This window comes from [Lactobacillus] rogosae (genome assembly GCA_900112995.1).
Lineage (GTDB): Bacteria > Bacillota > Clostridia > Lachnospirales > Lachnospiraceae > Lachnospira > Lachnospira rogosae.
The window spans coordinates 57,672-115,342 of sequence record FONU01000011.1; the positions used below are offsets into that span (position 1 = coordinate 57,672).

At 36.1% G+C, this 57,671-nt stretch carries 56 protein-coding genes and 2 pseudogenes (2 of these 58 cut by a window edge); 49 read left to right on the forward strand and 9 right to left on the reverse strand.

Going from position 1 to position 57,671, the window contains the following annotated elements; all coding sequences use genetic code 11:
- Window positions 1-223, forward strand: the 3' portion of a protein-coding gene (locus tag BM157_RS05690; RefSeq protein ID WP_022501482.1) for a putative manganese-dependent inorganic diphosphatase. 1,421 nt of this gene lie to the left of the window's left edge; the window shows 223 of its 1,644 coding nt (coding positions 1,422-1,644); its start codon lies off the left edge, out of view; it ends in the stop codon at window positions 221-223.
- A 245-nt stretch (window positions 224-468) separates the two neighbouring features.
- Window positions 469-1,341, forward strand: a complete 873-nt coding sequence (locus BM157_RS05695; RefSeq protein WP_022501481.1) for a methionyl aminopeptidase — start codon at window positions 469-471, stop codon at window positions 1,339-1,341.
- Window positions 1,342-1,631: 290 nt separating this feature from the next.
- Here BM157_RS05695 and BM157_RS05700 read toward each other — a convergent pair whose 3' ends face one another.
- From BM157_RS05700 to BM157_RS05710, 3 genes are read right to left on the reverse strand one after another with little or no spacing between them, the layout of a single operon-like run.
- Window positions 1,632-2,252 carry a manganese catalase family protein gene (locus BM157_RS05700; protein ID WP_022501480.1) on the reverse strand — a complete coding sequence of 207 codons (621 nt, stop codon included), beginning with the start codon at window positions 2,250-2,252 and terminating at the stop codon, window positions 1,632-1,634.
- A gap of 1 nt (window position 2,253) precedes the next feature.
- Window positions 2,254-2,691 carry a spore coat protein CotJB gene (locus tag BM157_RS05705; protein ID WP_055306763.1) on the reverse strand — a complete coding sequence of 146 codons (438 nt, stop codon included), beginning with the start codon at window positions 2,689-2,691 and terminating at the stop codon, window positions 2,254-2,256.
- On the reverse strand, window positions 2,688-2,831 hold the full coding sequence (locus tag BM157_RS05710) for a spore coat associated protein CotJA (protein ID WP_242858646.1): 144 nt from the start codon (window positions 2,829-2,831) through the stop codon (window positions 2,688-2,690). The genes BM157_RS05705 and BM157_RS05710 overlap by 4 nt, the downstream gene beginning before the upstream one ends.
- Window positions 2,832-3,255: 424 nt before the next feature.
- Here BM157_RS05710 and BM157_RS05715 point away from each other — a divergent pair, with 424 nt between their 5' ends.
- The gene (locus BM157_RS05715) at window positions 3,256-3,969 is read left to right on the forward strand and encodes a DUF6062 family protein (protein WP_090140272.1); all 714 of its coding nucleotides are present in this window, start codon (window positions 3,256-3,258) and stop codon (window positions 3,967-3,969) included.
- Window positions 3,970-4,222: 253 nt separating this feature from the next.
- On the opposite strand, the gene BM157_RS05720 is transcribed toward BM157_RS05715, so the two are convergent.
- On the reverse strand, window positions 4,223-5,320 hold the full coding sequence (locus BM157_RS05720) for a transglutaminase domain-containing protein (protein WP_090140275.1): 1,098 nt from the start codon (window positions 5,318-5,320) through the stop codon (window positions 4,223-4,225).
- Window positions 5,321-5,516: 196 nt separating this feature from the next.
- On the opposite strand from BM157_RS05720, the gene BM157_RS05725 reads away from it, so the two are divergent.
- From BM157_RS05725 to kduD, 13 genes are all read left to right on the forward strand, one after another.
- Window positions 5,517-6,395, forward strand: coding sequence for a DNA-3-methyladenine glycosylase family protein (locus tag BM157_RS05725; RefSeq protein ID WP_055176353.1), 879 nt, complete (start codon window positions 5,517-5,519; stop codon window positions 6,393-6,395).
- Between the two features lie 175 nt (window positions 6,396-6,570).
- Window positions 6,571-6,858 carry a co-chaperone GroES gene (locus BM157_RS05730; protein WP_022207095.1) on the forward strand — a complete coding sequence of 96 codons (288 nt, stop codon included), beginning with the start codon at window positions 6,571-6,573 and terminating at the stop codon, window positions 6,856-6,858.
- Window positions 6,859-6,953: 95 nt separating this feature from the next.
- Window positions 6,954-8,579 (forward strand): chaperonin GroEL, encoded by a 1,626-nt coding sequence (gene groL / locus BM157_RS05735; RefSeq protein WP_022501568.1) that lies wholly within the window; start codon window positions 6,954-6,956, stop codon window positions 8,577-8,579.
- 208 nt (window positions 8,580-8,787) lie between these two features.
- A complete protein-coding gene (locus BM157_RS05740) occupies window positions 8,788-10,140 on the forward strand; it encodes an MATE family efflux transporter (RefSeq protein ID WP_090140277.1) in 1,353 nt (450 codons plus the stop codon).
- Between the two features lie 107 nt (window positions 10,141-10,247).
- A complete protein-coding gene (locus tag BM157_RS05745) occupies window positions 10,248-12,074 on the forward strand; it encodes a toll/interleukin-1 receptor domain-containing protein (RefSeq protein WP_318255829.1) in 1,827 nt (608 codons plus the stop codon).
- A 30-nt stretch (window positions 12,075-12,104) separates the two neighbouring features.
- Window positions 12,105-12,617, forward strand: a complete 513-nt coding sequence (locus tag BM157_RS05750) for a hypothetical protein (RefSeq protein WP_055176345.1) — start codon at window positions 12,105-12,107, stop codon at window positions 12,615-12,617.
- 178 nt (window positions 12,618-12,795) lie between these two features.
- Complete coding sequence (gene guaB / locus BM157_RS05755; RefSeq protein ID WP_022501564.1) at window positions 12,796-14,256, forward strand: IMP dehydrogenase; 1,461 nt, start codon at window positions 12,796-12,798, stop codon at window positions 14,254-14,256.
- A gap of 344 nt (window positions 14,257-14,600) precedes the next feature.
- Entirely contained in the window at window positions 14,601-15,185 is a 585-nt protein-coding gene (locus BM157_RS05760; RefSeq protein WP_022501563.1) for a chemotaxis protein CheX, read from the forward strand.
- Between the two features lie 178 nt (window positions 15,186-15,363).
- Window positions 15,364-15,726 carry a response regulator gene (locus BM157_RS05765; RefSeq protein ID WP_022501562.1) on the forward strand — a complete coding sequence of 121 codons (363 nt, stop codon included), beginning with the start codon at window positions 15,364-15,366 and terminating at the stop codon, window positions 15,724-15,726.
- Window positions 15,727-16,464 carry a tRNA pseudouridine(38-40) synthase TruA gene (gene truA / locus BM157_RS05770; protein ID WP_055176342.1) on the forward strand — a complete coding sequence of 246 codons (738 nt, stop codon included), beginning with the start codon at window positions 15,727-15,729 and terminating at the stop codon, window positions 16,462-16,464. It begins immediately after the preceding gene.
- 102 nt (window positions 16,465-16,566) lie between these two features.
- Window positions 16,567-18,333, forward strand: coding sequence for an arginine--tRNA ligase (gene argS / locus BM157_RS05775; protein WP_022501560.1), 1,767 nt, complete (start codon window positions 16,567-16,569; stop codon window positions 18,331-18,333).
- A gap of 16 nt (window positions 18,334-18,349) precedes the next feature.
- Window positions 18,350-19,369, forward strand: coding sequence for a glycosyltransferase family 2 protein (locus BM157_RS05780; RefSeq protein WP_022501559.1), 1,020 nt, complete (start codon window positions 18,350-18,352; stop codon window positions 19,367-19,369).
- 29 nt (window positions 19,370-19,398) lie between these two features.
- Complete coding sequence (gene kduD, locus BM157_RS05785) at window positions 19,399-20,160, forward strand: 2-dehydro-3-deoxy-D-gluconate 5-dehydrogenase KduD (RefSeq protein ID WP_090140282.1); 762 nt, start codon at window positions 19,399-19,401, stop codon at window positions 20,158-20,160.
- A gap of 470 nt (window positions 20,161-20,630) precedes the next feature.
- Here kduD and BM157_RS05790 read toward each other — a convergent pair whose 3' ends face one another.
- Window positions 20,631-21,155 (reverse strand): hypothetical protein, encoded by a 525-nt coding sequence (locus BM157_RS05790; RefSeq protein ID WP_055176336.1) that lies wholly within the window; start codon window positions 21,153-21,155, stop codon window positions 20,631-20,633.
- 261 nt (window positions 21,156-21,416) lie between these two features.
- Between BM157_RS05790 and BM157_RS05795 the strand changes: the two genes are divergently transcribed.
- From BM157_RS05795 to BM157_RS05875, 17 genes are all read left to right on the forward strand, one after another.
- Complete coding sequence (locus BM157_RS05795; protein WP_318255830.1) at window positions 21,417-23,543, forward strand: putative bifunctional diguanylate cyclase/phosphodiesterase; 2,127 nt, start codon at window positions 21,417-21,419, stop codon at window positions 23,541-23,543.
- The gene (locus tag BM157_RS05800; protein WP_022501555.1) at window positions 23,540-24,859 is read left to right on the forward strand and encodes a dihydroorotase; all 1,320 of its coding nucleotides are present in this window, start codon (window positions 23,540-23,542) and stop codon (window positions 24,857-24,859) included. The genes BM157_RS05795 and BM157_RS05800 overlap by 4 nt, the downstream gene beginning before the upstream one ends.
- A 37-nt stretch (window positions 24,860-24,896) precedes the next feature.
- Window positions 24,897-25,820: an orotidine-5'-phosphate decarboxylase gene (gene pyrF, locus BM157_RS05805; protein ID WP_055176331.1), complete on the forward strand. Its 924-nt coding sequence runs from the start codon at window positions 24,897-24,899 to the stop codon at window positions 25,818-25,820.
- A gap of 76 nt (window positions 25,821-25,896) precedes the next feature.
- Window positions 25,897-27,192 (forward strand): dihydroorotase, encoded by a 1,296-nt coding sequence (locus BM157_RS05810; protein WP_278320138.1) that lies wholly within the window; start codon window positions 25,897-25,899, stop codon window positions 27,190-27,192.
- Between the two features lie 23 nt (window positions 27,193-27,215).
- The gene (locus tag BM157_RS05815; protein ID WP_090140285.1) at window positions 27,216-28,025 is read left to right on the forward strand and encodes a dihydroorotate dehydrogenase electron transfer subunit; all 810 of its coding nucleotides are present in this window, start codon (window positions 27,216-27,218) and stop codon (window positions 28,023-28,025) included.
- Window positions 28,025-28,963 carry a dihydroorotate dehydrogenase gene (locus tag BM157_RS05820; RefSeq protein ID WP_022501551.1) on the forward strand — a complete coding sequence of 313 codons (939 nt, stop codon included), beginning with the start codon at window positions 28,025-28,027 and terminating at the stop codon, window positions 28,961-28,963. Before BM157_RS05815 ends, BM157_RS05820 begins: the two co-directional genes overlap by 1 nt.
- A 127-nt stretch (window positions 28,964-29,090) precedes the next feature.
- Entirely contained in the window at window positions 29,091-29,990 is a 900-nt protein-coding gene (locus BM157_RS05825; protein ID WP_318255831.1) for a phosphate ABC transporter substrate-binding protein, read from the forward strand.
- 504 nt (window positions 29,991-30,494) lie between these two features.
- The gene (gene pstC, locus BM157_RS05830) at window positions 30,495-31,427 is read left to right on the forward strand and encodes a phosphate ABC transporter permease subunit PstC (protein WP_090140288.1); all 933 of its coding nucleotides are present in this window, start codon (window positions 30,495-30,497) and stop codon (window positions 31,425-31,427) included.
- 74 nt (window positions 31,428-31,501) lie between these two features.
- Entirely contained in the window at window positions 31,502-32,377 is an 876-nt protein-coding gene (gene pstA / locus BM157_RS05835; protein ID WP_090140290.1) for a phosphate ABC transporter permease PstA, read from the forward strand.
- 29 nt (window positions 32,378-32,406) lie between these two features.
- Window positions 32,407-33,198 carry a phosphate ABC transporter ATP-binding protein PstB gene (gene pstB, locus BM157_RS05840; protein ID WP_090140321.1) on the forward strand — a complete coding sequence of 264 codons (792 nt, stop codon included), beginning with the start codon at window positions 32,407-32,409 and terminating at the stop codon, window positions 33,196-33,198.
- Window positions 33,199-33,309: 111 nt separating this feature from the next.
- Window positions 33,310-34,140, forward strand: coding sequence for a PHP domain-containing protein (locus tag BM157_RS05845; RefSeq protein WP_022501546.1), 831 nt, complete (start codon window positions 33,310-33,312; stop codon window positions 34,138-34,140).
- Window positions 34,141-34,251: 111 nt separating this feature from the next.
- The gene (phoU, locus tag BM157_RS05850; RefSeq protein ID WP_055176319.1) at window positions 34,252-34,902 is read left to right on the forward strand and encodes a phosphate signaling complex protein PhoU; all 651 of its coding nucleotides are present in this window, start codon (window positions 34,252-34,254) and stop codon (window positions 34,900-34,902) included.
- Window positions 34,903-35,039: 137 nt separating this feature from the next.
- On the forward strand, window positions 35,040-36,833 hold the full coding sequence (locus tag BM157_RS05855) for a Na/Pi cotransporter family protein (RefSeq protein ID WP_090140295.1): 1,794 nt from the start codon (window positions 35,040-35,042) through the stop codon (window positions 36,831-36,833).
- Between the two features lie 90 nt (window positions 36,834-36,923).
- Window positions 36,924-37,607, forward strand: coding sequence for a response regulator transcription factor (locus BM157_RS05860; RefSeq protein ID WP_318255832.1), 684 nt, complete (start codon window positions 36,924-36,926; stop codon window positions 37,605-37,607).
- Window positions 37,607-38,974, forward strand: a complete 1,368-nt coding sequence (locus BM157_RS05865; RefSeq protein WP_022501542.1) for a sensor histidine kinase — start codon at window positions 37,607-37,609, stop codon at window positions 38,972-38,974. The genes BM157_RS05860 and BM157_RS05865 overlap by 1 nt, the downstream gene beginning before the upstream one ends.
- Before the next feature lie 198 nt (window positions 38,975-39,172).
- A complete protein-coding gene (locus BM157_RS05870) occupies window positions 39,173-40,552 on the forward strand; it encodes an MATE family efflux transporter (RefSeq protein WP_022501541.1) in 1,380 nt (459 codons plus the stop codon).
- Window positions 40,553-40,765: 213 nt separating this feature from the next.
- A complete protein-coding gene (locus tag BM157_RS05875; RefSeq protein WP_022501540.1) occupies window positions 40,766-41,533 on the forward strand; it encodes a Uma2 family endonuclease in 768 nt (255 codons plus the stop codon).
- A gap of 108 nt (window positions 41,534-41,641) precedes the next feature.
- Here the strand turns inward: BM157_RS05875 and BM157_RS05880 are convergent.
- A pseudogene (locus BM157_RS05880) lies at window positions 41,642-41,731 on the reverse strand (hypothetical protein); the annotation flags it as partial.
- A 3-nt stretch (window positions 41,732-41,734) separates the two neighbouring features.
- Window positions 41,735-42,178: pseudogene (gene eno, locus BM157_RS12965) on the reverse strand (phosphopyruvate hydratase); the annotation flags it as partial.
- Between the two features lie 128 nt (window positions 42,179-42,306).
- On the opposite strand from eno, the gene BM157_RS05890 reads away from it, so the two are divergent.
- A complete protein-coding gene (locus tag BM157_RS05890; RefSeq protein ID WP_022501538.1) occupies window positions 42,307-43,065 on the forward strand; it encodes a LytR/AlgR family response regulator transcription factor in 759 nt (252 codons plus the stop codon).
- A gap of 41 nt (window positions 43,066-43,106) precedes the next feature.
- Here BM157_RS05890 and BM157_RS12970 read toward each other — a convergent pair whose 3' ends face one another.
- A complete protein-coding gene (locus tag BM157_RS12970; protein ID WP_055176284.1) occupies window positions 43,107-43,754 on the reverse strand; it encodes a GHKL domain-containing protein in 648 nt (215 codons plus the stop codon).
- A 792-nt stretch (window positions 43,755-44,546) separates the two neighbouring features.
- Between BM157_RS12970 and BM157_RS12975 the strand changes: the two genes are divergently transcribed.
- The 14 genes from BM157_RS12975 (at window position 44,547) to hisS (ending at window position 55,844) form a co-directional block, all read left to right on the forward strand.
- Window positions 44,547-44,681: a hypothetical protein gene (locus BM157_RS12975; protein WP_022501536.1), complete on the forward strand. Its 135-nt coding sequence runs from the start codon at window positions 44,547-44,549 to the stop codon at window positions 44,679-44,681.
- Window positions 44,682-44,926: 245 nt separating this feature from the next.
- Window positions 44,927-45,193, forward strand: coding sequence for a hypothetical protein (locus BM157_RS05900; protein WP_022501535.1), 267 nt, complete (start codon window positions 44,927-44,929; stop codon window positions 45,191-45,193).
- Between the two features lie 148 nt (window positions 45,194-45,341).
- Window positions 45,342-45,536: a hypothetical protein gene (locus tag BM157_RS05905; protein WP_022501534.1), complete on the forward strand. Its 195-nt coding sequence runs from the start codon at window positions 45,342-45,344 to the stop codon at window positions 45,534-45,536.
- A 265-nt stretch (window positions 45,537-45,801) separates the two neighbouring features.
- Window positions 45,802-46,611, forward strand: a complete 810-nt coding sequence (locus BM157_RS05910; protein WP_318255833.1) for a cysteine peptidase family C39 domain-containing protein — start codon at window positions 45,802-45,804, stop codon at window positions 46,609-46,611.
- Between the two features lie 175 nt (window positions 46,612-46,786).
- A complete protein-coding gene (gene pyrE, locus BM157_RS05915) occupies window positions 46,787-47,470 on the forward strand; it encodes an orotate phosphoribosyltransferase (RefSeq protein WP_022502335.1) in 684 nt (227 codons plus the stop codon).
- A gap of 44 nt (window positions 47,471-47,514) precedes the next feature.
- Window positions 47,515-47,667 carry a hypothetical protein gene (locus BM157_RS12980; protein ID WP_022502334.1) on the forward strand — a complete coding sequence of 51 codons (153 nt, stop codon included), beginning with the start codon at window positions 47,515-47,517 and terminating at the stop codon, window positions 47,665-47,667.
- Window positions 47,668-47,756: 89 nt separating this feature from the next.
- Window positions 47,757-48,212, forward strand: a complete 456-nt coding sequence (locus BM157_RS05920) for a VanZ family protein (RefSeq protein WP_070101494.1) — start codon at window positions 47,757-47,759, stop codon at window positions 48,210-48,212.
- A gap of 2 nt (window positions 48,213-48,214) precedes the next feature.
- Window positions 48,215-48,532, forward strand: coding sequence for a DUF6142 family protein (locus BM157_RS05925; RefSeq protein WP_022502332.1), 318 nt, complete (start codon window positions 48,215-48,217; stop codon window positions 48,530-48,532).
- A gap of 160 nt (window positions 48,533-48,692) precedes the next feature.
- Entirely contained in the window at window positions 48,693-50,768 is a 2,076-nt protein-coding gene (locus BM157_RS05930) for an aminopeptidase (RefSeq protein ID WP_090140301.1), read from the forward strand.
- A 202-nt stretch (window positions 50,769-50,970) separates the two neighbouring features.
- Window positions 50,971-51,477 (forward strand): 5-(carboxyamino)imidazole ribonucleotide mutase, encoded by a 507-nt coding sequence (gene purE / locus BM157_RS05935; RefSeq protein WP_022502330.1) that lies wholly within the window; start codon window positions 50,971-50,973, stop codon window positions 51,475-51,477.
- Window positions 51,478-51,570: 93 nt separating this feature from the next.
- Entirely contained in the window at window positions 51,571-52,596 is a 1,026-nt protein-coding gene (gene purM / locus BM157_RS05940) for a phosphoribosylformylglycinamidine cyclo-ligase (RefSeq protein WP_022502329.1), read from the forward strand.
- Complete coding sequence (gene purN, locus BM157_RS05945; RefSeq protein WP_022502328.1) at window positions 52,590-53,186, forward strand: phosphoribosylglycinamide formyltransferase; 597 nt, start codon at window positions 52,590-52,592, stop codon at window positions 53,184-53,186. The genes purM and purN overlap by 7 nt, the downstream gene beginning before the upstream one ends.
- 30 nt (window positions 53,187-53,216) lie before the next feature.
- Window positions 53,217-54,491 carry a phosphoribosylamine--glycine ligase gene (gene purD / locus BM157_RS05950; RefSeq protein ID WP_055176277.1) on the forward strand — a complete coding sequence of 425 codons (1,275 nt, stop codon included), beginning with the start codon at window positions 53,217-53,219 and terminating at the stop codon, window positions 54,489-54,491.
- A gap of 87 nt (window positions 54,492-54,578) precedes the next feature.
- Complete coding sequence (hisS, locus tag BM157_RS05955) at window positions 54,579-55,844, forward strand: histidine--tRNA ligase (RefSeq protein WP_055176272.1); 1,266 nt, start codon at window positions 54,579-54,581, stop codon at window positions 55,842-55,844.
- A gap of 146 nt (window positions 55,845-55,990) precedes the next feature.
- Here the strand turns inward: hisS and BM157_RS05960 are convergent, their stop codons facing one another.
- Entirely contained in the window at window positions 55,991-56,464 is a 474-nt protein-coding gene (locus BM157_RS05960; protein ID WP_055176269.1) for a hypothetical protein, read from the reverse strand.
- Between the two features lie 129 nt (window positions 56,465-56,593).
- Between BM157_RS05960 and BM157_RS05965 the strand changes: the two genes are divergently transcribed.
- Window positions 56,594-57,671, forward strand: the 5' portion of a protein-coding gene (locus BM157_RS05965; RefSeq protein ID WP_318255834.1) for a PD-(D/E)XK nuclease family protein. It continues 2,258 nt past the right edge of the window; 1,078 of the gene's 3,336 nt are visible here — the first part of the coding sequence; it begins with the start codon at window positions 56,594-56,596; its stop codon lies off the right edge, out of view.

The following is a 57,671-nucleotide window of genomic DNA, read 5'->3' on the forward strand; positions in this document are numbered from 1 at the left end:
AAGTGTTACGGATAAGTCAGATGAGATAAATATTGCATATCTTCTTCTGACAGATGTAATGAAAGAGACATCTTATGTTATGTTATCAGGTAAGAATGCTGAACAGGTGCTTATGCAGGCATTTAACCTTGATGAGATAACCAACAATTATGTAATACTTCCTGGTGTTGTTTCGCGTAAAAAGCAGTTCCTGCCAGCTATAGTTGAGGTATTACAGCAATAATGTGAAGGTGAGGATATATAGCAGTAATTAGTAATTTGCAGGTATAGTTGATGTAGATATATAGTGGTAATGCACAGGTATAGCTGATGTAAATATATAGCAGTAATTAGTAATTTGCAGGTATAGCTGATGCAGATATAATGTGGTATTGCATATGTATAACAGTATTATAAATTGGTATTGTATATATAGTAATATTACAGATTATAAAGTGTATATATGCACAGAAATGAGGAGTAACAACAATGAAGAAGTTAATGAGAAATGACCCTTGCTGGTGTGGCAGTAAAAAGCCTTATTGTGAATGCCATATGGATTTTGATAAGAAAATTGAAATGTACAGAAAGAAATTCCACAAAGTTCCGCCAAGAAGCATTATAAAGAATGAAGAACAGCTTCAGGGTATGAGAGAGAGCAGTAAGATTAATATTGCTGTACTTGATTATGTAGCTGAGAACATTAAAGTGGGTATGACAACACAGGAAATTGATGAGATGGTGTATGAAAAGACAACAGCTATGGGTGGAATTCCGGCACCTCTTAATTATGAAGGATTTCCAAAGAGTGTGTGTACATCTATTAACAATGAAGTATGTCACGGTATTCCATCATCTAATATAGTATTAGCAGATGGTGATATCGTAAATGTTGACTGCTCAACAATTCTTAATGGCTATTTTTCAGATTCTTCAAGAATGTTCTGTTTAGGAAATGTTGCACCAGAGCATAAGAAGCTTGTAGATGTTGCAAAGGAATGTGTGGAGCTTGGACTTGCACAGGTTAAGCCCTGGGGACATCTGGGGGATGTTGCAGATGCAATAAGCAAGCACGCCAAGGAAAATGGATATTCAGTGGTTCGTGAAGTGGGAGGACACGGAATTGGTCTTGAATTCCACGAAACACCATTTGTCAGTTATGTTATTAAGAAGGGAACAGGTATGGTTATGGCACCCGGTATGGTATTCACTATTGAGCCAATGATTAATGCCGGTTACCCGGATGTATATGTTGATGATGACAATGGCTGGACAATATACACAGAAGATGATTCATATTCAGCACAGTGGGAAATAATGGTTCACGTTACTGATGATGGATATGAGGTTATGACATACTAATTAAGAATATATAATTATTATTTGATACAAATTATTATTGGATATAGAAGCTATCTGATGTGGAAGAATTCGTATGGTTCACACGCAGCTTGTATAGACAGGAAATATAAGGAAGATACAGGAGAGCGTACACCTGCCAGACAGCTTTATATATTAATAAAGGGGCTGCCGCACTAAGAAATGTATATATTATATAGATTGATAGTTAAGTCGGTATATCTATATAGTTATATTTTCTTATTGCGACAGTCCAATTTTATGCTATAGACTATGATTTCATATTGGCATAATTATTTCTTGATACAGTTGCAGTTTTTATCAAATTCAGGATTGTATAGATAGTAATTATTACAGTCAAGCTTGCTCTGTATTATAGATAAGGCTTCACCAAAACGTTGGAAGTGGACGATTTCACGCTCTCTTAAGAATTTAAGCGGGTCGAGAACATCGGGGTCATCTTTGGCAAGCCTTATAAGGTTATCGTAAGTTGTGCGTGCCTTTTGTTCTGCCGCCATATCTTCAACGATATCTGTTATAGAATCACCCTTTGACTGGAATTCGCACGCATTAAATGGAATACCACCTGCCGCCTGAGGCCACACTGCTGATGTATGGTCTACATAGTAGGCTTCAAAAGGAGTTCCTTTAATCTGTTCCATTGTAAGGTTTCTTGTGAGCTGGTGAACCATTGTGCTAATCATTTCAAAATGCCCCAGCTCCTCAGTGCCGATATCTGTAAGCAGCCCGGCAACTTCCCTGTATGGCATAGAATATCTTTGCGAGATGTAACGCATAGAAGCACCAAGCTCGCCGTCCGGTCCACCATATTGACTGATTATCATAGCCGCCAGAGTAGGGTTCGTCTGTTTTATTTTAATAGGGTATTCAAGTCGCTTTTCATAATTCCACATATCAGCAGCCCTCCATTTCCCAAGGCATTGGAGTTGCTACCCACATCCAGTAATTGTCGTTGGAAATGTGTAATTTATCGAGAGGTCCATAATAATCTGCGTACTGTGTCATATAATCGCAGTATTTATCTTTAATCTGTGCATAATATTCAATTGCTTCAAGGTCATCGGGGTGAGTATCAAGGTAGAGATTGACTTCTGTTAGTACAAATCCCAGTTCATAAATATTCTGCATAAGCCCACGTTTGTCGGCTGTTAAAGTACAACTGGACTGTCGGGTTGGAGTGAGGGTACTGTTGGAATTGCCGCTGTTGCACAGATTGTTATTGTAATTGCGGTTGTTATTGCAGCTATTATTAGAATAGCCATTATTGCAATTCTGCTGGCAATTGCAGGAAGACCTCTGGTTCATAGATGGCTGGTTAGTCATATTATTCATACTCTGCCTCCTGCAAAAGGTTTGGATAATACAGGAAATAAAGTTCCACATTTAAGGGCTTTGCAAGGGTCATACAAATCTCCCCATTTCTGCCACGGTACATAACACATAGCAATCGCCCACGTATTCTGCATTTTCATAATCGAAAAAAACTCCATATATTAAACTTATTAGTATTATATGTGGAAAATGACTTGATGCTACTATATGTAATTATATTGAATTTGACATATAATATGAGATTAAATATAATATTTGCATAACCTAACGGTAACAAAAGTGATAATAGAGCTGGATATAATAGAATTCGGCTAATTGTAGATTGATAGAGATACATTAATTGTATGCGGCTATGCTATAGGAGTAATTTCTACTGATTGTAGATATCAGATAAAAAGTAGATTTGGTAATTAGGTTTAAGTAACCTAAATAATTCCGCATACCCTTAAACACATAAAGACTTTAAATAATCACACCAAAGTATTATCTCCCCAACAATATTGAATATTCTCCCCATTCTTGCTAAAATACCACTACAAGATTAATAGAAAAGGATATCCAATTATGAAAGAAAAGATATATACAGTTCCAGTTAATGATGCGTTTGCGTTGGATAGTGAATGTCCGATTTGTTCAATGTTTGAAAAGCTGGAGAATGATGCGGTTGAGTATGCCATGGGTCCAAGCTATATGGAAGATGACATAAGAGAAAAGACAGATAAAATGGGATTTTGCAGCCGTCATATTAAGAAGATATACGAGCAGAATAACAGACTTGGTTATGCACTTGTTATGAAGACACATATGGATTATGTCATTAAGCAGATAGAAAGTTATAGATATGATAAGGGCACTGGAAAGACACTCCTAAAAAAAGGCAAAGAGGCACAGGTATGCAGTTATATAGATGAGCTTGAAGGAAAATGCTTTGTGTGCGATAAGGTAGAAGATACCATTGAAAGATACATAGATACAGTGTTTTATATGTATAAACACGACAAAGATTTTGTAGAGAAACTTAAAAACTGCAAAGGCTTTTGTACCAGCCACTATGGACTTTTGATGAAAAGGGCGAGCGACAAGCTTTCGGGAGCACAGTATACAGAATTCACAGAGCTTATCACTAAGCTTTATATAGATAATATGAAGAGAGTAAGAGATGATGTAGCCTGGTTTATTAATAAATTTGATCACAAATATGCCAATGAGCCCTGGAAAAATGCTAAAGACTCACTCGTAAGAGCAACATTAAAAGATACTGGAGTTAATATCCAATAACATAATAATGTGTTATTTTTCGGAAGAAGATAAGTTCATTATGGTATAATGAGCACAAAAGTGCTCATCTTAAAAGTTCCTTATGGAACTTTATATGTGCAGAAAAGCTGCACAAGATTTATGGTATGATATATACATTATATTAAGAAATTAATTGATATTAATAAAAGCTGATTACCCTCATTAATAAAAATGGAGATAATCAGCTTTTTGTTGATATATAAATGTAATAATTATTACATTTATATATCAATTAATATGTAAATGTAACAGAATATAACGTGTAATTAACACGATCAATATTCTTATAAGAATAGGATAACTGCTGTCCGGTTCTTGATATTGCCTCTTTAAGATCTGCATTATAAGTTGTAGTGAATTCAATATGTGCAGTTTTATTTTTAACTGTTGAATATATGAGTTTATTTAGTTGGTTGACATTGCTTATTAAAGGTAGTTTTTTGTATCTGCAGTAGGAATATTTTGCACCACATTTTTCATAAGCGGAGTAACGGCTTCTGTCCCAAGTATGGTCGAGTGCCATATCGTCAGCACTGATATTAAAATATGAGTGGTCGATATAATCAGATGATGAGCCAACAGGGTCATCCCACGTTACATCAACGTGATACCAGTGATTATCAAGGTTGACAACATTCCATATGTGCTGCTGTCCGCCAGCCTCTCCTGAAATCGTTGCATTTTCTATTCCAAGCATATCTAACAATGTCTTAAAACATTCAGTATAGCCGCTACATACAGCAATTCCGTTGATTAATGCACTGTAGGCGTTGTAGGAAGAGTCGCCGGTATCAACATAATTGATGTTATCAACGAGATAATCGTGTATGGCAATCTCCTTTTCTATATCAGATTGATTTGGCGAAATAATTTCTTCAAGTATTTTGGTATATTTGTCATAAAGCACAAGCTGGCGTTCATTAAGATTATATGTTGACTCACTTCTGTAAGCTTTAATAATAGCAGAATTGTCCCAACATTCATAAGTTATCCGCACATTGAAACCATTTTTAATGCGCCTGTATTCACATCTTAACTGTTCTATGCCGTTAATTAATGAAAGCCATTTGTTGGCATCAATTAACTCCTCATCAGTAATGAATAATTCGCAGACATTATTATCACTATCCATACTTGCAATTATAGCCTGGACAATCTCCTCAGTTGTATCTGCGGACTGGGAAAATGCAGTCTTAGGTATTGTCATAGCTGAATTGGAAGGCATATTAAACGATATTGGAATTGTACAGCCTGTCAATGCGACAGATAAAAGCACAAGTGTGAGTATAACGCAGACACGCTTATGGATAGGCTTATATAAATTTTTCATATATGTTAATAAATCTTTCTATAATAATTTAGGTTTATTACTTTGTTAAATTAAATGTAATTTGGTATTATTACATTATATATTATAATTATATTACATTATAAAATAATACACAACTGCTAGATATATGGATATTTATGGCAGTCTGATGATAAATATACCGTGCATTTTATTTTGTACAGGGAGGAGAATTAATATGAGCGATTATATTATTAACAAACCTGATGATTTTGAATTGAATGAAACACTTGAATGTGGACAGTGCTTCCATTTTAATAAGCTTGATGAAAATGATTATGTCCTTACAGCATTTGGACATATGTTACATATAATACAGACTGAAAAAGAAATTGTATTTTATGATACTGATGAGAAGCTGTATATGGATTTGTGGAGAAATTATTTTGATATAGACAGGAATTATGGTCTTATAAAGGAAAGGCTTCTAAAGAAAGATGATAAGCTTAAGGAAGCAATTGAGGCAATGTCAGGTGTCAGAATTCTTAATCAGGAATTTTTTGAGACACTTATTTCATTTATTATATCGCAGAACAAACAGATACCACATATAAAGAAGATTGTTGCAGATATTTCTGCAAAGTATGGCGATTATGCGGGTGAGGTGAAAGGTGTACCTATGTATACATTTCCTGATGTAAGGAAGTTAGCCAAAGCAGAAGTAGAGGATTTGAAGGAATTAAAGACAGGCTTTAGAGCACCTTACATATATGATGCCGTAAAATGTGTCGGCGAGGGAAAGATTAGTTATGATGAGCTTATTGCACTGGATAGTGAGCAGGGCATTGAGAAAATGTGTCAGATAAAAGGGGTTGGCAACAAGGTCGCAAGCTGTGTAAGCCTTTTTGCATTGGGTAAAAGGGACAGCTTTCCTATTGATGTGTGGATAAAAAGAATAATGGAATATCTGTATTTTGACGGAAATGATACTTCCAAAGATGTTATAGCTGCATTTGCTAAGGAAAGATTTGGCGAGCTTGGCGGATATGCACAGCAGTATCTTTTCTATTATGGAAAGACTGTCAAGATGGGTGTCGCTAATAAGAATAAAAAATAAAAAAAGTATAATCAAAATGTTAAATCATTAATATATTTAGAAATAGCTGTTGACAAATTATTAGCCGGGTGCTATCTTAATTTTATTGAAATTAGCACTCGGTTGAAATGAGTGCTAACAAGCAAAAAACAAATTGCTGCCATATACATTTCAGACAGCGGAATGGAGGATATATATGAAATTAGTACCATTAGGAGACAGAGTTGTAATTAAAGCATTAGTTGCAGAAGAAACTACAAAGTCAGGTATCGTATTACCAGGACAGGCAAAGGAGAAACCATCTCAGGCAGAGGTAGTTGCAGTTGGACCTGGCGGGGTTGTTGATGGCAAGGAAGTTACAATGCAGGTTAAGCCTGGTGATAAGGTAATATATTCTAAGTATGCTGGAACAGAAGTTAAGCTTGATGATGAAGAATACATCGTTGTAAAGCAGAATGATATTCTTGCGGTAATCGAGGATTAATCAGATACAGCCAGTTTATTGGCGGATATATGAAAAGTGATAGTTAGTTGATATCAGATATATTTTTATTACAGATAATAATGGAGGTAATAGCAATGGCAAAGGAAATTAAATACGGAATTGAAGCAAGAAAAGCTCTTGAAGAGGGTGTTAATAAATTAGCTAATACTGTAAGGGTTACAATCGGACCTAAGGGACGTAACGTAGTTCTCGATAAATCATATGGTGCACCACTTATCACTAACGATGGTGTTACAATCGCTAAGGATATCGAACTTGAAGATGCATTTGAGAATATGGGTGCCCAGCTTGTAAAGGAAGTTGCTACTAAGACTAATGATGTAGCAGGTGATGGTACAACAACAGCTACAGTTCTTGCACAGGCTATGGTTAATGCAGGTATGAAGAACTTAGCAGCAGGTGCTAACCCAATCATCTTAAGAAAAGGTATGAAGAAGGCTACTGATTGTGCAGTTGAAGCTATTGCACATATGAGCGAGAAGGTTACAGGAAAAGACCAGATTGCGAAGGTTGCATCTATCTCAGCTGGTGATGAAGAAGTAGGCCAGATGGTAGCTGATGCTATGGAAAAGGTCTCTAATGATGGTGTTATCACAATCGAAGAATCTAAGACAATGAAGACAGAACTTGATCTTGTAGAAGGTATGCAGTTCGATAGAGGATATATTTCAGCATATATGGCAACTGATATGGATAAGATGGAAGCTAACCTTGATAACCCATATATCCTTATCACAGATAAGAAGATTTCTAATATTCAGGAAATCTTACCAGTTCTTGAACAGATAGTCCAGAGCGGTGCTAAGCTTCTTATCATTGCAGAAGATGTTGAAGGTGAAGCTCTTACGACACTTATCGTTAATAAGTTAAGAGGTACATTCAATGTTGTAGCTGTCAAAGCACCTGGATATGGTGACAGACGTAAGGAAATGCTTAAGGATATCGCTATTCTTACAGGTGGTCAGGTTATCTCAGAAGAACTTGGTCTTGAACTTAAGGATACAACAATGGATATGCTTGGTAGAGCTAAGTCAGTTAAGGTTCAGAAAGAAAATACAGTTATCGTTGACGGCGAAGGTGCTAAGGAAGATATCGAAGCAAGAGTTGCACAGATTCGTGCACAGCTTGAAGAAACAACATCTGACTTTGATAAGGAAAAGTTACAGGAAAGACTTGCTAAGCTTGCAGGCGGCGTAGCTGTTATCAGAGTTGGTGCTGCAACAGAAACAGAGATGAAGGAAGCTAAGCTTCGTATGGAAGATGCCCTTAATGCAACAAGAGCTGCTGTAGAAGAAGGCGTTATCTCAGGTGGTGGTTCTGCTTATATCCACGCTTCTAAGAAGGTTGCTGAACTTGCTGCTACACTCAGTGGTGATGAGAAGACAGGTGCAGAGATTATTCTTAAGGCACTTGAAGCTCCTTTATACCACATTGCTCACAATGCAGGTCTTGAAGGTGCAGTTATCATCAACAAAGTAAGAGAGTCAGAAGTAGGAACAGGTTACGATGCTCTTAATGATGAATACGTTAATATGATTGATGCTGGTATTCTTGACCCAGCTAAGGTTACAAGAAGTGCATTACAGAATGCTACAAGTGTAGCTTCAACACTCCTTACAACAGAGTCAGTTGTAGCTGATATCAAAGAAGATACACCAGCAATGCCAGCAGGAGCTGCCGGTATGGGCGGAATGATGTAATAAGTAATAATTTGCTATACATCAGCAAGTTGATAAAATAAATTTAACACTTACATTATATTAAAAAAGTCCCTTTGTTTATGTTTTATATTCATAAACAAGGGGGCTTTTTGTTGTGCAATATAAAAGGAATGTGTTATGCTATCAAGGTTATTAAGTGAATTGCAGCAGATTGAGCTGATTCATATATGTCAGGAGAGCTTGGTTTATGTTTTTTAGTAGAAGAAAGAATGATGATTTGTCAGAAAAGCTGGTTAAACTGGTTGTTCCGATAGCAATACAGCAGTTTATGTTGGCACTTGTAAGTGCCACAGATGCGGTTATGTTGGGATTTGTGGACCAGACCTCGTTGTCTGCAGCTTCACTTGCCGGACAGATACAGTTTGTGCTTAATCTGTTTATAGCAGGGATAACAGCAGGCTCAGGAATAATGATTTCACAGTACTGGGGAAAGAAGGACATAAAAGCTATTGAAAAGGTCATGCCGGTGGCTTTATATGCTAATCTGCTGTCAGGCGGCATATTCACTATTCTTGCGCTTCTCATACCTGAGGGACTTATAAGGATATTCACTAACGAACCGGAGCTTATTGCAAGCGGTACACTATATATCAGGGCGGTAGCCTTATCTTATGTGCTGTGTGCAGTATCGCAGGTATATCTGATTCTTCTTAAGAATACAGGAAGGGCGGCTCAAAGCTCTGTTATCAGCTCATCAGCAGTTGCTGTTAATATAGTCTGCAATGCTGTCCTTATATTTGGCTTGTTTGGTATGCCACGTCTTGGCATACGTGGAGCGGCTTATGCAACTGTAATATCGAGAGTGATAGAGCTTGTATGGGCATATATTGTAGTTAACAAAGACAGGATTGCCGCTTTGGAATGGAAAGGAATTATTCATACAGATAAAGCACTGACAAGAGATTTCTGGTATTACACAACACCTGTGCTATGTGCCTCCTTAGTGTGGGGCATTGCATTTGTATTATACTCAGTTATACTTGGACATATGGGAAGTGATGCTGTTGCAGCGAATTCCATAGCCAGTATAGTAAAGAGCATGGTGCAGTGCGTTATAAGGGGTGTTAGTGCCGGGGCAGGAATTATTATAGGTAATCTTCTAGGAGCAGGTAAGCTTGATAAAGCCAGGAAATATGGTGGAAGAATTACAAGACTGTCAATAGCCATTGGGATAATAACAGGTCTGCTTCTTATCGTTGTAGCTCCGGTTGTATCGCGTGCAGCCCCTATGTCAGATACAGCGAAGGGGTATCTTGGCTTTATGCTGATAGTCCTCGGCATTAATCTGATGGGGCAGTCGGTGAATACAACTGTTCTGGATGGGATATTCTGTGCCGGAGGTGATGCAAAGTTTGATATGAAGGGGAATATTGGTGCAATGTGGTGCTTTGCGGTTCCGCTTGGCTTTATAGCAGCATTTGTATTCAATGCACCAGTCTGGCTTGTATATATCATAATAAGCCTGGATGAGCTGGTAAAGCTCCCGGCAGTATATATACATTATAAGAAGTATATCTGGGTAAGAAATATTACAAGATAAAACATTAGTGAAAAATACCAGGGATAGTTGTTTCTATTTAAAAAAGTCAGTGGGTATGTTATAATACTTCCATATTGGATTTTAATTGTCACGCAGGAGGAATGGTGATGGCTGATATTGATGAGCTTAAAAAGAAACTTGAAGATGGATGGATAAAGGGTGAACCTTATGTATTTGTAAGTTATGCAAGTAAGGATAAAGAGAAGGTTTATGAATTTGTATATGAACTTAGAAAACGTGGAATTAATGTATATATAGATATAGAACTTCAGGAGAATATTTCTAAGAACTGGTTACAGAATATTAAGGAGCGTTTATATGATGTTGATTGTGTTGCTATGATTTCATTTCTTAGTCTTAACTATTTCCGTAGTTATGCCTGCCTTATAGAACAGCTTGTAACACGTTCAGAGGATTTAAAGATGGAAAAAGGCAAGTATCTTGAGAATTTTTATATTGCATTGGATGATAATATGTCTACAATACAAAAAATGGAAGATGCAGTGTATAATAATACAGTTGCAAAAGAAAGTCAGAGTATGGCAATAAAGATGGTTCCAGAGGAAGTAAATGTCCTTAAAGATGTCATGGAAGATAATATTGCAGTAAAGAGCAAGTTAAAGAAAGATGTCAGGTCAACTATAGATGGTTTGAATACAGCACATAGAGTTGCGATAAGTATGCTTAGTTATATTTTTAAAGAGTCAAGCTATAGTATTCAGAAATATGGAACAGCTGGTGATTGTGCACAGTTAATGTATAACAATTTTACTAATGATAAGAATGACAAAATTAATATTGATGTATTGGAGGAACTTAAAGAAAAGTACATCAATGCTTCATCATCTGCCACAACTACATCATCTACAGCAAGTCAGAGCAGTGCTTCTGCACCAGCCGTTAAGAATAATACTACAGAAGCTGACATTGAGAATAATAGAACTTCTGATAATATTCAGAGTACAGAGAATAACAATGTGGCAAATAATAATGATACAAATAGCGATGAAATAAACAGCAATGATATTATTGGCGATGAAAACAACACAGCAATAGACAGCGTTGCTACAGATGACCTTGCCACATCAACAGACAACATCAACACAACTGATAACAGCAGGACAAGACAGGCTACAAGTACAGGTGATATCAGATTTACGCTTTATGGCAAGGAGTATGAGCTTAATCAGTCAGATATGATGCTTACATTTTTTGCACACGTTCTTAATAAACATCAGGATATTGTGGACGAACTTCCTTCGTATAATGGGATGAACTGCGTATCTGATGTTGATTATAGTCTTTCTGAGAATCGTAAGGCAGATATGCCTACATATTTCAGAAGTTGTGAATTCTTTGAATTCGCTAATGGAAGCCATATATGCGTTGGAACATCATATTCAGTAGTAGACAAGTTAAAGAAAATGGCACTTCTGCTTAATATATGTGGTGAAAGCCCAGAGATATTCAGCTCAGAACAGGTTGAACTTCCAGCGGTAAAGGTCAGAGGTGGTTCTTCTGCTGGCGGCAAGGGAAGTGGAGCACTTGTGAAATTCAGCGTATATGGTAATGAATACGCGCAGAACCAGACAGATATGCTTGGAACAATATGCAGTTCTGTTATAGCTAAGCACCCAGACAAGTTAGAGGAAGCAGCAGATGCTTTATTATGTATTGATGTTAAAGATTATACAGATGTTGCTAAAGAAGACAGACCAGTATATTTCTCATTAATGAACAGATATGAAGTAAATGGTACAGCTTATAGTGTTGGTGGAAGCTTCGGAATGAAAGAAAAGCTTAAAATGATTGCTAAATTACTTATAATGTGCGACGAAAGCAAGGATATAATTGATATAGAAGACTATGAGATACCAGATGTAAAGGTTAAGGCGGCTGCAGGCACTAAGAAGAAAATTAATTACTTTGATTAATTGGAAGTATTACAAGATAGGAGTAGTTTTATGTTTGATGTAGCAGTAGAACAGATAGTAAAGGTAAAACCGCCTAAGACAGCAGTTGTTTATAAGGCATTGCTTATAATAGGTTGTATTGTGGCGGCTACAACCATACCACAGACAAGAACATTTGGAATAATTGTGCTTGCATTATTTGCGGTGATGACATTTTTGGTATTCCAGTATTATAATGCAGAGCTTGAGTATTCGATAGTGGATGATACGCTTACGATTGATAGGATTATGGCAAAATCAGCAAGAAAAAGATGTGGTGTGTATACACTTTCAAGAGCAAAGCTTGTGGCAAGAGCTGATTCGCAGGATGCACTCCGTATGAACCATATGGACGTTAAGACTTATGATTATTCAGTTGGTGCAAGCAACCACGATTCGGTTGTCATATATGCTTATAATGAACATAACGAACTGGTCAGGGTATTTGTATATCCTGATGAACGTATTCTTCACAGCATACAAAATGTTGTTGAAAAAGATGTGTTTAAAGTTATTGACTTTTAAAAAATGCTCTGATACAATTCTAATATTATAAACAAAAGGAATATGATAGAACGTTTATCAGATTTCTCCACACAGAAATGTCCGAATTAAGTATTCGGATTTTTTTGTACCAAGAATTGCGTTATTATGCGCATATAACTTAATTATTTTATTCACAGGAAAGCGAGGACAAAGGAAAATGGGTACAATTATTGGTGAGGGCATTACATTTGACGATGTGTTATTAGTTCCACAGTATTCAGAAGTAACACCTAATATGATCGATTTAACAACTAATCTTACAAAGAATATTAAGCTTAATATTCCTTTGATGAGTGCAGGTATGGACACAGTTACTGAACATAGAATGGCAATCGCTATGGCAAGACAGGGTGGTATAGGTATTATCCACAAGAATATGTCAGTTGAGCAGCAGGCAGAGGAAGTTGATAAGGTAAAAAGATCAGAGAATGGAGTAATTACAGATCCATTTTTCTTACATCCAGATAATACATTACAGGAAGCTAACGAACTTATGGGTAAGTTCAGAATTTCTGGTGTTCCTATCACAGATGATGATAGAAAGCTTGTTGGTATTATTACTAACAGAGATCTTAAATTTGAAGAAGATTTCTCAAGACCAATTAAGGAATGTATGACAAGCGAGAATCTTGTAACAGCTCCAGTTGGAATTACTCTTGAAGAAGCTAAGAAGATCCTTGGCAAGGCAAGAAAAGAAAAGCTTCCAATCGTTGATGATGAATTCAAGTTAAGAGGGCTTATTACAATAAAGGATATTGAGAAGTCTATTAAGTATCCTGCGTCTGCACATGATTCACAGGGAAGACTTCTTGCAGGTGCTGCAGTTGGTATTACAGCCAATGTTATGGATAGAGTTCAGGCTCTTGTTGATGCAAGTGTTGACTGTATTGTAATTGATTCAGCACATGGTCACTCTAAGAATATTATTACAACATTAAAGAATATCAAGTCAGCATTCCCTGATTTACAGGTAATCGCTGGTAACATTGCTACAGGTGCAGCTGCTAAGGCACTTTGCGAAGCTGGTGTAGATGCAGTTAAGGTTGGTATAGGACCTGGTTCTATCTGTACAACAAGAGTTGTTGCTGGTATTGGTGTACCTCAGGTAACAGCAGTTATGGATGCTTATGCAGAAGCTAAGAAGTTCGGTATTCCAGTTATCGCTGATGGTGGTATCAAGTTCTCAGGTGATATTGTTAAGGCTATTGCTGCCGGTGGTAGTGTATGTATGCTCGGAAGTCTTCTTGCAGGCTGTGATGAAGCTCCTGGTTCATTTGAGTTATTCCAGGGAAGAAAGTATAAAGTATATAGAGGTATGGGTTCTATCGCTGCTATGGAGAACGGAAGCAAGGACAGATACTTCCAGACAGGTGCTAAGAAGCTTGTTCCAGAAGGTGTTGAAGGACGTGTTGCATATAAGGGACTTGTTGAAGATACAATATTCCAGCTTATGGGAGGTCTTCGTTCAGGTATGGGTTATTGTGGAGCACCTACAATTCCATTGCTTCAGGAGACAGGTAAGTTTATTAAGATGTCATCTGCTGCATTAAGAGAGAGTCATCCACACGATATTCATATCACTAAGGAAGCCCCTAACTACTCAGTAGAGAACGCTTAATATAAAGCTGTTATTATAAACAGATTAGAATAATAGATATTTAATCAACCCCGGCATTAATTAATTTTAATGCTGGGGTTGTTTGTGCGTCAATTTTAGTGTATTATCTTTGGGATATTAAATGTGAAATATGCACAAGTTGTATATGATAAATGTGGCAAATTGAATAAACTGTCTAAACAATTAAACTGATAAGCGTTTATAAGTGAAAATAAAATCCGATAATAAGTGTTTATAAGTGAAAATTGATGTTGCTAATATATGTTTTCTTGATGTATAATAATCTTACAGTAAAATTGTATGAATAATGTATTTATAGAAGGTTATGCACAAGGAGAAGAGGTATGCAGGATAAGATGATTAACAAGTATATTGCTAAGAATCATTCTGGATCTGTATTTACTGACAATGAATTGCAGGTTATCAAGGATGGTAATATAGATGATATGGTTACAACATTTCTTGATATGAATACAGAATATTATAATAAGCAGATGCAGAGTGTTTTAAAGGTATTTACACAGTTTATGAGCACTGAGATTGAACTTGAGAGAATAATATATCAGAAGGAATTTGATGGTAAATTTGTCGGCTGTCAGATTATGGATGGAGATATAGATGTATTCTTAGGGATAGCGGGTGAAGATGCTGACCTTCTTTGTGTTGCATCTACATTTTCCCAGGAAGATATGAATAAGTTTGATGCAGATGCTTATGATGCAATATGCGAACTTATTAATATTATTAATGGTGCATATGCGACTAAGCTCAGTTATGAAGAGATAGAGGTGTCTTTACACCCACCGGTATTTTATCAGGATACACAGATTAAAGCTGATAATGGAATGTATGTAGTTACATTTAATATGAAAGGACATAGATTTAATCTGCTTATGGTTGCGGATGATAAAGTTAAGCTTAATGTATAAAAATATATGTACATAATTAAGGCGTATTACAGAAGCTGAAGTTGTTAATAATTATCAGTCAATTATTGTTGGTTGTTGAATGATTATAGATATATTGTATTTGTAGTTGATTACAGATACTAAATGCTTCTGCACAAGCCGGGTGGTTAATTATAGACATATGGAACGGAGGAATATTATGGCGAAGATTTTGATAGTAGATGATTCTAAGACTTCAAGAAAGTTCTTAAGAAATATGCTTGAACAGGCTGGACACGAGATTGTTGCAGAGGCTGTTAACGGAGCAGAAGGCGTTGAAAAGTTCAGAATATACAGACCGGATATAACAACTATGGACATTACAATGCCGGTTCTTGGCGGAATAGATGCAGTTAAGGATATTATAGAGATAGACCCTGATGCCAAGATTATTATGGTAACAGCGGCAGGACAGAAGGCTAATATGATAGAGGCTCTTAAGAAAGGAGCGGCTGATTTTATACAGAAGCCTTTTGATATGGACGTGATTGTTAATACAATTGAAAAGGTTATGGAAGAATAGATGTACAATTATAGATTACAACTTCAATATGATGGTGGGAGATATGACGGCTGGGTCAGAATGGGCAAGGACTCCAATTCTAACACTATAGAATGTAAGATTAAAGAGATAATTCAGAAGATGACAGGTGAAGATATTGATATATATGTTGGATGCAGGACAGAAAAAGGTGTTCATGCACTTAATCAGACAGCTAATTTCAAGCTTAATGATAAGTACCAGCCTGTAGAGGTTAAGAATTACCTTAACAGATATCTTCCAAGGGATATAGCTGTTAATCGCGTGGAATTAGTAGATGAAAGATTTCATAGCCAGCTTAATGCGAGGGAGAAGACATATGTATACAAGATAGATATGGCTAATGTAGCGAATGTATTTACAAGAAAGTATGCTTATCATACATTTGATATTCCGGATATTAAGGCTATGAAGCAGGCAGCTTTTTATATGATTGGAAAGCATGATTTTAAAGCATTTACTACTGCGAAGAAGAGCAAGTCTACAGTAAGGGATATCAAAGATGTAGAGATAACTACAGATGGAGACAGTTGTGAGATAAGAATAACAGCAGATGATTTCCTTCATAATATGGCAAGATATATGATTGGTATGCTTCTTGATGTAGGAAGCGGACTTAAGAAGGTGGAAGATGTAGAGAATATTATGGCTGGCAAGGATGTTGTTATGTCACTTCCAGCTGAGAGCTATGGACTTTTCCTTGAAAGTGTTTTATACTAAATAGATGATTTTATTAAAGAATCTCGGATTTCGGGATTCTTTTCTTGTTACTTTATAATAATACATTTTATGAAGCAGAATTTAACAGGAATGGAGAATATAATGAAGACCATAATTGAACTTATGACAGATGAATTTAAGAAAGCATTTGCAGAATGTGGATATTCAGAAGAATACGCAAGAATTACTATATCTAACAGACCTGACTTATGCGAATTCCAGTGCAATGGCGCGATGGCAGCAGCTAAGACTTATAAAAAAGCTCCATTTGTTATTGCAGATGAGATAGTTGCAAAGCTTACATCTAATGGTATGTTTGACACAATTGAAAGTGTTAAGCCAGGATTTATCAATATAAAGGTAAGTGCTGGATATCTTTCAGATTATCTTAATAAGATGTCAGAAGATGATAAGTACGGATATGAGAACAGCGAGGAAGCTAAGACTGTAATAGTGGATTATGGTGGAGCTAATGCAGCTAAGCCATTACATGTAGGACATTTAAGATCTGCTGTAATTGGTGAGAGTGTTAAGAGAATTAACAGATACGCAGGCAACAATACAATAGGTGATGTACACCTTGGAGACTGGGGACTTCAGATGGGTCTTATTATAGAGGAGTTAAGGGACAGAAAGCCTGAACTTCCATATTTTGATGAGGCGTATACAGGAGAGTATCCAAGTGAACCCCCATTTACGATATCAGAGCTTGAACAGATATATCCGGCGGCAAGTGCTAAGTCTAAGGAAGATGAAGAATTCGCTAAGAGAGCACACGAATCCACACTTAAGCTTCAGAGCGGGGACAGAGCATGCACAGCAATATGGAAGCATATTATGAATGTTTCCAAGAAGGATTTAAAGAAGAATTATGATAATCTTAATGTATCATTTGACTTATGGAAGGGTGAAAGTGATGCACAGCCATATATTAAAGATATGGTTGATAAGATGGTTGAAGATGGAATTGCCTATGAAAGCCAGGGAGCTACAGTAGTAGATATTGCAGAGCCAACAGATACTAAGGAACTTCCTCCTTGCATAGTAAGAAAGTCAGACGGTGCGGCACTTTATGCTACATCAGATCTTGCAACTATTGTTGAGAGAGAGAAGTTATATAAGCCGGATACATACATTTATCTCGCTGATAAAAGACAGGAGCTTCATTTTACTCAGGTATTCAGAACAGCTAAGAAGGCTGGAATTGTAAGACCAGATGCAGATATGAGATTTGTTGGTTTTGGTACTATGAATGGAAAGGATGGCAAGCCATTTAAGACACGTTCAGGTGGTGTTATGCGTCTTGAACATCTTATATCTGATATTAATGAAGTTATTCTTAATAAGATTAAAGAGAACCGTTCAATGACGGATGAAGAAGCTGATAATATATCTAAGATTGTGGGTCTTGCTGCACTTAAGTATGGTGATTTATCTAATCAGGCATCTAAAGATTATGTATTTGATGTAGATAGATTTGCTTCATTTGAAGGTAATACAGGTCCTTATATTTTGTATACAATAGTAAGAATAAAGTCTATTCTTGCAAAGTATAAGGAAACAGGCGTAAGTGTTGGTGATCTTACAATACTGCCTTCAAAAGAACAGTCAGAGAAGGCTTTATCACTTGCACTTATTAAGTTCTCAGATGTTATAGATGGAGCATACAAGGATAATGCACCTCACAAGATATGCCAGTATATATATGAGGTTTCTAACTCATTTAACGGATTTTATCATAACACAAAGATTCTTGCAGAAGAGGATAAGAAACAGCAGGAAAGCTATATTGCATTAATCACACTTACTAAAGAGATACTTGAAACTTGTATTGATTTATTAGGTATACAGTGTCCTGACAGAATGTAGAGATTGGAGATATTATATGAAGTTATTATCATTTGCAATTCCATGTTATAATTCAGCAGCATATATGGAAAAATGTATCAAATCATGCCTTGCAGGTGGTGACGATGTAGAGATAATAATTGTTGATGATGGTTCAACAAAAGATGATACATTAAAGATTGCCAAGGAATATGAAGCAAAATATCCTAACATAGTCAAGGCTGTACATCAGGAGAATGGTGGACATGGGCAGGCTGTTAATACAGGTCTTGCCAATGCCACAGGGATGTTCTTTAAGGTTGTAGACAGCGATGACTGGGTTGATGTTAAAAGCTATAAGAAGATATTAACTAAGCTTAAGAGCTTTGTTGAGGAAGATGACCTACCAGATATGCTTATTGCGAATTATGTATATGAAAAGGTTGGTGCTAAGAGAAAGAAAGTCATTCACTATGAGAATGCACTTCCAGTTGACAGAATGTTTGGATGGGATGAGATGGGACACTTCAAGGTAGACCAGTATATTCTTATGCACTCAGTAATATACAGAACACAGCTTATAAAGGAATTCGGTCTGAAGCTTCCTGAGCATACATTTTATGTAGATAATATATTTGTATTTGAGCCATTGCCGGTTGTTCAGAAAATGTACTATATGAATGTTAATTTCTACAGATATTTTATTGGAAGGGAAGACCAGTCAGTTAATGAAACAGTTATGATTTCAAGAATTGACCAGCAGTTAAGAGTTACAAGACGTCTTATAGATTCATATCTTGGCAATAAGCCTGTCAATGAAAGATGCAGAAAGTATATGGTGACATATCTTAGAATTATGATGGAAGTATCATCAATATTCCTGATTATATCAGGCACAGATGAGAACCTTGTTAAGAAAAAGGAACTTTGGAAGTATGTTAAGGATTCAGATTCCAAGCTCTATAAAGAGTTAAGATACAGCATACTTGGCAATACAGTTAATCTTCCGGGCAAAGTCGGCAGAGGAATATCTAAGACTGGTTATAAAGTAATGAATAAGCTTATTGGATTTAATTAAAATGGCGTGTGCAGAAATGAGGGAATACTATGATATTAGATTTGTTTAAACTTGACGGAAAAGTAGCAGTTGTCACAGGTGCTAACACAGGTCTAGGACAGGGAATGGCAGTAGCTTTAGCTCAGGCAGGAGCTAAGGTTCTTGGCGTTGCAAGACGTTCCTGCGAAGATACTAAGAATAAGATAGAAGCAGATGGCGGCGTGTTCGCAGAGGTTATAGCTGACCTTTCAGATATGGCTTCAATAGATGTAGTTATGAAAGCAGCGATTGATACATATGGCAGAGTGGATATTCTTGTTAATAATGCGGGAATTATTAAAAGACAGGATGCAATTGAATTCACAGAGGAGAATTGGGATTCGGTAATTCAGGTTAATCAGAAAATGGTATTCTTCTTAAGTCAGGCATTTGCCAAGCAGCTTATGAAGCAGGGAGAAGGCGGAAAGATAATTAATGTATGCTCTATGCTTTCATATCAGGGTGGAATAAGAGTTCCGTCATACACAGCAAGCAAGAGTGCAATTATAGGCTTAACAAGAGCGTTAGCCAATGAATGGGCAAAGTATAACATTAATGTAAATGGAATTGCACCAGGATATATGGCAACTAATAACACAGCACAGTTAAGAGATGATGCCGACAGAAGCGAAGCTATTCTTGACAGAATTCCAGCAGGCAGATGGGGCACACCACAAGATATGGAAGGTGCAGTAATATACCTTGCATCTAAAGCCTCAGACTACGTCAACGGCTTTACCCTGGCAGTAGACGGCGGCTGGTTGGCAAGATAAAACAAAAAATTATGAAATAGCTATTAAAAGAGCTTTCCAATTAAAGGAAAGCTCTTTTTTGCTTATAGACTTAGACTTATATACCAAAATGGGACTTATAGGACAAAATGTGTTGATAAAAACCGCAACTAAAAAACAGGCAGACTTTAACGAAGTTTAGATGTTAAAGTCTGCCTGTTTCCTCATAATTAAACATATTTAATCCGTGTCGATATCTCCCTTTATTTGGTAAGCACATTTTTAAAATATTTTAACATAAACATTTTACGATAATTATTTAGTATTCGCATAATTTCGCTAATTACATTTTACATTCTGCCATACTCAGTTGTGTAGCTTTACTATATTGCAAGCTGGGTGCTTTTGCAGCCGTCGACACTTAGCGGCTGTATTTTAGCCGCTTACGTGTTACAAGCAGCGAGAGCGTGCCCAGCGGTAATATAGTAAAACTACACAACGTCCGTATGAGCCTAGTACACTATCCTGCACTTATTTCTATCTACATGCTCCATAATAAATCCGCCCACATTCTTCTTGATATTCTCAGGCATATCATTACTATTAAGCATTACAACCATTTGCTTCCCGTTAAACAACATATAATATCCATATTTGAAATATACAGTTGTGAATTGTTCCCATTCGTAAGTATATATTAAATTATGGTCTGGGATATCAGCAAGTATCGCGTTATCCATTAATGTTATTGTGCAGGGAGCATCTTCTGATGAATCTCTGTGCTTCAAGTGGTAATTAACGCTTGATTTGAACTGGAATGCAAATATGTATATAGGATAGAACCAGCATATTGCATATATAATTAATAAAAATGTGTTGTATCTGCCAGAGGCAAGCATAATTATTGAGATAACGGCAGGAACCCACGAAAGTATAAGTTCGACAGGGTTTCTTAAAAATCTGTTCCAGAATACAATCTTTTTGTAATCATTGCCTGAAGCTTTCAGGGTAGTATTATATTTGTAAATATTATCCATAAATTCTCCTGTTCTTACATAGTAATGTGCTGCAATATTTTAATTAAGTGTTCTGCATATACCAGTTGGAAAACACTTGCAGAATGAGTTTATAAAATCTGCATAAAAACATAATATTCATAATATCACGCATAGTTTAATAAAACAATTAAAAATTGCATTTCATTTCGTATGTAATTTAAAAAATATATAAAAACAGTTCCCAAACTGGTATAAATATTATATAATTAGTCTATGTAAAACATTCTGGAGGCAGGAGTTTTGGGAGAGACTAATAAGAAGTTTGAAGTGTTGTCAGAATTGATAGAAAGCCTTGAGTCAAGAGATACATTTCAGCATACAGTAGAACTAATATTACATAAGACTATAGCATACATTAATGCTGATTGTATTGCATTGCTTCAGAAGGGTTCAGATGATGAATGGACAGTAATTGCATCTGAGGGTGAATGTATAGAGGAAGCTAAGAAATGCGATGTTATGGCACTGAATGGTGAGAACAGCATAAGCGTTCCTATTAGGATTAATGACATAGATGCTATGCATTTTGTCATATATGATAAGAACAATATAAAGCTATGGTCCGATAATGAGGACAATATGCATTTTATATATGATGTTACAGGTATTATTCAGAGTATTGCCCAGATGAGAGTAACTAATAATTCACTGCTTTCATCATATGAAGTCTTAAAGGATATTCTTAATAACATAGGTTCAGGTATTATTGTATGTGATACTGCTACAGGCAATATTCTGTTTGAGAATAAGGTGGCGGCTGAGTCGAAGGAGATTAAAGATACAATAAAAGAATGTATGCAGGATATTCTTGTACCGACAGAAGAAGATGTAGAGAAGACACTTGAAGAATATATTAATAATGCTGAGGGCAATAATATTGATGGATATTATGATTTTTCTGATTATACAAGAGAATACATAAGACCTGTGGAGAAGTATAATGCTGAGTCAGGTCTGTGGTTTGAAGTAAGATTTACCAAGCTTATATGGATAGATGCAAGTGAGGTGATTGTATGTACAGCTTCTGATATAACACAGAAGAAAAAGAATCAGCAGAAGATTGAATTTCAGGCACATAACGATTTCCTTACCGGTCTTTATAATCGTATGAAGTGTGAGTCAGACTTAAAGACTATAATTAACGAAGCTGTAAGAGATGGTGTTAAGGGGGCGGTTTTGTTTATCGACCTTGATGATTTCAAGCACATTAATGATGGTCTTGGACACCAGTATGGAGATATTCTTTTACAGCAGATTGCGGCAGGACTTCAGAGTATAGTAGGTCTTAGAGGCAGATGTTACAGAATGGGTGGTGACGAATTTGTTGCCATAGTAATGCCTGATATGTTCCTTGAATTAGAGAGAATTGCCAATAAGGTTAAAGAGATATTTAACAAACCGTGGTATCTTATGGAGACAGAATATTTCTGTACTATGAGTATGGGTATTGCGGTATTTCCAGATGACAGCAAAGATGTACACGAGATTATCAGAATGGCTGATATAGCAATGTATGAGTCTAAGAAGAATGGTAAGAATGGATATTCTTTTTATGATGTGTGCAACAAACAGAATTCTGTAAGACGCCTTGATATTGAAAATAATATGCGGCAGGCTGTTGCGACAGGAATTGATGAATTTGTTGTATTCTACCAGCCTGTAGTTGATATTAACACAGAGGAATGTGCATCGTGTGAAGCACTGGTAAGATGGGACAGTAAGTCGCTTGGATTTATGGGTCCGGGTGATTTTATTCCGCTTGCTGAATATCTTGGACTTATAACTTCAATTGGTGATTATGTTCTTGAGGAAGCCTGCAGACAGTGCAGATACTGGAATGAACATGGTATGCCGGATTTCCATATCAATGTTAATCTGTCGGTTGTCCAGCTTCTTCAGAAAGATATAGTAGATACAGTAGCTAAAGTGCTTAAGAAGACAGGAGTTAATCCTAGGAATATCGTGCTGGAGATTACAGAGAGCTTTGCTATTAATGATATGGACAGGGTTCTTAATATAATTAATGGCATAAGGGAATTAGGACCAAAGATAGCTCTTGATGATTTCGGTACAGGATATTCATCACTTAACTACATTAAACAGCTTCCTTTTGATATTATTAAAGTTGACAAGACATTTATTGATGATATAACGGAAGATGAGTATGCACAGGCATTCATTAAGCTTATAGTTGAATTGTCTGCTACTATAGGAACTAAGATAGTTGTAGAAGGTGTTGAGGATAAGAGCCAGTTGGATATATTAAGAGAGCTGGGTGTTGACTTCATACAGGGATACTATTATGGTAAACCTGAACCTGCTTACGAGTTTGAAAGATTAAATTTTAAGGGGAGGATTAATATATGAGAATGTTGATTAAGAACGGAAGAGTTATTGACCCTGCAAGTAACACTGATGACATTAGGGATATTCTTGTTGAAGATGGGGTTATAGCAGAAGTGGCAAAGGATATTGACAAGGCAGCAGATACAGTTATTGATGCTAAGGGCTGTATGGTTATGCCAGGACTTGTGGATTTACATGTACATTTCAGAGAACCAGGCTTTGAACATAAGGAAACAATAAGAACTGGTGCAAGAGCTGCGGCAAGAGGTGGATTTACAACAGTGTGTCCAATGCCTAATACTAAGCCTGCAATTGACAGCGTTGAGATGGTTGAATACATAAAGAATAAGTCAGAAGAAGTAACAGATATTAATATTCTTCCTATAGCAGCTATGACAGCAGGTCAGGACGGAGAGTATATAACTGATTATGAGAGGCTTTATGAGGAAGGAGCTGTAGCAGTAAGCGAGGATGGGAAGTCTGTTATGAATGCTAGAGTAGCAAGACAGGCTATGAGGCTTGCGGCAGAAGTAGGAATACCGGTATTTGCACATTGTGAAGATAAGGATCTTGCAGCAAGGGGAGTTATGAATGCCGGCAATAAAGCAAGAGAACTTGGATTTTACGGAATTATGAATTCTGTAGAAGATATTATGGTGGCAAGAGATTTACTCCTTGCTAAGAATACGGGTGCCAAGCTTCATATATGCCATGTTTCAACAGAGGACAGCGTAAGAATGATAGCGGCAGCCAAGAAAGAAGGTCTTGATGTTACAGCAGAGGTAACGCCACACCATTTAACACTTACAGAAGATGATATTAATGAAGATGATGCTAACTACAAGGTTAATCCGCCATTAAGAACTAATAAGGATAAAGATATGCTTATTAAGGGCCTTAAGGACGGAACAATAGACATAATTGCAACAGACCACGCACCACATCATCTTACAGAGAAAGACAGAGGTTTTGTAGAAGCACCATTTGGAATATCAGGTCTTGAAACAGCTGTTGCTATTATAATGACAGATCTTGTTAAGAAAAATGTTATTACACCTCTTGAGATGGCAGATAAGATGAGTTATACACCTGCTAAGATTATCGGTATAGACAAGGGAACACTTCTTGTTGGCAAGACTGCTGATATTACTATAATTGATCCGGATGCAGAGTATGTTATAGACAGTAAGACATTTGCTTCAAGAGGCAAGAACACTCCATTTAACGGCAAGAAGGTAAGTGGTGAGATTAAGTATACAATAGCTGGTGGTAAGATTGTATATTCTAATATCAACGGAACAGAAGTTATTATTGATAAAGATGTTCCAAAGTTGTAATATAAGATAGATTAATTGATATGTAAGGAGAATATAGATGATTAACAAATTAGTTGACAAAATCGTTAAGACAAATGCACCTGTAGTTGTAGGCTTAGATCCTATGATGAAGTATATTCCAGAGCATGTTCAAAAGGAAGCTTTTGAGCAGTATGGAGAAACTCTTGAAGGTGCGGCAGAAGCTATCTGGCAGTATAATAAGGCAATCATTGATAATATATATGATATTGTACCAGCAGTTAAGCCACAGATTGCTATGTATGAGCAGTTCGGTATTGAAGGACTTAAGGTGTTTAAGAAGACTGTTGATTATTGTCACGAGAAGGATATGGTTGTAATCGGTGATGTTAAGAGAGGCGATATAGGTTCAACATCTGAGGCTTATGCAGTAGCACATCTTGGAAAGGTTAAAGTTGGTTCTAAGCTTTTAACACCATTTGATGAAGATTTTGCAACAGTTAATCCATATCTTGGTTCTGACGGAATTAATCCATTTATTAAGGTATGCAATGAAGAAGACAAAGGTATATTTATCCTTGTAAAGACTTCTAATCCTTCAAGTGGAGAATTTCAGGATCAGCTTATAGACGGCAAGCCATTATATGAGCATGTAGGTGCTAAGGTTAATGAATGGGGAAGCCAGTGTATGGGCGATACTTATAGTAATGTAGGTGCGGTAGTTGGTGCTACATATCCAGAGATGGGTAAGGTATTAAGAAAGGTTATGCCAAAGGCTTATATCCTTGTTCCTGGTTATGGGGCACAGGGTGGCAAGGCTGAAGACCTTACAGCATTCTTTAACCCAGACGGACTTGGCGCGATAGTTAATAGTTCAAGAGGAATTATAGCTGCATATGCTAAAGATGAGTATGCTAAGTTTGGAGCTAAGAATTTCGGTGAAGCTTCAAGACAGGCAGCTCTTGATATGATTGCAGATATTAATGGAGCACTTGGAAAGTAAATAATTATTATAATAAGCGGCAGTACCACTCAGCAACAGACTGGTAATGCCGCTTTTATAAAGAATGGAGATAATATTGAGAACTTTAATTAAGAATGGACATATAATAGATCCGGCAAGACATATGTCATATAAGGCAGATATTCTTGTGGAAAATGGAATAATAAGCGGTATAATACAGGTAAAAGCATTTGATGTGCCTGTATCCGACATAGCTGTAGATGAAGTAATTGATGCAGAAGGTCTTGTGGTAGCACCTGGTCTTATAGATACACACGTTCATTTCAGGGATCCAGGTTTTACTTATAAAGAAGATATTAATACAGGAGCTGCGGCAGCTGCGGCAGGAGGTTTTACAACAGTTCTTTGTATGGCTAATACTAATCCTATAGTAGATAATAAAGAAACGCTGCAGTATGTAATAGATAAGGGAAGAACTACGCCGATAAATGTATATTCAGCTGCGGCAGTATCTAAAGGCTTTAAGGGAGAAGAACTTACTGACTTTACGGAACTTAAGAATGGCGGGGCACTTGTATTTACAGATGATGGTATTCCACTTAAGAGTGAAATGCTTGTAAAGGAAGCTATGCAGAAAGCTAAAGAGCTGGATATGCCGTTAAGTTTTCACGAGGAAAATCCTGCATATATAGAACAACAGGGAATTAATAAAGGCGTTGTATCAGACAAGCTTAATATAGGTGGAGCACCAGCCTGCTCAGAGTATATGATGGTAGCACGGGATTGTATGCTTGCACTTGAAACCAAGGCAACAATATGTATACAGCACATAAGCTCAGCGGTATCAGTAGAGCTTGTAAGGACAGCTAAGAAGCTGGGAGCAGATGTACATGCAGAGTCTACTCCACAGCATTTTTCGCTTACAGAAGACATTGTGCTTGAGAAAGGCACACTTGCAAGAGTTAATCCACCAATAAGAACAGAAGCTGACAGGCTTGCTGTAATTGAAGGCCTTAAGGACGGAACAATAGACATAATTGCAACAGATCACGCACCACATAGCAAGGATGAGAAAGCTAAGGAGTTCAAGGCAGCACCGAGCGGAATGATAGGGCTTGAAACATCACTTGCACTTGGAATTACTAATCTTGTAAAGAAAGGCTATTTAACACTTGAGGAACTGCTCACTAAGATGACAGTTAATCCAGCAAAGCTTTACAAAATGGACAAAGGCTGTATTGAGGCTGGAAAGATAGCTGATTTGGTTATATTTAATCCAGATGAGGAGTGGGAGGTTACAGAGAATTTCGTATCGAAAGCTAGTAATTCACCATTTATCGGACAGAAGCTTTATGGTAAAATAAAATATACTATATGCAATGGAAATGTTGTATACAAGGATTTGAAATAATTAATTAAGAATGGAGAATACATATGTCATACAGAGAAAATGCATTAATAATTAAGACTTCGTGTTTAGCCGAAGGCATATATGAAATGTGGTTAAAGACAGATAATATGGCAGGAGAGGCTGTACCGGGACAGTTCATATCGGTATATTCTAACGATGGAGCAAGACTTCTTCCAAGACCAATAAGCATATGCAGAATAGATAAAGATAATTTAAGGATTGTATACAGGGTTGCTGGAAAGGGGACAGAGGAGTTCTCTAAGATGAAGGAGGGGGAATATGTTAATATTCAAGGACCTCTTGGCAATGGATATGATATTAAGTCTATTATGGAATATGTAAAGAATGTCACAGGAAATGATTGTGCTGACACAGAGTTAAAGGCAATTCTTTTTGGTGGTGGAATTGGTGTTCCTCCAATGCTTGAGCTTGCTAAGCAGCTCGAATGTAAGAAGCAGGCTGTACTTGGTTACAGAAACTCACAGATGTTTTTAAAAGATGAATTTGAGCAGTTTGCTGATGTATATGTTGCAACAGAGGACGGAAGTGCTGGAACTAAAGGTAATGTATTAGATGCAGTAAGAGAGAATAACTTAACAGCAGATGTAATATTTGCCTGCGGCCCTACACCAATGTTAAGAGCAATAAAGGAATATGCGGTAAGCAATAATATCGCCTGTTTCGTATCCTTAGAGGAAAAAATGGCTTGCGGAATAGGAGCGTGCCTTGCCTGCGTATGTCAGTCAACAGATATTGATGACCATTCAAAGGTTAAGAATAAGAGAGTATGTAAAGAAGGCCCTGTATTCAATGTTAAGGAGGTAGAGTTATAATGGCTAATAGAGTAAATCCAATTAATCCGGCAGACGTTAATATGAAAGTAAATATTGCGGGAGTTGAATTTAATAATCCTGTTACTGTTGCCTCAGGAACATTTGGTTCAGGTATGGAATATTGTGAATATGTAGACCTTAATAAATTAGGTGCGGTCACAACTAAGGGTGTGGCAAATGTACCTTGGCCGGGCAATCCAACACCTAGAATAGCAGAGACTTACGGTGGAATGATTAATGCAATCGGACTTCAAAATCCGGGGCTTGATACATTTGTAAAGAGAGATATTCCATTTCTTAAGCAGTATGATACTAAGATAATAGTAAATGTGTGTGGAAAGACAGAAGAAGATTATGTTGATGCTGTGGAAAAGCTAGGCGAACAGCCAGTTGATATGCTTGAGATTAACATATCCTGCCCTAATGTAAAAGAGGGTGGTATTGCTTTCGGACAGGTTCCAGCTTCAGCAGAGCGTATTACAAAGGCGGTAAAAAAGGTTGCCAGGCAGCCTGTAATTATGAAGTTAAGCCCTAATGTGACAGATATTACAGAGATGGCTAAAGCTGTTGAGGCAGGTGGTGCTGATGCGGTATCCCTTATTAATACATTAACAGGAATGAAGATTGATATTAATAGAAGAACATTTGCTGTTGCCAATAAGACAGGCGGTCTTTCAGGTCCAGCTATAAAGCCTGTTGCAGTAAGAATGGTATATCAGGTTGCCAATGCTGTAGCACTTCCTATTATTGGAATGGGCGGAATTGCCAATGCAGATGATGCACTTGAGTTTATTATGGCAGGTGCAACGATGGTATCAGTTGGTACAGCTAATTTTAATGACCCTCTTACAACAATTAAGGTTGTGGACGGAATAAGAGATTATTGTGCTAAAAATGGAGTAGCAGACATTAACGAGCTTATTGGCTGCGTTAAGTAAAATTATAATTTAACAAAGACTTTACATAGATTTCTCGTAGCAGTGGTATTGCATTTTACATACCACTGCTATTCTTTTATCTGTCGATAAGACATAGACCTTTAAAAGAAAAGTGAGGAAAAAATTTATGAGAAAGATGAATTTTAAGAAAAGCGCAGCTGTAATTCTTAGTACAGTATGTATGGTAACAGCACTTGTTGGCTGTGGAAGCAGCAGTGCAGATAATGGAGCAGATGCAGACTCTAACCTTAGCGGAAGCATAACAGCAGCAGGTTCATCAGCATTAAAGCCACTTGTTGATGATGCGGCAGACCTTTTTAATGAAAAATATCCAGATGTTAACATAACAATCGATGCAGGTGGTTCTGGTGAAGGACTTAAGCAGGTATCAGAGGGAACAGTTAACATTGGTAACTCTGATGTGGAGGCAGCAGAAAAGCTTGATGCAGCTAAGGCAGCAGAACTTGTAGACCATAAGGTATGTGTAGTAACAATGGCACCTATCGTAAACAAGGACGTAACAGCAGGTGGTGTTAAGAACCTTACAAAGGCACAGCTTACAGATATTTTTACAGGAAAGATTACTAACTGGAAAGAAGTTGGTGGTGCTGATGAAGCAATCGTGCTTATCACTCGTCCAGAATCTTCTGGTACAAGAGCAACATTTAAGAAATACGCATTAGATGGTGCAAGCGAAGCTTCTAACAAGTCAATGGAAACAGATGACTCAGGCGTACTTTTACAGAATGTTAAGACAACAAAGGGTGCTATCGGATATGTAGCGTTATCTTACCTTGTAAGCAACCCAGGCGTTGATACAGTATCAATTGATGGTGTTGAACCAACACTTGAGAATACATATGCTGGCAAATACCCAGTATGGACATACGAGCATATGTACACAAAGGGCAACGCAGATGAAGTATCCCAGAAGTTCCTCGACTACATCACATCAGATGAATACGGCAAGAAAATGGAATCATTAGGCTACGGCGTATCATCAAAGATGACAGTAAAAGAACACTAAAAAATAGTTGTTAAAAAAGTAACCCCCCCCTTAATTAAAAAGTAAGACTCAATCTTACACAATCACCAGCAGACAAAATTAAAAGATTGAAAGAAAATCAATCAAAAACACAAAGAAATAGGTTATCAAATAAGTAACCAGTTTAGGCGAGCAGATTTCCTGCCCGCCTAAACGCATAGAAATTAATAACATATAAAATGAAAATGTAAAAAAGAAATAACAAAGAGCAAATAACAAAGAGTAAAGAAGATACATAAAGCTGATAAACAATTCAACGCAGATTAATCGCAACCCAGTTGTGCGGAGTGTTATATTGCAAGCTGGGTACTGTTGAAACCGTCGGCACTTAGCGGCTGTCCTTTAGCCGCTTAGTACCGCTACGGTTTCAAGTAGCGTAAGCGTGCCCAGCGGTAATATAACACTCCGCACAACGTCCGTAGTTATTAATCCTCCTTCCGTTGAATATATAACAGCGAAATTTTATATGTTAAGAATGGAGAAAGTATGAATATTAAAAGAGGTATGTTTACCAAAGAGTACCTGTGGCGTACAATCGTCACCCTGTGTGGTCTTTTCGTTATAGTGCTTACTCTTGGAATAGGTGGATTTCTTGTATACAAGGGTTCAGGAACATTCTTAAAATTCAATCATTCAATCGGTGAGTTCCTGTTTTCACCTGACTGGGCACCTATAGACAATATGGAAGGCGGCGGTTCAGTAGGTACACTTATATTTATAGTAGGTTCATTAAGCACCTGTGGTCTTGCACTGTTTATTGCGACACCATTTGCACTTGGTTCAGCTATATTTATGACAGAGATTTCACCTAAATTTGGTGAAAAATTTTACCGCCCTGTAATCCAGATATTTGCAGGAATTCCTTCAGTAGTATATGGCTGGGTCGGACTTACCGTGCTTGTGCCATTTATAAGAGATATGTTTCACAGACAGGTAGGACATTCAATATTAGCGGCAGGTATTGTGCTTGCAATAATGATATTCCCTACAATAACAAGTGTGTCAGCAGATGCAATCAGATCAGTTCCTAAAGATTACAGAATGGGTGCTTATGGAATGGGCTCAACACGCTGGCAGACAATATATAAAATAGTGCTTCCAGCTTCAGCTTCTGGAATATTCTCAGGCATAATACTTGGTCTTGCAAGAGCGTTTGGTGAGGCATTAGCAGTTGCGATGGTAATAGGACAGACAACCGCACTTCCAGACAGCATATTCTCAACAACCAAATCACTTACAACAGAGATAACAGCCCAGATGGGAAATGCGATGGAAGGTGGAGAAACTAAGACAGCGTTGTGGACACTTGCATTGCTTTTGTTCCTTATATCACTTTTGTTCATATTTTTAATACATTTTCTGTCTGCTAAGCAGTCAGAGGAATCTGGAAATAAAAAGAAGAGTGCAAAGACTAATTAAAATCGCCCGTTAAAGTTAATAAAGGGTGAAAATGGATATTAGTGCGCAGAAGCGTGCACAGAAATGGAGATTATATGAATAGGATAAAACGTGCCAAGGCACAGGATAAAGTAATGACAGTTATATTTTACTGCATAGCCGTATTCTTCTTTGTGCTTCTTGCGGCATTTGCCGGATATGTAATTATTAAGGGCTTTGCTGGTGCAAAACCTTCAATGTTCGGCTTTACAAGGCGTGGTGCTATAGGCAACCAGCTTTTTAATACGATATATCTTGTATTCTTGTCATTGCTTATAACAGTACCGATTGGAACATTTGCAGGAATATATCTTGCAAAATATGCCAAGGGAGGACTTATTACAAAGTTCATAAGAATATGTATAGAAACACTTTCGTCACTTCCATCTATTGTTGTTGGTTTATTTGGCTACCTCATCTTTCTTGTTATTATAGGACTGGATAAAAGCCTTATGGCTGGAGCATTGTCCGTATCAATCATAACACTGCCACTTATAACAACAACAACAGAGGATGCCATAAAAGGACTTCCTAGGGGATATTTTGAAGCGGGTATGGGACTTGGTTCAACACGCTGGCAGGCAATATTCCACATATTACTGCCAGCCTGCCTTCCAAGAATTATGACAGGTGTAATACTTGCAGCAGGACGAGGCTTTGGTGAAGCGGCAGTTCTTTTGTATACAACAGGTTCAGGAACTAACATAAGATGGGGCAACTGGAATCTTGCATCATCAACCTGTCCACTTAACCCATTTCGTTCAGCAGAGACATTATCATTGCAGATATGGGATTTACAGGTTAATGGACAAAATCAGGACCTGGCTAACCTTGCATCAGCGGTACTTCTTATACTTGTGCTTGCATTCAGCATAGGAGCTAATGTGTTAAGTAATAAGATAAATAAGAAGAACTCTGGTGAGAAAGCGTAGAAATGAGGATAAGTATGAGTAATATAGATATGAATAAGAATTCTGAAAATGGAAGCAGTAATTATACAGGTGATGATAAATTTGTAATCAAAAATCTTAATCTTCATTATGGAGATTTTCACGCATTAAAAAATATTAATATGAATATTCCTAAAAATCAGATTACAGCATTTATCGGACCATCTGGATGTGGTAAATCTACATTTTTAAAGACACTTAACAGAATGAATGACTTAATTGAGGGTGTTAAGATTGATGGTGAAGTATACCTTGACGGAGCCAATATATTTACAGAGATGGACGACATAACATTAAGACACAGGGTTGGAATGGTATTCCAGCAGCCTAATCCATTTCCTAAAAGCATATATGACAATATAGCTTACGGACCAAGGTTATTTGGAGTGTACAAGAAAGCAGAACTTGATATTATAGTAGAAAAAGCTTTAAAACAGGCTGCTATATGGGACGAGGTGAAGGACAGACTTAAAAAGTCAGCTCTTGGACTTTCAGGTGGACAGCAGCAGAGATTATGTATTGCAAGAACTCTTGCAGTTGAACCAGAGGTTATTCTTATGGATGAGCCGACATCAGCCCTTGACCCAATATCAACTTCAAGAATTGAAGACCTTGCGATTGAGTTAAAGAATGATTATACAATAATAATGGTAACACACAATATGCAGCAGGCGACAAGAATATCAGATAATACAGCCTTCTTCCTGTTAGGAGAGATGATTGAATACGATAAGACAGAACAGTTATTCTCTATGCCTAAGAACAAGAAGACAGAAGATTATATCACAGGACGTTTTGGCTGATAATTACATATTTTAGTACCTTGTTATTAAAATCTTTAAGAAGTATAATGAAGTTAATTAGTTGTAATGTGATTAATTAATATAGATATATAAATGCGAGGTATTTATTATATGGGATATGTAAAATTCGATATGCACTGTCATACAGCCGAGGGTTCAGTAGATGCCAAGGTTGGGATAGATGACTATATCAAGATACTTAAGAGCAAAGGTTTTAACGGAATGGTTGTAACAGACCATGACTCATATGATGGATATGATGCGTATCTTTCATATGGTAAGAAATATGATGATTTCGTGGTATTAAGAGGCATAGAATATGATAGTCTGGAGTTCGGACATTTTATAGTTATTCTTCCACAGGATACACCTAAAGAGGTGTATGAGCTTATGAGATATAAGGGCCTTACTTTAGATAAGCTTATATATATTGTCCATTGTTGTGATGGAATATTAGGACCTGCACATCCTTATGGAGAACCATTTATGAGCTTTGCATCTACTATGTACTGGAATCAGTCAAAGCAGATTGCACATATGGTTCATTTTGATTTCGTAGAAGGTTATAATGCCTGCGAGAGTGAGAAAAGCAATAAGTATGCAAGAAAGTTCGCCAAGGGGTGCAGGGTAGCACTTACAGGCGGAAGTGATGCCCATAACAGTAATTGTGTTGGTATGGGATATGCACTTATTCCAGATACAATAAAGACAGAGGACGACCTTATAAAATATTATAAAGATGGCAATCATCCTAAGGTTGGTGGAACAAGATATATATATACAACCAAGGACAAGATAGGAAAGCTTAACAAAGTGCTCGTATATTCTTTTTATATGTATAACAAGATTGGAGCGATGTTTAAGTATCCTAAGAGAGCGAAAGCGTTCAGAAGTGCGTTAAGGGCATTAAACAGACGTTTTATAATATATAGAAAAAGATAATCTGTAATGACCAGAGAATTCATCATATTAACTTAATAGAACCTGTCAGCAATATTGAAATAATTGAGTGTTAGACCGTGTGCCAATAGAAGCACAGGAAAAGAGGTTAATATGAGAAATAGATTTGACAGACAGTTAGTACAACTTAATAATGAATTAATTGAAATGGGTGGCATGATTGAGAAGGCTATATCTGATACAGTAAAGGCACTTGTTAATCAGGATATTGAGCTTGCTTCAAATGTAATAGAATATGACGAGGAGATTGATCATCAGGAACGTGAGATTGAACAGTTATGTCTTAAGTTATTATTACAGCAGCAGCCGGTTGCAAAGGATTTACGACTTATATCAGCAGCATTAAAGATGATTACAGATATGGAAAGAATAGGGGATCATGCAACTGATATTTCAGAGATTACAATAGAACTTTCTAAAGAATCATATATTAAGAAGCTTGATCATATACAGCAGATGGCTAAAGAAACTATGGTAATGCTAGTCCAGAGTGTTGAAGCATTTGTTAACAAGGATATGGATAAGGCAAGGACGGTTATCGTACACGATGATGTTGTTGATGATTTATTCAACAAGGTAAAGGCTGAGCTTATAGCTATGATTCACGAAGATGTTAATGCAGGTGAGCAGGCATCAGATCTGCTTATGGCTGCTAAATATTTTGAGAGAATAGGGGATCATGCGACTAACATATCAGAATGGGTTATATTCTCTATAACAGGTCAGCACCCAGATGATAAATAATAATCAATAATTGTTATTTAACATTAATTTTACATTTTACATTGAATTTACATAAGGTTCATATAAGCTTCATATAACTGTTTTACACTCCAAAATGTAAACAAAAAGTAAAGTCTATAAGAAATTTTGGAGGAAAAATGGATATATTTGGTGTATTAGCATTACTTGGAGGATTGGCGATATTCCTCTATGGAATGGATTTATTAGGTGAAGGCTTAACGGGAGCATCAGGAGGAAAGTTAGAGAATATACTTGAAAAGCTTACTTCTAACCCGATAAAGGCTGTTCTTTTAGGAGCTGGTGTTACAGCAGTTATACAGTCATCATCAGCGACGACCGTTATGGTTGTAGGTTTTGTTAATTCAGGTATTATGAAGTTAAGACAGGCAATTGGCATTATAATGGGTGCTAACATAGGTACTACCATAACTTCATGGATATTAAGCCTTACTGGTATTGAGAGTGATAATTTTTTTATAAGAATGTTGAAACCAACATCATTTTCACCAATCCTTGCAGTTATTGGTGTTGTGATGCTTGTATTCCTAAAGAAAGACAAATTTAAAAATCCGGCTAAGATATTTATTGGATTTGCACTTCTTATGTATGGTATGGAAGCTATGAGTTCATCTGTAGAGCCGCTTGCCGAAGTTCCACAGTTTCAGGCTTTATTAACAACATTTAAAAACCCAATACTTGGTATGATTGCAGGACTTGTATTTACAGCAATAATACAGAGTTCATCAGCTTCAGTTGGTATATTACAGGCATTATGTTCTACAGGAATATTAAGCTATGCAACTGTTCTTCCTATAATAATGGGACAGAATATCGGTACTTGTGCAACAGCTATGTTATCAAGTATTGGTGCAAGCAAGAATGGTAAAAGAGCAGCTATAGTTCATCTGTACTTTAATGTTATAGGTACAGTTGTATTTATGACGGTTTTCTATACAGTTAATATGTTTGTACATTTTTCATTTCTGAATGATACAGCTAATGAGATGGGAATTGCGGTAATACATACAACCTTTAATATTATTACAACTGCACTTCTTATTCCGTTAAGAAATGTGCTTGAGAAGCTCGCATATATGACTATAAGGGTTGATGATGAGGAAAAGGCACTTATGGAAAGACAGAGTGTTAATGAATTTGCGCTTTTAGATGACAGATTTCTTGAGTCACCAAGCCTTGCAGTTGAACATTGTAAGACAGTTATAGGCAATATGGCTGATATATCAAGGGAGTCATTATTTACAGCACTTGGACTTATCGGTAATTATGATGAGAATAAGGCATTGTATGTTGGTGAGCTTGAGAGCAGGGTTGATAAATATGAAGATGAGCTTGGTACATATATTATGAAGATAAGTACCAAGATACTTAATAAAGATGACTCAGAGACACTTAATATGATGCTTCACAGCATAGGCGATTTTGAAAGAATATCAGACCACGCCTGTAATCTGTGCGACTCTGCAAGAGAATTGCATAATAAGCAGATGGAATTCTCACCTAAAGCTAAGACGGAGTTAGATATATTATGTTCGGCAGTAAGAGAGGTTGTAGATATATCCTTTGATTCCTTTAAGACTAATAATATTAAAGAAGCAGATAAAGTTGAACCATTAGAAGAACTTATTGATACATTAACAGTTGAGCTTAAAGCTAGACATATAAGAAGATTAAGAGAAGGAAAATGTACTATTGAACTGGGATTTGCACATTCAGATATTCTTAATAATCTTGAGAGAGTGTCAGACCATTGTTCTAATATAGCAGTAGATGTTATCCAGTCAGATAAGGAAAATTTTGATACACACGAATATCTTGATGCAATGAAGAACAGGGATAACCAGCAGTTTGCAAGAGAATATAAAGAATACAAGGAAAAATACAGACTTCCAGAAACTAGAAAATTTGTGTAAAGCGTAGATATCAGCGGATACATTTTGTATAATTTTTTAAAGATAAAATGTATTAATATGCTGAAATCTGTCGCAGAAATCGAGGATATTATGGCATATGTATATGTTGTTGAAGATGATAAAAATATAAGCGAGATTGAAAGCTTTGCTTTAAAGAATGCAGGGCATACAGTTGTTGAGTGTGCAAGCGGCAAAGAATTCCATAAGCTTATGAGAGACAGAATACCAGATATGATACTTCTTGATGTTATGCTTCCAGATGAAGATGGATTAGAGATATTAAGAAAGATAAGACAGACTCCAGAGACAAGAAGAGTTCCTGTTATAATGGTTACAGCTAAGACAACAGAGCTTGATAAAGTTAAAGGACTTGACCTTGGAGCAGATGATTATATAACCAAACCATTTGGAATTATGGAATTAATATCAAGAGTTAAAGCACTTCTTAGAAGGACAGGAAGTTCTGATGAAGAGAAGCTTATAGGAATTGGAAGTCTTTTTATTGATGATGAAAAACGAGTTGCATATGTCGATGATAAACCTGTTGAGCTTACTTATAAAGAGTATGAATTATTAAAATATCTTGCACTTAACCGTGGAATTGTCTTGACAAGGGATAATATAATGGACAGAATATGGAGTACAGATTACGAGGGCGAGTCAAGAACTCTTGATGTTCATATCAAGACATTAAGACATAAGCTTGGTGCGGCTGGTAATTATATAAAGACTGTCCGTAATGTAGGATATTTTATGGATGATGAGGCCAGATAATGAAAAAAAGAATTAATCTTTTGTATATGATAATGGCACTTGTTACTATTGTGGCATCTGTATCTATAGCGTGTACTGTGTTCTACAATGTACTAAAGCATGAAGTGCTTGAAGATATGCACAATTACATAGATGTGTTTATTGGTGCAGATGCCTGGGGAATGGTAACAGACCCTGACAATATAGTTGAACAGAAGGTAATTGATAATTACGATGGAAATCTTAGAATAACATTTATTAATTCACAGGGTTATGCGGTAGTCGATACACTTGTTGATATTGATAAAATGGAAAATCATAACGAACGTCCTGAGGTTGTTGCGGCTAGACGGAATGGTTATGGATGTGACATAAGAAGGTCCGTAACACTTAATAAGAATTCTTATTATTATGCAGTTGCACTTGATAATGGATATGTGCTAAGAGTTTCAAGGGAAGTAAGCAGTATGACGAGTATTATGACAAGTATGCTCCCTGTTATAATTGTGTTATGTGTAATTCTCTTTATAATCTGTATGATAAGTTCACATTTTCTGACAAAAAGCATTGTTGAGCCGATTGAGTATCTTGCCAATAATATGGATGCTTCGGAGTCGGTTAAAGTATATAAGGAGCTTGTTCCATTTGTTACAACTATTAAAAGGCAACACGAGGATATTATGCGCAATGCCAATATGAGGCAGGAATTCACGGCAAATGTTTCGCACGAATTAAAGACACCGCTGACATCAATATCAGGCTATTCTGAGCTTATTGAAAGTGGTATGGCGGCAGGTGATGATGCCAAGAGATTTGCAGGTGAAATACATAAAAGCTCACAAAGACTTCTCTCGCTTATCAATGATATTATAAGGATATCAGAGCTTGATGCCATATCGACAGAAGAAATATTCGAGACAGTTAATCTGTATGAAACAGCCAGGTCAACGGTGCAGATGCTTGAGATAAGTGCACAGAAGCACAGCATTATTATTGATGTTACAGGAAGTGATGTTAATATTACTGCTGATAAGCAGATGCTTGAGGAGCTTATATATAACCTGTGTGATAATGCGATACGTTACAATAATCCGGGTGGAAAGGTTAAGGTATCTGTGTATACAAGACAGAATAATGGTGTGACTGAAAATGTTCTTGAAGTAGCGGATAACGGTATAGGAATACCTAAGGAACATCAGGACAGGATATTTGAAAGATTTTACAGAGTTGATAAGAGCAGGTCAAAATCTACTGGTGGTACAGGACTTGGGCTTGCGATTGTAAAGCATATAGTAGCCAAACACCATAATGCACATATAGAGCTTGAAAGTGAATTAGGAAAGGGAACTACTATAAGAGTTGTATTTGCTGATAATATGACAGTATAGGCAGTATACTGATTTGATATTAGTAGGTATCAAAGTCGGGGCTTTTGACCCCGGCATCATTATATAATTAAATATACAAATATTGTAGTTAAAGTATGTAAATATTGCAGTTAAATATGTAAATAAAGGTTGACGTTCGCTTATTAATTGATTATCTTATACGAGGTAAGTTAGTTAAGAAATGGAGCGTCAATTTTTATGAGTAAATTATTAGCAGATAAAAAGAAATTATTTGATATTGATAAGGATAATCTGATGTTTCACAATAAAGCACTGTTTGCACTTCTTATACCAATAGTTGTCGAACAGCTGCTTAACTCATTTATGGGTATGGTGGATACTATGATGGTAAGTAACCTTGGAAGCCAGGCAATATCGGGTGTATCGCTTGTTGACTCGGTTAATAACCTTATCGTACAGTTATTTTCTGCTATGGCTACAGGTGCGGCAATTATATGTTCACATTATATAGGAATGAAAGACCGTGAGGGTGCTAATAAGGCGGCAAGACAGGTTGTGCTTACAGTTGCCACAATAGCAGTTGTCATAACAATAGCAGGACTTATATTAAGAAGACCTCTTTTAAGTTTTATATTTGGTAAGGTAGAACCTGAGGTTATGAGCAATGCAGTAACATACTTTCTGTATACAGCGTTAAGTTATCCATTTCTTGCGTTGTTTAGTGCAGGCTCAGCGATATTCAGATCGTGTGGTAATTCAAGATATCCTATGATGGTATCAGTAATCTCTAACGTAATAAATGTATGTGGAAATGCACTTCTTATGTTCGTATTTAATATGGGAGTTGCAGGTGCAGCTATATCAACACTTGTATCAAGAGTGTTCTGTATGGTTGTTATATTTATTGCATTATCCAAGCCAAAGATAGATATAGTAGTATCAGAATATCATAAGATAAGACCTGATTATAAGCTTATAGGCTCGATACTTGCGATAGGTGTTCCGTCAGGAATTGAGAACAGTATGTTCCAGTTCGGTAAGCTTGCAATCCAGTCAACAGTATCAACTATGGGAACAGCGGCTATTGCGGCACAGGCTATGACTAATATATTAGAAAATGTTAATGGTGTCTTTGGAATAGGTGTTGGTATATGCCTTATGACTGTTGTAGGACAGTGTCTTGGAGCAGGAAGAAAAGAAGAAGCCAAGTATTACATAGTCAAATTGTGCGGAATAGCAGAGATAGGAATTATTGTATCTTGTATTATCGTGTATGCACTTGTACGTCCTATAACGGTTCTTGGTGGAATGGAGACAGACAGTGCAAGAATGTGTATAGAGATGGTTGGTGCGATAACAATATATAAGCCAATTGCGTGGGTATTCTCATTCGTTCCAGCATACGGAATGAGAGCGGCAGGAGATGTAAAGTTCTCAATGATAACATCAATGACAACTATGTGGTGTTGCAGGGTTGCATTGTGTATTGGTCTTGTTAAGGTATTCAATATGGGACCAATGGCAGTGTGGTATGGTATGTTCGCAGACTGGACAGTAAGAGGAATAGTCTTTGTAAGCAGATACTTTAGCGGTAAGTGGATTAAGAAGGTTATATAGTATATAGCATATGGAATGGGCATTTAATACAATGATAAAATTGTTAAAAGATTAAATGGTAAATTAATAAAGATAAACGGTTAAAAAATGGAAATTTTATTATATTAACGGTTAAAATTATATATAATACCGGTTGACAAATGGAAATTCACCTCCTATACTTTAATTAAAGTAACTTATAGACATTAGACCTATTATACGGAGGTGCTGTATATGACTATTCAGGAGATGAGGGATAAGAAGAAAGAAAAAGGCTACACATATGCACAGATGGCTGAGTTATCGGGAGTGCCATTAGGGACAATACAGAAGATATTTTCTGGAGAAACAGAAAGTCCACGCTATGATACGCTTCTGGCACTTGAACAGATTTTTACAGAGCAATCTGTAGTGTGCGAGGCTGCTGCTTCTTATAAGACTGACAGGAATGGAAGTTATACGCTTGATGATTATTATGCCTTACCAGAGGATCAGAGAGTTGAGTTAATTGATGGATATTTCTATACAATGCTGTCGCCTACATTTGGACATCAGTCAATTGCAGGAGAAATACACCGTCAGATTGCTAATTATATTATGGAGCATAACGGAAGCTGCCGTCCATTTATTGCACCGGTAGATGTACAGCTTGACTGCGATAATAAGACAATGGTTGAGCCAGATGTTGGCATAATATGTGACACTTCCAAGATTAAGAGATTTGGAATATATGGAGCACCGGATTTTGTTCTTGAAGTAATATCTCCATCTACTAAGAAAAGGGACTATGCCCTTAAGCTGTCAAAGTATATGGAAGCTGGTGTCCGTGAATATTGGATAGTGGATTTCGTGCAGGCGAAGATACTTGTATATTATTTTGAAGGTGACAACTATCCTGTTATATATGGATTTGACAAGCCGGTTCCAGTGAATATCTATGGTGGTGACCTTGCTATAGACTTTTCTAATATTGCTAAGTGGCTTGAGGAAGGGATGGAATAAGGAAAGTGCCGATAAAAAAGTGCCGATAGAATTCGAGAGAAATAAAAATATAAGCTGTAAGTGCCAATCCTCTTAGCACTTACAGCTTATTGTTATGTATACATTTAATTAATGAACATTAAATGCTTTAATTCCAGGATATACGGCTGAGTCACCGAGTTCTTCTTCAATTCTAAGTAACTGGTTATACTTAGCAACACGTTCTGAACGAGAAGGTGCACCAACAGGCATAATCATAAATTCCTGAACATCAAGTCCAGATGATAAAGCGTGACAGCCACCATTAATAATGTTCATCATAGGAACTGGAAGTCTGTTGCCTGAAATTCCACCTAAGAATTTATAAAGAGGAATATCAAGAGCAATGCTTGCAGCTCTACAGCAGGCGATTGATACAGCAAGTATTGCATTAGCACCAAGCTTAGATTTATCCTTAGTTCCGTCAGCTTTTATTATAGCAGCATCAACAGCATATATATCAGACGCATCAAGACCTACAAGTGTATCATTGATAATTGTATTAATATTATCAACAGCCTTTGTAACTCCTTTGCCTAAATATCTTGACTTATCACCATCCCTTAACTCAAGAGCCTCAAATTCACCAGTTGAAGCACCAGACGGAGCAGTACCACGACCAACAGTTCATATGGGTGTTTAGATACAGAATTTATTCTGAATAGCACTGATTAAATACCAAATAACACATCTCAATTGAAAGTGTATAGTCATTGTGATACATTTTATTTATAAATAAAGAAATGAGGATTAGTATGAAAACAGTAGAGATAGCAGTATGCGATGATGAACAAGTGCATATAGACAGAATTGTTAAATATATAGAGGTATATTCGGAAGAATCTGAAATAAATATTAATATAACATCATATAATTCAGGAATGGCATTGTTGAAGGATATAGAAAATGATGATTTAAAGTATGATATTATATTTCTTGATGTTGAAATGCCAGAAATTAATGGAGTAGATATAGCAAGGCAGATACGTAAAATTACACAAGATGTAATAATATGTTTTGTGACGAGTTTTGATAAATACGCAATACAAGCTTATGGTGTTGAAGCATTAGCATATGTTGTAAAACCAGTTGCATATGCTGAATTGAAAAGAGTGCTGTCAAGAGCTGTTGTATTGGTGCAATATACATTTGATTATAAGGAAGCAGAGGAACGATACATAGAGGTTCCTGTTTCGAGAAATACCCGAATAGTAGACGTAAGGACTATACAGTATATTGAAAAACGAAGAAATCAATGCGTTTTACATTGTACAGATGCAGAGATAACGTGTTATGAAACATTAAAGAAGATTTGTAGTAAGTTAGATCAAAATATATTTATATATGTGCATCAAGGGTATATAGTCAATTTTGATGCAATAAAAGAAGTTAAAGAAAATGTGGTATGTCTTGGGGATGGCGTTGAAGTGCCACTAAGCAGAAGTCATTATAAAGAAGTGAAGAATAGGCATATGAGTAAAATAAGAAAGCTGCTTGAAGAAAGAAAAATGTAGAGATAACACTATTGTTAATTACAGATAATAATTAAATACTATTATCTGTAATTAGGAATAAGTATATCAACAATGAAGGTAGTATCATTGTAGTTAATATCAATTGTGCCACCGTATTTATTAACATTATTCGTAACACTAATAAGACCTAATCCGTGCAAAGGATTAGCCTTAGAGACAGAAGAAGGTTTGCTTGAGATAAAGCGACCTTCTCTTTTTTTGATTTTTTCGTGGTGATTATTTTCACAATGTATTGCCAGATATGTATCTGCCTGTTTAATAGCAAGATTAATATATCCGTTATCGAGTTTTGAAGCGGCAGTTATAGCATTATCTAATATATTTCCAAGCACTGTTATGAGAGTAAAGTCATTTATATAGATGTTGTTAAAATCTAACTGTGTATCAAATGCTATTTTATTATCATCACATATGAGCTTTTTAGAGTTAAGAAGTGCTGATATGGTAGATGAAGTGGAAGATATAGTCTGAGTCTGGTTAAGTTCATCAGTTATCTTATGTATGTAATCGTGAATTTGTTTATTTTTACCATCAGCAGACAAACTGTCAATAATAAGAAGGTGATTTTTCATATCGTGTCTTAATGTGTGGAGCTGTTGTAATTTATCGTCAATCTGAGAATTATATTCAGATTCCATAGCAGCTTTTTCAATTTGAATTTTATTCATAGCATTTTCTTCAAGAGTAATTGCGATTCTACTATAAGTAGTAAGACAAAATATGATTATTAGTGCGATTAATATAAAAAACATAGGAATAAGCATCTGTGAATTAAGTATTGTTGGTTCAGTGAGAATAGGTGCTATTGATAAAGTGATGATAGTTGCAATTGATATAAAATCATATAGAAATATGTAGGGTTTTGCTGTGTTTAATGATTTGATTTTTTTAGTATTAAAATATATACAGGCTATGATATAAGAAATGATAATACCAGAAGTCGAATTATAATGTGTGTAAAGTTGATTTGAAGCAATTTGCAATAAATCTCTAAAAAATAATGCATGCAGTAATATAATTATAAATGTGGAAATATAATCATACATAAAATATTTAATGGCAGTAATGAGGCGTTTGATAAGTGCTCCGTTGCAGCTTACTAAAATATAGGCAAGTATAATAATATTTAATATATATACGAACCAGTTAGGAAAAGTTATTATTGCATAGAATATTCTAAATGTTAAAAAAATAGGTCTGAGTATGTGTTTATAATATGATTTATAACCGTGATTTTTAATAAACAAATCAATAATTAGAAAATCAAAGAAATTCTCAATTGTGTCAAAAAATATATTGTAAAAATTCATAAATCCCCCCTGTAGTAACAATATTATTATACAGAATATAAAAATTAAGTCAATTTTTACCAAATAGCACAGTTTAAATACCAAATAGCACATGTTTATTGCATTAGAAATATAGAAGTGATATGTTTGCTGAGAAAGGAGATGATATATATGAATTATAAAAAACAATTAAAAGAAATGTCAGAATTGGAACAAATAAACATAGTTGGTGGAAGTTCAAAAGGAAAAGTAACATATTGGAAAAATGTTTATGATGTATTGTTAGATTTGTTTGGAATGAAGTAAAAATAGTTCTTAAAAATTATAATCCCATTTATAGATACATATAGGGGTATAAGTCTAAAGAATTTGTAAGATAGTTATAAATCAGATTTGCAAAAAGCAAACTGTTTTATATATAAAGGGAAATTTTGATAAATTGCGCAAAATATCAAATTTTTTAATGGTTAATGCTTATAAAAAGTACCTAGGTAGAGATTATCACTTTTTATATAAGTGTAAAAAATATATAACAAAGGAGATTTATTAAAATGGAATTAACAATGAGCAATGGGTTATGTGAAATGAGTGTAAATGAAATTCTGTTACTTGATGGAGGAGAATGGAGTTGGAGTTGGAGTGATTTTGGAGCTTCAACAGCAGGTAATTGTGTAGGAGGTGCAGCGGCAGGAGGAGTCACAGCGGTATGCACAGGAGGAACATTTTGGCCTGCTGTAGGAGTTGGAGCTCTTGGAGGAGCTGTATGGGGAGCAGGAAGCTATTCAGTAGGACAGCTTTGGAAAGGATTATTTGGATAATATTAAGTTATATCTAATTAGTTATTAAATTTTTTGCAATACTGTGGATTGTAAAAATTGTTATTTGATTAATTATCAAAACAACCCACAGTATTGTATTTTAAATTTATTGCATATATATAAAGTAATTATATGGAGGATACTTTAAATGAGATGTACAAACTGTCAAAGTCAACAAATGGTTAAAATGGCTCTTATAGCAAATCAGATTTGGAAGATAAAAGTTGTTAATGAGATTAAGAAAAATAAGTATGATAAAAAATCTGAAAAAGGAATAAATGCATATTTATGTGAAGAATGTGGACATATAGATTTATGGTTAGAGGATAATAAAAATGAATAAAAGATACAAATATTGCTTGAGTAGTATAAATGCATTTTGTGGCGTGCTTAGTATTATGTTGTTAGTAGATTATAATAGAATTCTTATAATATTAATTATATTAGTATTATTTGTGGTTAATGTTTATTTATTAAAAAAATAAAAACTTGAATTTGATTAAATAGTTGCATATATATTTATAGAAAAATAGGTTTTGATAAAATGTTTACTGATGAATATTACCAATTAAGGTTTAAATTGTATCAGCGATTGGAGTGCTAGACAAATGAGATATTATTGTGTAAAACAACACGACATAACAGACTGTGGGGCAGCCTGTCTTGCAACAATTTGCAAGCAAAATGATTATAAAATTGGAATTACCAGAATTCGTGAAGTTGCCGGAACAGATAAGCAAGGAACGAATGTCTATGGAATAATAAAAGCCGCAGAAACATTAGGTTTTAGTGCTAAAGGTGTAAAAGGAGATAAAGAAGCATTTTTTTCAGAGTTTCCATTACCTTGCATTGCACATGTAATAATGGATGGCAATTTATTGCACTATGTAGTTATACATAAAATAACAAAAAAACAAGTTGTTATTGCTGATCCAGGAGCAGGCATTGTAAGACTTACACCAGAGGAGTTCTTTGGAGATGTTCATAAGGAGGGAAAACCACCAAAATATCAGTGGAGTGGAGTACTAATACTTCTTGTGAAATCAGAAAGTTTTCAAACAGGAGATGAAACTAAAGGTTTATTTCAGAGATTTATACATTTATTATTACCACAGAAAAAATTGATAATTCATATATTTATAGCTTCACTTATATATACAATATTAGGCATATTAGCAGCATTTTATTTTAAAGTTTTAGTAGATGATATTTTACCAGACAGCTTGATGAAAACACTCACAACATTGTCAATTGGAATAATTGTATTGAATATTTTTAAAGTTATTTTAAATGCTTTTAGAACACACCTTCTATTATATTTAAGTCAGAAACTTGATATAGCATTATTATTAGGATATTACAGACACGTTTTGGAACTTCCGATGAATTTTTTTGGAACAAGAAAAGTAGGAGAATAACACAAAACAAACAAATGGTCTGTAATATTTTACAGATTTAAAATAATTTTCACCAAGCAACGCAGAGCCTGTTGATAATGCAAATACACATTGAAACCAATAAAGTTTTATGTTAGAATAGACCCAATATAACAATAACAGTGCGAAGCCGCATATACAGGAGGTTTTAGATACAATGGAAGCATACAAGCAGGAATTTATAGATTTTATGGTTGAGAGTGATGTGTTAAAGTTTGGAGATTTCACATTAAAGAGTGGAAGAAAGTCCCCATTTTTTATGAATGCAGGTGCATATGTAACAGGTACACAGCTTATGCGTCTTGGCGAGTATTATGCTAAGGCAATTCACGAGACATATGGTGATGATTTTGATGTTCTTTTTGGACCAGCATATAAGGGAATTCCAATCAGCGTAGTTACAGCCGTTGCTTATGCTAAGCTTTATGGTAAGGAAGTGCGTTATTGTTCAGACCGTAAGGAAGAGAAGGACCATGGTGCAGATAAGGGAAGTTTCCTTGGAAGCAAGTTAAAAGATGGCGACAGAGTTATTATGATAGAAGATGTTACAACATCAGGTAAGTCAATGGAAGAGACAGTTCCTAAGGTAAGAGGAGCAGCTGATGTTACAATTATCGGTCTTATGGTATCACTTAACCGTATGGAAGTAGGTCTTGGCGGCAAGGTGAGCGCGTTAGATGAGATTAAGGAAAGATATGGCTTTGAGACAAGTGCAATTGTTTCAATGGCAGACGTTGTAGAACATCTTTATAATAAAGAATGTGAAGGCAGAGTTGTCATTGACGATAAGTTAAAGGCAGCCATAGATACTTATTATGAACAGTATGGGGTGCGTAATTAATTAGTCAGTTTGGTTTATCAAGCCAGCAGGAATGGAGGATTGTTGTGGAAGAAAAATTATATAAAAAAATGAAGTCAGTTGGCGTATCAAATCTTGTGTTTGGAATTGTAACAATCGCTTTTGGTATCGGCGCTGGTGTTATGATGATAGTTAATGGAGCAAGACTTCTTGCACATAAATCAGATATATTATTTTAAATGTATATACTGCCTGATATATTATTGCAATGCTTTAACAGAGTGTTGCAATGGTATGTCAGGCATATTATATTGTGTGGAGAGAGATTATGAATAAGCAGAAGTTTCATAATGTTATGAAATGGATAATTTTTGTTATATATATGTGTCTGCTTATATACGTTGTATTCTTTGCTGAGTCAATGGGAAGGACATCGCAGACAAGACATATATACAATCTGGAACCTTTTAAAGAAATAAAAAGGTTCTGGAAATATATATTAGATAATGATTCACTTGGAAGAATAGCAAGACTTAATATTATAGGAAATGTTGTTGCGTTTATTCCTTTTGGAATATTTCTTCCAGTGCTATCTCACAGAAGAATTAAATTAATAGCAACAACTTTATATTCATTTAGTCTTTCTTTGGCAATAGAGCTTACACAGCTTATAACTATGGTTGGAAGTTGCGATGTAGATGATTTGATATTAAATTGTCTGGGAGGACTGACAGGATACATCATATATGCAGTCTGGTACAAAATTATTAGAAGAGAGGATTAAGCGTGAAATTATTTAATAAATACAAGTTTTCGGATAAAAGGCAGTCGCTTGGTGGAATAATATCTACCATAATGGGTCTGCTTGCATTGGCTTCCTTAATATATGGCGTGTATTTATCCTACAAAGCTGAAGGATATGCAGGTTTAAAGGTAGGAAGTCTTGGACTGTTAAGTCTGTTATTTTCAATAATAGGTTCAGTAATCGGGCTTCTTAGCTTTAAGGAAGATGATAAATTCTATACTTTATCAAAGGTGGGCTCACTGTTATGTGGAATACTCGCAGTATTTATGGCAGCGGTATTCCTTATGGGTATAGTGTAATTGCTAATATATTTTTGTGTAACAATAAAGAATAATATAATAGTTGTGCAGTATTAGAGATTAGTACATTTGTTGTGTGACAATGTAAAATAATAGGATTGTTATATATATAGTAATGGATATTAATATATATATATTTATTATAGAAATGGAGATTAATATGTTTGATGATAATATAGAAGAAAGATATTCGCTTGCAATAGAAAGAATATCAGAGATTAATAAAGATGATGAGCTGTCAGATTATGGTGCTGGCAGTTATGCTGATTATTTTAAAAATGTATCGGCGTTTATACTGCTTATGGATAAGCTCAAGAATGATATAGCTGGCAAAGTATTTGATAACGCTTCATTAGAGGAGCTTGGCGAATATAACAGGGCTTTATATAAAGATGTGACAGGAGAAGCCTATAATACAAGTTATGCTAATCCAAGAGTTAGTGTTAGGTGCTTTGGAGAGCAGTGCGGAAGATTATTCTCAATGGTATATATGGAAATCAGGGGTCTGATTGTATATATGTATGAGCGAAGATTAGCAGATGCAACAGCACTTATTGAGCTGTTTATTGAGCTTTACTGCATAGTTAAGGACTGTGCGGCTGATAATACAGAGGCTGATTATAAGCATCTTAAGGAAGCAGTCTACTGGTATGTAAGTGATTACAGTGATGACCATATTGAATACAGGATAAGGGAACTTATAGACCCATCACTGGATTTTGCTGTAAGAATTATTATGGACAGCGATTTGAATGATTTAAGATATCTGTACAGATATGGGGAATATATTACTGATAATGAAATTAAAATGGCACAGCATTTGAACTCATTATCTGAACAGCAGATAAAAGATATGGCGGCAACATTTACAGAAGGATACCGAAAGGGATTTATTCTTGGCAATAAGCCGTTAGAGAAGAAGCAGACTGTCAATATCAGATACTGCGTAGGCTTTGAAAGACTTGTAAGAGAGGAGATAAAGCAGTTTGAGGCAATGGGGCTTAAGCCTACTATATACAGGGCGGCAGTTAATTCAATTAACAAGCGTATGCATATTAAGATAGGCTATTATGGCGCAAGTCCTAATAAACAGATGGAATTTGACCATAGATTTGATAATGCACTATATCTTGACGGAGATTTTGTTGAGAGAAAGCTTGGTGCATTAAAAAATGCGTATGAAAAGCATAAAGAGCTTGCCGATGTACACGGCGGTCCTGCTGTTATGGAAGTATTTGGTGAGAAGCCATTTGAGCCAGATGATGCTAAAGAATGTTATCATCTTGATGATAAACAGCAGAAGCTTATAGTCAAATATAATAATGAATCAGGAGCTATAGTTAATTCATATATTAAAGGCGAGGAGAGAAGCTTTACTATAATAGCTTATCCATCACCAGAGGCAGGCGACAAGTTCACTGAGATTTTTGATGAGATTGTCAAGATAAATACTCTTGATTATGACAAGTACAAGGTTGTCCAGCAGAGAATTATAGATGTGCTTGATACAGCAGAGTATGTCAGGGTCAAAGGCTGTAACGGCAATGAAACGGATATGAAAGTATCTATAATGAAGGTTAATGATGGCAGTAAGCAGACAGTATTTGAGAACTGCCTTGCAGATGTTAATATACCGCTTGGTGAAGTATTTACATCGCCAGTCCTTAAGGGAACAGAGGGCGTGCTTAATGTAAGCAAGGTATATCTTAACGACATTAATTTCAAGAACCTTAAGGTGCATTTTAAAGATGGTTTTGTCACGGATTATATGTGTGATAATTATGAGGATGAGAAGCGTTGCAAGGATTTATTTAAAGAAAATGTCCTGTTTAACCACGATACACTTCCAATCGGTGAATTTGCAATAGGAACTAATACTACAGCATATGTGTCAGCGAACAGATATGATATTGTGTATCTACTTCCAATTCTTATTGTTGAGAAAATGGGACCACATTTTGCACTTGGTGATACGTGCTATTCAAGGTCAGAGGATGTTGCAGTGTTCAATCCTGATGGCAAGGAGATAATCTCAAGGGATAATGAGGTGTCTTTATTAAGAAAGAGTGAGCCTGACAAGGCATATTACAATTGTCATACAGATATTACAATTCCATATGATGAAATTGGAAGAATATCAGTTGTAGACTATTCAGGAAAAGAAACAAGCATAATACAAAATGGAAGATTTGTGCTTTCAGGAACTGATATGCTTAACGAACCGTTTGAAGATTAAAACAGACATTGGTTCAATAACACGGTTTATGTTAAATTCCTTGACGATATATCTAAAACAAAGTAAAATATTATAGGTATTGTATTATATTATCTGTTTAATTATCCAGATGGATGATTTATCAGATAATATGAAATTATAAGTGATTTAATATTATTTTAAGATGATAGTTGTATTTCTATCAGAATGGAGGAAGTTAAACATGGCTTTAGTAGGAATAGTTATGGGTAGTGATTCTGATATGCCTGTTATGGCAAAGGCAGCAGACATATTAGACAAGTTAGGTATCTCATATGAGATGACAATTATCTCTGCTCACAGAGAACCAGATGTATTCTTTGAATATGCGAAGACAGCAGAACAGAAAGGATTCAAGGTTATCATTGCAGGAGCAGGAATGGCAGCACATCTGCCAGGAATGTGTGCGGCAATATTCCCTATGCCAGTTATTGGTATTCCAATGCACACAACTTCTTTAGGTGGTAGAGATTCGTTATATTCAATAGTACAGATGCCAACAGGAATTCCTGTTGCAACAGTTGCTATTAATGGTGGTGCTAATGCAGGTATTCTTGCAGCTAAGATTCTTGCGACATCAGATGAACAGCTTCTTGAAAGGCTTAAGAATTATACTAAGGAATTAAAGGAAAGTGTTCAGGCTAAAGATGCAAGACTTCAGGAAGTTGGATACAAGAATTACGCAAAGTAATTAAAATATCAGATTGTCGTTAAATTATAAAATGGTGCTTATAAAGCATACATAGTTATTCGCAGATAAGCTGCGTAAGAATGGAGGATTACAATGGATTACAAGAATGCTGGTGTTGATATCGAAGCAGGTTACAAGTCAGTTGAATTAATGAAAGATGCGGTCAAGTCTACATTCAGACCGGAAGTGTTAGGTGGTATCGGTGGATTTTCAGGTGCATTTTCACTTGAGAAGATTAAGCAGATGGAAGACCCGGTTCTTCTTTCAGGAACAGATGGCTGTGGAACAAAGGTTAAGCTTGCTTTTATTATGGATAAGCACGATACAATCGGTATTGATGCAGTTGCAATGTGTGTTAATGATGTTGTATGTGCAGGTGGAGAACCTCTTTTCTTCCTTGACTATATTGCATGTGGAAAGAACTATCCAGAAAAGATTGCAACAATCGTAGGTGGTGTAGCAGAGGGCTGCCGTCAGTCAGAATGTGCACTTATCGGAGGTGAAACAGCAGAACACCCAGGACTTATGCCAGTAGATGAATATGATGTTGCTGGATTTGCTGTAGGTGTTGTTGATAGAAAAGACCTTATAACAGGTGAGAATATTAAGCCGGGCGATACACTTATCGGTATTGCTTCAAGTGGTGTTCATTCTAATGGATTTTCACTTGTAAGAAGTGTATTCACAATAACAGAAGAGTCACTTAATACATATTATGATTCACTTGGCAAGACACTTGGAGAGGCTTTACTTGCTCCAACTAAGATATATGTTAAGACTATGAAGTCTATTAAGAACGCAGGAGTTCGTGTTAAGGGATGCAGCCATATCACAGGTGGCGGTTTCTATGAGAACATTCCAAGAATGTTACCAGATGGTGTAAGAGCTGTTGTAAAGAAAGACAGCTATGAAGTTCCCCCAATCTTTAAGATGTTACAGACAGATGGCGAGATTGAAGAAGATATGATGTATAACACATTTAATATGGGTATTGGTCTTGTACTTGCAGTAGCCCCTGAGGACGTAGATACAACTATGGAAGCTATTAAAGCTGCTGGTGAGACACCTTATGTTATCGGTAATATTGAAGCAGGTGAGAAGGGAGTAACTTTATGCTAAGAATAGCTGTTATGGTATCTGGAGGTGGAACTAATCTTCAGGCTATAATTGATGGTGTAAAGGACAAGACAATTACTAATACACAGATTGCTGCTGTTATAAGTAATAATGCTAATGCTTATGCTCTTACAAGAGCTAAAGAGAACGGAATACCAGCTTATTGTGTATCACCTAAGGATTATGCTACAAGAGATGAATTTAATAAAGCACTTCTTGAAAAGGTTAATTCGCTTAATGTAGACCTTGTTGTGCTTGCGGGCTTCCTTGTTAAAATTCCAGAAGAAATGGTACACGAATACAGCCATAGAATTATTAATATCCACCCATCACTCATCCCATCTTTTTGCGGTGTAGGCTTTTACGGACTTCACGTTCACGAAGCTGCACTTGCCAAAGGTGTTAAGGTTACAGGTGCAACAGTGCATTATGTAGATGAAGGAATGGATACAGGAGAGATTATATTCCAGAAAGCTGTTGAAGTTAAAGATGGTGACACGCCAGAAATTCTTCAAAAGAGAGTTATGGAACAGGCAGAATGGAAGTTACTGCCTGCCGCTATTAACAAGATAGCTAATGAACATGATAACTAGAAAGACTAGATTATATTGGAGGAAGAACAGATGAAGGTTTTAGTTGTAGGCAGCGGTGGACGTGAGCACGCCATATGCTGGAAGATAAGCCAGAGCCCTAAGGTTGATAAGATATATTGTGCACCTGGTAATGCAGGTATTGCTGAGGTTGCGGAATGTGTTGATATTAAAGCTATGGAATTTGATAAGCTTGTTGCATTTGCTAAGGAAAATGCAATCGACCTTACTGTAATTGGTATGGATGATCCACTTGTTGGCGGTATTGTTGATGCATTTGAGGCAGAAGGTTTAAGGGTATTCGGACCTAGAAAGAACGCAGCTATACTTGAAGGTTCAAAGGCATTTTCTAAGGACCTTATGAAGAAATACAATATACCAACAGCAGCATATGAGACATTCACATCTGCTGATGAAGCTAAGAAGTATCTTGAAACAGCTAAGTATCCTATCGTTCTTAAGGCTGACGGTCTTGCACTTGGAAAGGGCGTTCTTATATGTGAAGACAAGCAGATGGCACTTGATGGTGTAGATGAGCTTATGCTTGACAAGAAGTTCGGTTCAGCAGGTAATACAATTGTAGTAGAAGAATTTATGACAGGACGTGAAGTTTCAGTTCTTTCATTTGTTGATGGTAATACTATAAAGATAATGTCTTCTGCACAGGATCATAAGAGAGCCAAGGACGGAGATCAGGGGCTTAATACAGGTGGTATGGGTAACTTCTCACCATCACCATTTTATACTAAGGAAGTTGATGATTTCTGCAAGGCACACATATATCAGGCAACAGTTGATGCGATGAAGGCAGAGGGAAGACCATTTAAGGGTGTTATATTCTTTGGACTTATGCTTACACCAGAAGGTCCTAAGGTACTTGAATATAATGCAAGATTTGGTGATCCTGAAGCACAGGTTGTTCTTCCAAGAATGGAGAATGATATAATTGATGTATTTGAAGCGTGCATAGACGGAACATTAGATAAGATAGATCTTAAGTTTACTGATAATGCGTGTGTATGCGTAGTTCTTGCATCAGACGGTTACCCACTTGAGTACAAGAAGGGCTTTGAGATAACAGGTATGGAGAATTTCAAGGGTAAAGATTCATACTTTTTATTCCACGCTGGTACTAAGTTCAACGAAGAAGGCAAGGTTGTTACTAATGGTGGACGAGTTCTTGGCGTAACAGCATTAGGTGAGGATTTAAAGAAAGCCCGTGCTAATGCTTATGAAGCGACAGAATGGGTTAATTTTGATAATAAATATATGCGTCACGATATAGGTAAAGCTATAGACGAAGCATAATTGTTAATTGAATGTGTTTAAGTAACTCCCGCCACATATAATGGTGGGAGTTATTGTGTAATAATTGTAATAATGGAGGACAATGGAATGAAGATTACATCTGTAAAAGGTACTAATGATTATCTTCCTAATGAAGTAGAGATAAGAGATTATCTCCAGAATGAAATATTAAAAGTATATGTAGAGAATGGTTTTGAACATATAACAACTCCGGTTATTGAAGATATTGAAAATCTTGATAAGAGTGATGGTGGAGAAAACCTTAATCTTATATTTAAGATTATGAAGAGAGGCGACAAGCTTGACAAGGCACTTGCAAGCGGAGTTACTTCACAGAATGAAAATGTTCTTGCAGATATGGGCTTAAGATATGACCTTACACTTCCTTTAAGCAGATATTTTGCTAATAATAAGGATAAGCTTACACTTCCAATGAAGTGTATACAGATGGACAGAGTGTACAGGGCAGAACGTCCACAGAAGGGCAGATTAAGAGAATTCGTACAGTGTGATATAGATATTATAGGTTCTGACTCAAGAGATTCAGAGGTTGAGCTTATACTTATAACAACTAAGGCACTTAAAGCTATAGGAATGAAGAACTTTAAGGTTAAAGTTAATGACAGACGACTTTTAAGAGCATTTCTTATGGACTGCGGATTTGAAGAAAGCCAGCTTGACAGTGTATGTATAACATTTGATAAGATGGATAAAGTTGGTCTTGAGGGCGTTAAGAAGGAACTTGAGGAGAAGGAATTCGCAGAAGCAGCTATAGCCAAGTTTACAGGATTTCTTGCAAATGTAAGCAATCCACAGGAGATTTCTTTAGAGTCAGTTAAAGATATTCTTGTAGATAAAGCACCAGCAGAAAGCCTCGAATATATTATGAAGTCAGTTAATGAGCTTTGTAATGGTGAGTTCGATGTTGTATTCGACCTTTCATTAGTAAGAGGACAGGGATACTACACAGGAACAGTATTTGAAGTTGAAAGCATTGACTTTAAGGGTGCTATTGCAGGTGGTGGAAGATATGATAACCTTATTGGCAAGTTCTTAGGACAGCAGGTAAGTGCAGTAGGATTTTCTATCGGATTTGAGAGAATATTCTCTATACTTATGGAACACGGAATTGACCTTCCTAATAAGGGCAATAAGATAGCAGTAATGTATGATGAGGGCGAGCTTACAGCAGCTTATAAGCTTGCAGAAAAGTACAGGGCAGAAGGCAAGATATGTTCGCTTTATGTTAAGCCAAAGAAGATGGGCAAGTTCTTAGGAAAGCTTGAAGAAAGAGGTTATGCAGGCTTTATTAATGTGAGTAATGATGACGGGATAAGTTATTTTGAGAACTAATAATTAAAATAGAACTTCGGGTAATCTATGAACAAACTGGATATAGATTACCCGAAGTTTTTACATACGTCTGTATAGAAAGAGTGTTACAGACGGCTGTGTCTGATGTAAAAAGTTTATCTGAAAGACTTAAATGCCTTACGCAGTTAGTTCCTTGCCTTGGCAAGTGCACTGTCTATAGCTGATAACAGCATAGTTGCTGTATATTTACTGCTTGCATTGTAGGTGATATTATCTGTTGAGCCGTTGTTGATAACGGCGGTCTTTATCTCATCAAATGAAGAATTAAGCATAGGATACATAGTCTGCACGGACTCTGAAAGATTAACCATTTCGATATTGTTGATATTGTCGGAGTCAACTGTAACCTGAATATCTATAGGAGTACCATTAAGAAGTATTGAGGAAGTGTATACACCTGGTGAATATGTAGGACAAGATGTATTCTTTTTTACTGTGTCAGTGCTGGTGCTTATATTAACACCTGTACTTTTGGCAGCATCTGAACTGCTTCCGCCAAATATAAATATTGCCGCTAATATAATAAGAGCAGCAATTACGCATACCATAATTATCAGTTTCTTAAGTGGAATTACCACAATCCTGGTTGAACCGCTCATATATCCCCCTCATATAACACACATTTATTTTGATAAAATATATGAGCATTCATATATAAATAGAACTTATATATGGTATACTTAAATGAGTTTCATTGAATAAAAATGTGCACGGAAATGAGGATTATTATGTCATTACAACTTATACTTGGAGGATCGGGTGCTGGCAAGTCAACATATTTATATAGTTCAATAATAGAGGAGTCGATTAACAATCCAGACACAGATTATATAATTATCGTGCCAGAGCAGTACACTATGGCAACACAGAAGCGTGTAGTTGAGCTTCACCCACGAAAGGGAATTCTTAATATAGATGTCATAAGCTTTGAAAGGCTTGCTTATAGAGTATTTGAGGAGGTCGGGGCTTCTGACTATCCGGTTCTTGATGATACAGGAAAGAATCTTATAGTAAGAAGAATATTAGAACAGCACAAGAAAGAACTTCGATTCTTTAGTGGTAATATATCCAATACCGGATTTGTGGCTGAGATGAAATCAGTCATATCAGAGATGTTACAGTATGATATAACTGTTGATAAGATAGATGAAATTAATAAAACTGTTGATAATAACAGTCTGCTTGGAATGAAATTAAGTGACATTAATGTTGTTTATAGTGGATTTAGGAATTTTATAAAAGATAATTACATTACATCAGAGGAGATACTTGATCTTCTGTGCAGGAAAGTGCAGGAGTCAGAAAAGCTTAAAGACAGTGTGATAGCACTTGATGGCTTTACTGGTTTTACGCCTGTACAGTACAGGCTTATTGGTCTGCTTCTTGATATATGCACGGATATTAAGGTGGTACTGACTATAGATACAAGTGAGAAGGTTAATGTCAATGAGGGCATTGAGAACCTTTTCTATATGACTAAGGATACAGTGGCACATTTGTATAAGATATGTGATGAACAGCATATTAATATAGAAAATGCTGTGATGATTGATGATGATAATATATCACGTTTTAAGTCGTCAAAGGAGCTTGCATTTCTTGAAAAGAATATATTCAGGGCTGGAAGCAGGCATTATAATGGTGAAGTAAATGATATAGCTTTGTATGCAGGGACAACGCCGAAGGACGAATTGCAGTATATAACAGGAAAGATACTTGAGCTTACACGTCTGTCAGGCTACAGATACAGTGATATAGCGGTTGTTACAGGTGATATTGGTGTGTATGGAAAGCTTGCCGCTAATA

Bases quoted from the DNA above. Each gene is read 5' to 3' on its own strand.
- BM157_RS05860 (WP_318255832.1), top strand. From the start codon at position 36,924: ATGGCATATGTATATGTTGTTGAAGATGATAAAAATATAAGCGAGATT.
- BM157_RS05865 (WP_022501542.1), top strand. From the start codon at position 37,607: ATGAAAAAAAGAATTAATCTTTTGTATATGATAATGGCACTTGTTACT.
- hisS (WP_055176272.1), top strand. From the start codon at position 54,579: ATGAAGATTACATCTGTAAAAGGTACTAATGATTATCTTCCTAATGAA.
- BM157_RS05700 (WP_022501480.1), bottom strand. From the start codon at position 2,252: ATGTGGAATTATGAAAAGCGACTTGAATACCCTATTAAAATAAAACAG.
- groL (WP_022501568.1), top strand. From the start codon at position 6,954: ATGGCAAAGGAAATTAAATACGGAATTGAAGCAAGAAAAGCTCTTGAA.
- guaB (WP_022501564.1), top strand. From the start codon at position 12,796: ATGGGTACAATTATTGGTGAGGGCATTACATTTGACGATGTGTTATTA.
- purD (WP_055176277.1), top strand. From the start codon at position 53,217: ATGAAGGTTTTAGTTGTAGGCAGCGGTGGACGTGAGCACGCCATATGC.
- BM157_RS05715 (WP_090140272.1), top strand. From the start codon at position 3,256: ATGAAAGAAAAGATATATACAGTTCCAGTTAATGATGCGTTTGCGTTG.
- BM157_RS05890 (WP_022501538.1), top strand. From the start codon at position 42,307: ATGAAAACAGTAGAGATAGCAGTATGCGATGATGAACAAGTGCATATA.
- BM157_RS05910 (WP_318255833.1), top strand. From the start codon at position 45,802: ATGAGATATTATTGTGTAAAACAACACGACATAACAGACTGTGGGGCA.
- purM (WP_022502329.1), top strand. From the start codon at position 51,571: ATGGATTACAAGAATGCTGGTGTTGATATCGAAGCAGGTTACAAGTCA.
- BM157_RS05740 (WP_090140277.1), top strand. From the start codon at position 8,788: ATGTTTTTTAGTAGAAGAAAGAATGATGATTTGTCAGAAAAGCTGGTT.
- BM157_RS05815 (WP_090140285.1), top strand. From the start codon at position 27,216: ATGTCATACAGAGAAAATGCATTAATAATTAAGACTTCGTGTTTAGCC.
- argS (WP_022501560.1), top strand. From the start codon at position 16,567: ATGAAGACCATAATTGAACTTATGACAGATGAATTTAAGAAAGCATTT.
- BM157_RS05765 (WP_022501562.1), top strand. From the start codon at position 15,364: ATGGCGAAGATTTTGATAGTAGATGATTCTAAGACTTCAAGAAAGTTC.
- pstC (WP_090140288.1), top strand. From the start codon at position 30,495: ATGAATATTAAAAGAGGTATGTTTACCAAAGAGTACCTGTGGCGTACA.
- BM157_RS12970 (WP_055176284.1), bottom strand. From the start codon at position 43,754: ATGAATAAAATTCAAATTGAAAAAGCTGCTATGGAATCTGAATATAAT.
- BM157_RS05745 (WP_318255829.1), top strand. From the start codon at position 10,248: ATGGCTGATATTGATGAGCTTAAAAAGAAACTTGAAGATGGATGGATA.
- BM157_RS12975 (WP_022501536.1), top strand. From the start codon at position 44,547: ATGAATTATAAAAAACAATTAAAAGAAATGTCAGAATTGGAACAAATA.
- BM157_RS05800 (WP_022501555.1), top strand. From the start codon at position 23,540: ATGAGAATGTTGATTAAGAACGGAAGAGTTATTGACCCTGCAAGTAAC.
- BM157_RS05920 (WP_070101494.1), top strand. From the start codon at position 47,757: ATGAATAAGCAGAAGTTTCATAATGTTATGAAATGGATAATTTTTGTT.
- BM157_RS05875 (WP_022501540.1), top strand. From the start codon at position 40,766: ATGACTATTCAGGAGATGAGGGATAAGAAGAAAGAAAAAGGCTACACA.
- BM157_RS05960 (WP_055176269.1), bottom strand. From the start codon at position 56,464: ATGAGCGGTTCAACCAGGATTGTGGTAATTCCACTTAAGAAACTGATA.
- BM157_RS05780 (WP_022501559.1), top strand. From the start codon at position 18,350: ATGAAGTTATTATCATTTGCAATTCCATGTTATAATTCAGCAGCATAT.
- BM157_RS05695 (WP_022501481.1), top strand. From the start codon at position 469: ATGAAGAAGTTAATGAGAAATGACCCTTGCTGGTGTGGCAGTAAAAAG.
- pstA (WP_090140290.1), top strand. From the start codon at position 31,502: ATGAATAGGATAAAACGTGCCAAGGCACAGGATAAAGTAATGACAGTT.
- BM157_RS05855 (WP_090140295.1), top strand. From the start codon at position 35,040: ATGGATATATTTGGTGTATTAGCATTACTTGGAGGATTGGCGATATTC.
- BM157_RS05730 (WP_022207095.1), top strand. From the start codon at position 6,571: ATGAAATTAGTACCATTAGGAGACAGAGTTGTAATTAAAGCATTAGTT.
- purN (WP_022502328.1), top strand. From the start codon at position 52,590: ATGCTAAGAATAGCTGTTATGGTATCTGGAGGTGGAACTAATCTTCAG.
- BM157_RS05710 (WP_242858646.1), bottom strand. From the start codon at position 2,831: ATGAAAATGCAGAATACGTGGGCGATTGCTATGTGTTATGTACCGTGG.
- pstB (WP_090140321.1), top strand. From the start codon at position 32,407: ATGAATAAGAATTCTGAAAATGGAAGCAGTAATTATACAGGTGATGAT.
- BM157_RS05820 (WP_022501551.1), top strand. From the start codon at position 28,025: ATGGCTAATAGAGTAAATCCAATTAATCCGGCAGACGTTAATATGAAA.
- BM157_RS05750 (WP_055176345.1), top strand. From the start codon at position 12,105: ATGTTTGATGTAGCAGTAGAACAGATAGTAAAGGTAAAACCGCCTAAG.
- BM157_RS05825 (WP_318255831.1), top strand. From the start codon at position 29,091: ATGAGAAAGATGAATTTTAAGAAAAGCGCAGCTGTAATTCTTAGTACA.
- BM157_RS05725 (WP_055176353.1), top strand. From the start codon at position 5,517: ATGAGCGATTATATTATTAACAAACCTGATGATTTTGAATTGAATGAA.
- pyrE (WP_022502335.1), top strand. From the start codon at position 46,787: ATGGAAGCATACAAGCAGGAATTTATAGATTTTATGGTTGAGAGTGAT.
- purE (WP_022502330.1), top strand. From the start codon at position 50,971: ATGGCTTTAGTAGGAATAGTTATGGGTAGTGATTCTGATATGCCTGTT.
- truA (WP_055176342.1), top strand. From the start codon at position 15,727: ATGTACAATTATAGATTACAACTTCAATATGATGGTGGGAGATATGAC.
- pyrF (WP_055176331.1), top strand. From the start codon at position 24,897: ATGATTAACAAATTAGTTGACAAAATCGTTAAGACAAATGCACCTGTA.
- BM157_RS05790 (WP_055176336.1), bottom strand. From the start codon at position 21,155: ATGGATAATATTTACAAATATAATACTACCCTGAAAGCTTCAGGCAAT.
- BM157_RS05900 (WP_022501535.1), top strand. From the start codon at position 44,927: ATGGAATTAACAATGAGCAATGGGTTATGTGAAATGAGTGTAAATGAA.
- BM157_RS05930 (WP_090140301.1), top strand. From the start codon at position 48,693: ATGTTTGATGATAATATAGAAGAAAGATATTCGCTTGCAATAGAAAGA.
- kduD (WP_090140282.1), top strand. From the start codon at position 19,399: ATGATATTAGATTTGTTTAAACTTGACGGAAAAGTAGCAGTTGTCACA.
- BM157_RS05760 (WP_022501563.1), top strand. From the start codon at position 14,601: ATGCAGGATAAGATGATTAACAAGTATATTGCTAAGAATCATTCTGGA.
- BM157_RS05845 (WP_022501546.1), top strand. From the start codon at position 33,310: ATGGGATATGTAAAATTCGATATGCACTGTCATACAGCCGAGGGTTCA.
- BM157_RS05905 (WP_022501534.1), top strand. From the start codon at position 45,342: ATGAGATGTACAAACTGTCAAAGTCAACAAATGGTTAAAATGGCTCTT.
- BM157_RS05870 (WP_022501541.1), top strand. From the start codon at position 39,173: ATGAGTAAATTATTAGCAGATAAAAAGAAATTATTTGATATTGATAAG.
- BM157_RS05720 (WP_090140275.1), bottom strand. From the start codon at position 5,320: ATGAAAAATTTATATAAGCCTATCCATAAGCGTGTCTGCGTTATACTC.
- phoU (WP_055176319.1), top strand. From the start codon at position 34,252: ATGAGAAATAGATTTGACAGACAGTTAGTACAACTTAATAATGAATTA.
- BM157_RS05705 (WP_055306763.1), bottom strand. From the start codon at position 2,691: ATGAATAATATGACTAACCAGCCATCTATGAACCAGAGGTCTTCCTGC.